Annotated in this window: 48 protein-coding genes and 1 pseudogene; 22 read left to right on the top strand and 27 right to left on the bottom strand. The window is 67.2% G+C overall.

Annotated elements, in window-relative coordinates; translation table 11 throughout:
• Positions 1 to 74: 74 nt before the first annotated feature.
• Positions 75 to 716, top strand: a complete 642-nt coding sequence (locus ASF72_RS04990; RefSeq protein ID WP_050685800.1) for a hypothetical protein — start codon at positions 75 to 77, stop codon at positions 714 to 716.
• Here ASF72_RS04990 and ASF72_RS04985 read toward each other — a convergent pair.
• From ASF72_RS04985 to groES, 6 genes are all read right to left on the bottom strand, one after another.
• Positions 676 to 2,613 carry an ABC transporter ATP-binding protein gene (locus ASF72_RS04985; protein ID WP_082484028.1) on the bottom strand — a complete coding sequence of 646 codons (1,938 nt, stop codon included), beginning with the start codon at positions 2,611 to 2,613 and terminating at the stop codon, positions 676 to 678. The genes ASF72_RS04990 and ASF72_RS04985 overlap by 41 nt on opposite strands.
• Positions 2,614 to 2,695: 82 nt before the next feature.
• Positions 2,696 to 4,207 (bottom strand): IMP dehydrogenase, encoded by a 1,512-nt coding sequence (gene guaB, locus ASF72_RS04980; protein ID WP_056597036.1) that lies wholly within the window; start codon positions 4,205 to 4,207, stop codon positions 2,696 to 2,698.
• 211 nt (positions 4,208 to 4,418) lie between these two features.
• A complete protein-coding gene (locus tag ASF72_RS04975; protein ID WP_056597455.1) occupies positions 4,419 to 6,500 on the bottom strand; it encodes an acyltransferase family protein in 2,082 nt (693 codons plus the stop codon).
• Positions 6,500 to 8,548 (bottom strand): acyltransferase family protein, encoded by a 2,049-nt coding sequence (locus ASF72_RS04970; protein WP_231686068.1) that lies wholly within the window; start codon positions 8,546 to 8,548, stop codon positions 6,500 to 6,502. Before ASF72_RS04970 ends, ASF72_RS04975 begins: the two co-directional genes overlap by 1 nt.
• A 101-nt stretch (positions 8,549 to 8,649) precedes the next feature.
• Positions 8,650 to 10,260 carry a chaperonin GroEL gene (gene groL / locus ASF72_RS04965; RefSeq protein WP_050685790.1) on the bottom strand — a complete coding sequence of 537 codons (1,611 nt, stop codon included), beginning with the start codon at positions 10,258 to 10,260 and terminating at the stop codon, positions 8,650 to 8,652.
• Between the two features lie 79 nt (positions 10,261 to 10,339).
• Positions 10,340 to 10,633, bottom strand: coding sequence for a co-chaperone GroES (gene groES / locus ASF72_RS04960; protein ID WP_003805290.1), 294 nt, complete (start codon positions 10,631 to 10,633; stop codon positions 10,340 to 10,342).
• Between the two features lie 351 nt (positions 10,634 to 10,984).
• Here groES and ASF72_RS04955 point away from each other — a divergent pair, with 351 nt between their 5' ends.
• A complete protein-coding gene (locus tag ASF72_RS04955; protein ID WP_235504652.1) occupies positions 10,985 to 11,791 on the top strand; it encodes a DMT family transporter in 807 nt (268 codons plus the stop codon).
• Here the strand turns inward: ASF72_RS04955 and ASF72_RS04950 are convergent.
• The gene (locus tag ASF72_RS04950; RefSeq protein WP_157370894.1) at positions 11,716 to 12,093 is read right to left on the bottom strand and encodes a glycosyltransferase 87 family protein; all 378 of its coding nucleotides are present in this window, start codon (positions 12,091 to 12,093) and stop codon (positions 11,716 to 11,718) included. The genes ASF72_RS04955 and ASF72_RS04950 overlap by 76 nt on opposite strands.
• Before the next feature lie 27 nt (positions 12,094 to 12,120).
• The gene (locus ASF72_RS04945; RefSeq protein ID WP_082484026.1) at positions 12,121 to 12,942 is read right to left on the bottom strand and encodes a phytanoyl-CoA dioxygenase family protein; all 822 of its coding nucleotides are present in this window, start codon (positions 12,940 to 12,942) and stop codon (positions 12,121 to 12,123) included.
• Between the two features lie 104 nt (positions 12,943 to 13,046).
• On the opposite strand from ASF72_RS04945, the gene ASF72_RS04940 reads away from it, so the two are divergent.
• Positions 13,047 to 13,883: a helix-turn-helix transcriptional regulator gene (locus ASF72_RS04940; RefSeq protein ID WP_056597031.1), complete on the top strand. Its 837-nt coding sequence runs from the start codon at positions 13,047 to 13,049 to the stop codon at positions 13,881 to 13,883.
• Positions 13,884 to 13,893: 10 nt separating this feature from the next.
• A complete protein-coding gene (locus ASF72_RS04935; protein ID WP_056597030.1) occupies positions 13,894 to 15,126 on the top strand; it encodes a class I SAM-dependent methyltransferase in 1,233 nt (410 codons plus the stop codon).
• Between the two features lie 18 nt (positions 15,127 to 15,144).
• Here the strand turns inward: ASF72_RS04935 and ASF72_RS04930 are convergent, their stop codons facing one another.
• Positions 15,145 to 15,963 (bottom strand): shikimate 5-dehydrogenase, encoded by an 819-nt coding sequence (locus ASF72_RS04930; RefSeq protein ID WP_268760262.1) that lies wholly within the window; start codon positions 15,961 to 15,963, stop codon positions 15,145 to 15,147.
• Between the two features lie 35 nt (positions 15,964 to 15,998).
• Positions 15,999 to 17,435 (bottom strand): glycoside hydrolase family 3 N-terminal domain-containing protein, encoded by a 1,437-nt coding sequence (locus ASF72_RS04925; RefSeq protein ID WP_056597453.1) that lies wholly within the window; start codon positions 17,433 to 17,435, stop codon positions 15,999 to 16,001.
• 377 nt (positions 17,436 to 17,812) lie between these two features.
• On the opposite strand from ASF72_RS04925, the gene ASF72_RS04920 reads away from it, so the two are divergent.
• Positions 17,813 to 18,964: a glutamate--cysteine ligase gene (locus tag ASF72_RS04920; RefSeq protein WP_050685774.1), complete on the top strand. Its 1,152-nt coding sequence runs from the start codon at positions 17,813 to 17,815 to the stop codon at positions 18,962 to 18,964.
• Positions 18,965 to 19,107: 143 nt separating this feature from the next.
• On the opposite strand, the gene tsaD is transcribed toward ASF72_RS04920, so the two are convergent.
• The 6 genes from tsaD to ASF72_RS04890 are packed head-to-tail and all read right to left on the bottom strand — an operon-like array spanning position 19,108 to position 24,342.
• A complete protein-coding gene (gene tsaD, locus ASF72_RS04915) occupies positions 19,108 to 20,199 on the bottom strand; it encodes a tRNA (adenosine(37)-N6)-threonylcarbamoyltransferase complex transferase subunit TsaD (protein ID WP_056597026.1) in 1,092 nt (363 codons plus the stop codon).
• Positions 20,196 to 20,654, bottom strand: a complete 459-nt coding sequence (gene rimI / locus ASF72_RS04910) for a ribosomal protein S18-alanine N-acetyltransferase (RefSeq protein ID WP_056597451.1) — start codon at positions 20,652 to 20,654, stop codon at positions 20,196 to 20,198. The genes tsaD and rimI overlap by 4 nt, the downstream gene beginning before the upstream one ends.
• A gap of 44 nt (positions 20,655 to 20,698) precedes the next feature.
• Complete coding sequence (tsaB, locus tag ASF72_RS04905; RefSeq protein WP_050685770.1) at positions 20,699 to 21,370, bottom strand: tRNA (adenosine(37)-N6)-threonylcarbamoyltransferase complex dimerization subunit type 1 TsaB; 672 nt, start codon at positions 21,368 to 21,370, stop codon at positions 20,699 to 20,701.
• On the bottom strand, positions 21,351 to 21,989 hold the full coding sequence (gene tsaE / locus ASF72_RS04900; protein WP_056597024.1) for a tRNA (adenosine(37)-N6)-threonylcarbamoyltransferase complex ATPase subunit type 1 TsaE: 639 nt from the start codon (positions 21,987 to 21,989) through the stop codon (positions 21,351 to 21,353). Before tsaE ends, tsaB begins: the two co-directional genes overlap by 20 nt.
• On the bottom strand, positions 21,986 to 23,194 hold the full coding sequence (gene alr / locus ASF72_RS04895) for an alanine racemase (protein WP_050685766.1): 1,209 nt from the start codon (positions 23,192 to 23,194) through the stop codon (positions 21,986 to 21,988). The genes tsaE and alr overlap by 4 nt, the downstream gene beginning before the upstream one ends.
• Before the next feature lie 56 nt (positions 23,195 to 23,250).
• Positions 23,251 to 24,342 carry a PfkB family carbohydrate kinase gene (locus tag ASF72_RS04890; RefSeq protein WP_056597023.1) on the bottom strand — a complete coding sequence of 364 codons (1,092 nt, stop codon included), beginning with the start codon at positions 24,340 to 24,342 and terminating at the stop codon, positions 23,251 to 23,253.
• Between the two features lie 70 nt (positions 24,343 to 24,412).
• Between ASF72_RS04890 and ASF72_RS04885 the strand changes: the two genes are divergently transcribed.
• The 4 genes from ASF72_RS04885 to ASF72_RS04870 all read left to right on the top strand — a co-directional run bounded on the left by ASF72_RS04885 (position 24,413) and on the right by ASF72_RS04870 (position 30,003).
• On the top strand, positions 24,413 to 25,870 hold the full coding sequence (locus tag ASF72_RS04885; protein ID WP_056597021.1) for a family 4 glycosyl hydrolase: 1,458 nt from the start codon (positions 24,413 to 24,415) through the stop codon (positions 25,868 to 25,870).
• Between the two features lie 75 nt (positions 25,871 to 25,945).
• Positions 25,946 to 27,211: a D-inositol-3-phosphate glycosyltransferase gene (gene mshA / locus ASF72_RS04880; RefSeq protein ID WP_050685758.1), complete on the top strand. Its 1,266-nt coding sequence runs from the start codon at positions 25,946 to 25,948 to the stop codon at positions 27,209 to 27,211.
• Between the two features lie 54 nt (positions 27,212 to 27,265).
• On the top strand, positions 27,266 to 28,942 hold the full coding sequence (locus tag ASF72_RS04875) for a formate--tetrahydrofolate ligase (protein ID WP_056597019.1): 1,677 nt from the start codon (positions 27,266 to 27,268) through the stop codon (positions 28,940 to 28,942).
• Between the two features lie 143 nt (positions 28,943 to 29,085).
• The gene (locus ASF72_RS04870; protein WP_056597017.1) at positions 29,086 to 30,003 is read left to right on the top strand and encodes an endonuclease domain-containing protein; all 918 of its coding nucleotides are present in this window, start codon (positions 29,086 to 29,088) and stop codon (positions 30,001 to 30,003) included.
• Positions 30,004 to 30,087: 84 nt separating this feature from the next.
• Here the strand turns inward: ASF72_RS04870 and ASF72_RS04865 are convergent, their stop codons facing one another.
• The 8 genes from ASF72_RS04865 to glmS form a co-directional block, all read right to left on the bottom strand.
• The gene (locus tag ASF72_RS04865; protein ID WP_056597015.1) at positions 30,088 to 31,173 is read right to left on the bottom strand and encodes an inositol-3-phosphate synthase; all 1,086 of its coding nucleotides are present in this window, start codon (positions 31,171 to 31,173) and stop codon (positions 30,088 to 30,090) included.
• 154 nt (positions 31,174 to 31,327) lie between these two features.
• Positions 31,328 to 32,368: an L-glyceraldehyde 3-phosphate reductase gene (mgrA, locus tag ASF72_RS04860; protein ID WP_056597014.1), complete on the bottom strand. Its 1,041-nt coding sequence runs from the start codon at positions 32,366 to 32,368 to the stop codon at positions 31,328 to 31,330.
• A 93-nt stretch (positions 32,369 to 32,461) separates the two neighbouring features.
• On the bottom strand, positions 32,462 to 34,231 hold the full coding sequence (gene treZ, locus ASF72_RS04855) for a malto-oligosyltrehalose trehalohydrolase (protein ID WP_056597013.1): 1,770 nt from the start codon (positions 34,229 to 34,231) through the stop codon (positions 32,462 to 32,464).
• The gene (gene treY, locus ASF72_RS04850) at positions 34,228 to 36,549 is read right to left on the bottom strand and encodes a malto-oligosyltrehalose synthase (protein WP_056597012.1); all 2,322 of its coding nucleotides are present in this window, start codon (positions 36,547 to 36,549) and stop codon (positions 34,228 to 34,230) included. The genes treZ and treY overlap by 4 nt, the downstream gene beginning before the upstream one ends.
• Entirely contained in the window at positions 36,546 to 38,801 is a 2,256-nt protein-coding gene (gene glgX, locus ASF72_RS04845) for a glycogen debranching protein GlgX (protein ID WP_050685749.1), read from the bottom strand. The genes treY and glgX overlap by 4 nt, the downstream gene beginning before the upstream one ends.
• A 64-nt stretch (positions 38,802 to 38,865) precedes the next feature.
• The gene (locus ASF72_RS04840; protein WP_056597010.1) at positions 38,866 to 40,461 is read right to left on the bottom strand and encodes an NAD(P)H-hydrate epimerase; all 1,596 of its coding nucleotides are present in this window, start codon (positions 40,459 to 40,461) and stop codon (positions 38,866 to 38,868) included.
• Positions 40,462 to 40,474: 13 nt separating this feature from the next.
• Positions 40,475 to 40,822 carry a holo-ACP synthase gene (locus ASF72_RS04835; protein WP_050685747.1) on the bottom strand — a complete coding sequence of 116 codons (348 nt, stop codon included), beginning with the start codon at positions 40,820 to 40,822 and terminating at the stop codon, positions 40,475 to 40,477.
• A 5-nt stretch (positions 40,823 to 40,827) separates the two neighbouring features.
• Positions 40,828 to 42,720 (bottom strand): glutamine--fructose-6-phosphate transaminase (isomerizing), encoded by a 1,893-nt coding sequence (glmS, locus tag ASF72_RS04830; RefSeq protein ID WP_056597009.1) that lies wholly within the window; start codon positions 42,718 to 42,720, stop codon positions 40,828 to 40,830.
• A 106-nt stretch (positions 42,721 to 42,826) separates the two neighbouring features.
• On the opposite strand from glmS, the gene coaA reads away from it, so the two are divergent.
• The 3 genes from coaA to mscL all read left to right on the top strand — a co-directional run bounded on the left by coaA (position 42,827) and on the right by mscL (position 45,145).
• Positions 42,827 to 43,822 carry a type I pantothenate kinase gene (coaA, locus tag ASF72_RS04825; protein ID WP_197273570.1) on the top strand — a complete coding sequence of 332 codons (996 nt, stop codon included), beginning with the start codon at positions 42,827 to 42,829 and terminating at the stop codon, positions 43,820 to 43,822.
• A gap of 5 nt (positions 43,823 to 43,827) precedes the next feature.
• A complete protein-coding gene (locus tag ASF72_RS04820) occupies positions 43,828 to 44,664 on the top strand; it encodes a M15 family metallopeptidase (protein ID WP_050685744.1) in 837 nt (278 codons plus the stop codon).
• A gap of 91 nt (positions 44,665 to 44,755) precedes the next feature.
• Positions 44,756 to 45,145: a large conductance mechanosensitive channel protein MscL gene (gene mscL, locus ASF72_RS04815; RefSeq protein ID WP_050685743.1), complete on the top strand. Its 390-nt coding sequence runs from the start codon at positions 44,756 to 44,758 to the stop codon at positions 45,143 to 45,145.
• A gap of 80 nt (positions 45,146 to 45,225) precedes the next feature.
• Here the strand turns inward: mscL and glmM are convergent, their stop codons facing one another.
• Positions 45,226 to 46,587: a phosphoglucosamine mutase gene (gene glmM, locus ASF72_RS04810; protein ID WP_050685742.1), complete on the bottom strand. Its 1,362-nt coding sequence runs from the start codon at positions 46,585 to 46,587 to the stop codon at positions 45,226 to 45,228.
• Positions 46,588 to 46,780: 193 nt separating this feature from the next.
• Between glmM and ASF72_RS04805 the strand changes: the two genes are divergently transcribed.
• Together ASF72_RS04805 and ASF72_RS04800 are read left to right on the top strand one after the other, a co-directional pair.
• Positions 46,781 to 48,019, top strand: coding sequence for a bifunctional glycosyltransferase family 2/GtrA family protein (locus tag ASF72_RS04805; protein ID WP_056597449.1), 1,239 nt, complete (start codon positions 46,781 to 46,783; stop codon positions 48,017 to 48,019).
• Positions 48,020 to 48,090: 71 nt separating this feature from the next.
• A complete protein-coding gene (locus ASF72_RS04800; protein WP_157370892.1) occupies positions 48,091 to 49,944 on the top strand; it encodes a glycosyltransferase family 39 protein in 1,854 nt (617 codons plus the stop codon).
• A gap of 54 nt (positions 49,945 to 49,998) precedes the next feature.
• Here the strand turns inward: ASF72_RS04800 and rpsI are convergent, their stop codons facing one another.
• Together rpsI and rplM are read right to left on the bottom strand one after the other, a co-directional pair.
• Complete coding sequence (rpsI, locus tag ASF72_RS04795; RefSeq protein WP_050684362.1) at positions 49,999 to 50,505, bottom strand: 30S ribosomal protein S9; 507 nt, start codon at positions 50,503 to 50,505, stop codon at positions 49,999 to 50,001.
• Positions 50,506 to 50,544: 39 nt separating this feature from the next.
• Positions 50,545 to 50,988 carry a 50S ribosomal protein L13 gene (gene rplM / locus ASF72_RS04790; protein WP_050684363.1) on the bottom strand — a complete coding sequence of 148 codons (444 nt, stop codon included), beginning with the start codon at positions 50,986 to 50,988 and terminating at the stop codon, positions 50,545 to 50,547.
• 297 nt (positions 50,989 to 51,285) lie between these two features.
• On the opposite strand from rplM, the gene ASF72_RS04785 reads away from it, so the two are divergent.
• The 8 genes and pseudogenes from ASF72_RS04785 to ASF72_RS20540 form a co-directional block, all read left to right on the top strand.
• Positions 51,286 to 51,951, top strand: coding sequence for a prepilin peptidase (locus ASF72_RS04785; protein WP_327019589.1), 666 nt, complete (start codon positions 51,286 to 51,288; stop codon positions 51,949 to 51,951).
• 278 nt (positions 51,952 to 52,229) lie between these two features.
• A complete protein-coding gene (locus ASF72_RS04780) occupies positions 52,230 to 52,427 on the top strand; it encodes a Flp family type IVb pilin (protein WP_056597007.1) in 198 nt (65 codons plus the stop codon).
• A gap of 75 nt (positions 52,428 to 52,502) precedes the next feature.
• Positions 52,503 to 52,895 carry a TadE/TadG family type IV pilus assembly protein gene (locus tag ASF72_RS04775; RefSeq protein WP_056597005.1) on the top strand — a complete coding sequence of 131 codons (393 nt, stop codon included), beginning with the start codon at positions 52,503 to 52,505 and terminating at the stop codon, positions 52,893 to 52,895.
• A complete protein-coding gene (locus ASF72_RS04770; protein WP_056597003.1) occupies positions 52,883 to 53,911 on the top strand; it encodes a TadE/TadG family type IV pilus assembly protein in 1,029 nt (342 codons plus the stop codon). Before ASF72_RS04775 ends, ASF72_RS04770 begins: the two co-directional genes overlap by 13 nt.
• Positions 53,912 to 53,929: 18 nt before the next feature.
• Positions 53,930 to 54,697, top strand: a complete 768-nt coding sequence (cpaB, locus tag ASF72_RS04765; RefSeq protein WP_050684368.1) for a Flp pilus assembly protein CpaB — start codon at positions 53,930 to 53,932, stop codon at positions 54,695 to 54,697.
• A complete protein-coding gene (locus ASF72_RS04760; RefSeq protein WP_056597002.1) occupies positions 54,694 to 55,893 on the top strand; it encodes an AAA family ATPase in 1,200 nt (399 codons plus the stop codon). The genes cpaB and ASF72_RS04760 overlap by 4 nt, the downstream gene beginning before the upstream one ends.
• On the top strand, positions 55,890 to 57,296 hold the full coding sequence (locus tag ASF72_RS04755) for a CpaF family protein (protein ID WP_050684370.1): 1,407 nt from the start codon (positions 55,890 to 55,892) through the stop codon (positions 57,294 to 57,296). Before ASF72_RS04760 ends, ASF72_RS04755 begins: the two co-directional genes overlap by 4 nt.
• A 2-nt stretch (positions 57,297 to 57,298) precedes the next feature.
• Positions 57,299 to 57,550 (top strand): annotated as a pseudogene (locus tag ASF72_RS20540) (hypothetical protein); the annotation flags it as partial.

Genomic DNA, 57,550 nt, shown 5'->3' with positions numbered 1-57,550 from the left:
CCCCCCTGATCACGGACCAGCGCGGGGCCGGGGCGGAATCCGGGGCGGCCCGGAGGGGTGGCTACAGTGGATGGATGGGAAGCCGCTGGATTTTTGACGGGCACATTGCCGGAATCGGCACCACCTCCGGCCTGCGTGCGGTGGTGGGGATCTGGCAGGACTCGCCTTTCGGTGCGTTTGCCGACGTTATGGTCCAGGAACCGTCCGGCCACCGGCTGCTCCTGGCTCCCGCCGCACCCATCGCGGAGTTCATCGCCGCCACCTACAGTTTCGACGAGGTCACCGTGGTGGACGTTTCAGCCCGCCTGGCTGACGGGATCCTGACGGTCGACGCCGGTCCGCTGGCTGTCCGCGCGGGCGTGGGCGGCAGGACCTTCCTGGGGTCCGGGTTGCGGGCGCTGCCCCGGCGGCTGGCGGTGCACCCGTCCTGGCTGCGTGCGGTCAGCCCGCTGGCGGGCCTGGTGAGCCGTGGGTCGCGGACGTCCGGTTCGGCCGGCAGCGGCCGCTGGGAGTACTACGGGGTGAGCGACCTGCACCGCATCGACTCCGCTGCCGTGGCCTGGGACGGGGCCGACGCCGGGTCCCTGGCCGCTGTCCGGCCGGCTGTGACGTTTGGGTTCAGCAGTGTCCCGCCGCAGCCGAGCCTGGCCCGGGTCCGCACCACGGTGCAGGACGCTACGCCCCGCCGGCGTCCACGCCCGGGCGCACGCCGGTAGGGTCCGCCGGCAGGTCGGTCAGGTCCGGCAGGTCGGGCAGGCCTGGCTGGTCCGGCTGGTCGCCAAGCTGCGATTCGAACATCCGGAAGTACCTGCCGCGGCGGGCCACAAGTTCCTTGTGGGTGCCCTGCTCCACCACCTGCCCGTCCTCCAGCATGTACACAATGTCCGCCTTCTCGATGGTGGCCAGGCGGTGGCTGATGGCGATGATGGTGCTGGCGCGCTCCGCGAACAGCCGGGTGAAGATCCGGTGCTCTGCCAGGGCGTCGATCGCCGAGGTGGGCTCGTCCATGATCATAAAAGCGGCGCGGCGGTAGAAGTTCCGGGCCATCGCCAGGCGCTGCCATTGCCCGCCGGAGAGCCCGCTCCCCTTCCGGCCGCGGGGATCCTCCATCCAGTTGCTGACGTGGTTGTTGAGCCCGTTGGGCAGCTTTTCGATGAAGTCCAGCGCCTCGGCTTCCGCAGCGGACGTCCTGATCCGGGCGTCGTCGCGGGGCTCCCCCACGTCGCCGAACCAGATGTTTTCCGCCGCGGTGGCGAACTCGTACTTCAGGAATTCCTGGCTGAGCACGGCCAGGTGCCGGTGCCAGGAGGTGACGTCGACGGCGGCGAGGTCAACGCCGTCGAGCATTACCTGCCCTGAATCGGGCCGGTACAGGCCCGCCAGGATCCGGATCAGCGTCGATTTTCCGGCGCCGTTCTCCCCCACGATCGCGATGTGCTGGCCTTCGCGGATGGTCAGGCTGATCCCCCGGATCACTTCGGTGTCACTTCCGGTATACGTAAAACGGATGTCCTTGAGCTCCACCACGGACGGGGCTCCCAGCAGCGGCGGGGCGTACTCCGAGTGCGCCGGCAGGGCCATAAACAGCTCGTAGTCCTTGAGGTTGGCCAGGTCCTCGTCGATGGAACTGAGGGATGACACCAGGTTGTTGGCCGTGGACAGCGCCCTGCTGACGATCTGCTGGACGTACAGGAACTGGCCCACGGGCTGCGCGCGGGCGATGATCTGCCCCACCACCCAGATCAGGGAAACCACCTCGGCCCCGTACTGGAGGGCGTCAGCTGCCAGCTGCTTGGGTATGTAGCGTCGCTGGAAGTCCAGGCGGCGGCGTTCGTCCGCGTCACGCAGGCGCGAGCGGAAGTCCATCAGGTACGTCACGATCCCGTAGAGGCGCATCTCGGCGATGTGCTGGGGGCGCAGCAGGTTCGTTTCGATCATGCGGCGCTGGCGGCGGGAATCGACCTGCGTGTTCCAGTGGGCAATCTGTTCGCGGGAGAGCTTGAACTGCAGGTACACGCTGGGCACGATGGCCACCAGGACAATCACGGCGATCCACCAGCTGACCAGCAGCAGCGCGCCGATGGCCAGGAGCACGGAGACCAGCTGCGTGAAAATGGCGGCAATCCGGTCCAGGACGCGGGCGTAGGAATCGGAGAACCGCTTGGCCCTGTCGTACAGGTCCACCGTTTCCTTGTCGTCGTAGCGCCAGAACTCCAGGGCCAGGAAGCGTTCGTACATCTGGTCGCCCACAATGGCGCCCACTTTAAAGCTCATCAGCTGCTGGATGTAGCGGTCAACGCTGTTGAACGCGCCCCAGAACAGGCCAAGGGCCGCGGTGATGACCACGTACACAATGGCCAGCTGGCCGGCGGCGGCGTCGCCGGCATACGCGGCCGCCAGGGCGGTGGTGGTCAGCGCCGCGTAGTAAGTGGTAACCAAGGGCAGCACGGCGGAGATCACGGAGCCGAGCACCTTCATGACCACTGCCCCGGGCGAGGCCCGGAAGCTGACCCGCAGGACCTGCGCAACGGCCCGGGCGTAAGGGCCCAGCGCCAGCCGCCGCTGCGGGTCCTTCCTGGGATTCAGTTCCTCCGGGTGGCGTGATGCGGGCATGCCTACAGCCTAGTTCCCGGCACGGAAACACACAGGCCACAGGGATTGCTCCCCGTGGCCTGTGTGGATGGTTTTTTGAACGTCAGCGTGAACCGTAGTTGGGCGCCTCGACGGTCATCTGGATGTCGTGCGGGTGCGATTCCTTCAGACCGGCCGCGGTGATCCGGACGAACTTGCCCCGGATCTTGAGCTCGGGGATGGTGGGGGCGCCGGTGTAGAACATGGTCTGGCGGAGGCCGCCCACCAGCTGGTACGCCACGGACGCCAGCGGGCCGCGGTAGGCCACCCGGCCTTCGATGCCCTCGGGGATGAGCTTGTCATCGCCGGAGACGTCGGCCTGGAAGTAGCGGTCCTTGGAGTAGGACGTGTTCTTTCCACGGGACTGCATGGCGCCCAGGGAGCCCATGCCGCGGTAGGACTTGAACTGCTTGCCGTTGACGAAGATCAGCTCGCCCGGGGACTCGTCGCAGCCAGCCAGCAGGGAGCCCAGCATCACGGTATCGGCACCGGCCACCAGGGCCTTGCCGATGTCGCCGGAGTACTGCAGGCCGCCGTCGGCGATCAGCGGCACGCCGGCCGGGATGGCTGCCTTCGCGGACTCGTGGATGGCGGTGATCTGCGGGACACCCACACCGGCCACCACGCGGGTGGTGCAGATGGACCCGGGGCCCACGCCCACTTTGATGCCGTCGGCGCCGGCGTCGATGAGTGCCTGCGCGCCCTCACGGGTGGCCGCCTGGCCGCCGATGATGTCCACGTGCGCGGCCACGGGATCGGACTTGAGCCGGCGGATCAAGTCCAGCACACCCTGCGAGTGGCCGTTGGCGGTGTCCACAAACAAGGCGTCCACGCCGGCGTCAACCAGCGTCATGGCCCGCTCCCAGCCGTCGCCGAAGAAGCCGATGGCGGCACCGACCCGGAGGCGGCCTTCATCATCCTTGGTGGCCAGCGGGTACTGCTCCGCCTTGGTGAAGTCCTTGGTGGTGATCAGGCCCTTGAGCCGGCCCTGCTCATCCACCAGGGGCAGCTTTTCGATCTTGTTGGTGGCCAGCTTGTGCGAGGCCTCCTCGCGGCTGATCCCCACGTGGCCGGTAATCAGCGGCATCTTGGTCATGACGTCGCTGACCAGCCGCAGCGGGAAGTCCGCTTCCGGCACAAACCGGGTGTCGCGGTTGGTGACGATGCCGAGCAGCCGCATGCCCTCATCAACCACGGGCAGGCCGGAAACACGGTACTGGGAGCAGATCTCGTCCAGTTCCGCCAGTGTGGCCTCAGGGCCGATGGTCAGCGGGTTGGTGATCATTCCCGACTCGCTGCGCTTGACCCGGTCCACCTGGTCAGCCTGGTCCTGGATGGACAGGTTGCGGTGCACCACGCCCAGGCCACCCTGGCGGGCCATGGCGATGGCCATCCGGGATTCGGTGACGGTGTCCATGGCTGCGGAGAGCAACGGGGTCTGCACCGTGATCCGTTTGGAGATCCGTGAGGAGGTGTCCGCCTCGGACGGGATGACGTCCGTGTGGCCCGGCAGGAGCAGCACGTCGTCGTAGGTCAAACCGATGAGGGCGAAGGGATTGTGTTCGGGCTCGGTCATGAGTGCGCCTCTTACCTTGGTTGCTTGGCGGGTAGGGGTTGCAGCCGATGACCAGCCCGTCATTACGGAACTGGCCTGTGCAGGAATTCCGCCGGGACGGCCGGGAAGGACGGCCGCCGGGAGGCAGAAAGTATTGAGTAAATATTAGAACCTCCGCGCTGATCCCCCTATTCCGGGCGCGCAATGTGAGCAACCGCACGCCCGGCGCCGGTCACGTCCAGCCGGTCGCCGCCAGCAGGCGCTGTTCGAACATGGGAACCATGCTTTCCACGTAGGTGCGGGTCAGGTGGTTGTCGTCCTTGTAGACATAGACGTTGCCCACCACGGCCGGGCAGACGCCCCGGGCGCAGATGAAATCGCTGAGATCCATCAGGTGCAGGCCCGCCACCTGCCCGCGGTAGGCCTCCAACGGCGACGGTTCCACCAGGGATTCGGCGAGCGAGGGGTTGCATTCAGGCGCGTCCGCGCCGTGGCGCTGGACGCATTCGGGCATATTGATGGTGAACCGGGGGTTGTCCCGGATGCCCAGGATCTCGATGCCGGCGTCCGCGAAAGGCCGGATTCCGTCCAGGTAGCCCGGCACCTCGGTTTCGAAGGGGGCCTCCTCATGGGTCAGGGAGGCAACCGTGAACACCGCGTCCGGCTGGTGGTCCAGGACGTAGGCGGCGCTGGCCCGGTTGTAGGCGTTGCATTCGGCGTTGCGGGTTTCCGATTCGGCCCCGAACCGGCAGGCCGGCATCAGGAGGGTGACCAGTTCCCAGCCGCGGGCTGCCGCCACGGGCGCCAGGGCTGCAAGGTACTGCTGGGCGTGGGAGTCGCCCAGCACCACAATCCGCTTGGTGACCGGGACGTCCGGCGCTTCCTGCCGGCACCCCTCCAGGATGGGGTCGGCGGTGGCGTTTAATCCGCTGCAGGGGGTCTGGATGCCCGCCCAGTCATTGTCCAGGGCGGACGGGCCGGGGATCAGCCGGGCCGGGGGCGCCGGGACGTCCTCCTGACCGGGTCGGAGGGCGGCAGCGCCGGGTGTCAGCTCCCGGGGTTGCGCCGCCGTCGCGCTTTCCTCAGCCGTAAGGCTGGTTTGCCACACGGCGACGGGTCCGGCCAGCAGGGCACCGCAGGCGACAATCACGACGGCGGTGCGCCAGGCGCGGAGCTTGGGCCAATGCCAGTCGCGCAGGGGCTTCTCGACAAACCTGGTGGTGAGGAAGGCCAGGACGATGGCGGCGCCCACGATCGCGAGGCCCTGCATCAGGTTGGGGGCTTCCACGCCCGTGGCGGCAAGCGCCAGCACCAGGACCGGCCAATGCCACAGGTAGAGCGCGTAGGAGTTGTCCCCCAGCGCAACGGCAGCCTTGCTGCTGAGGAGCCGGTCAACACCGAACCGGCTGCCGCTTTGGCCTGCCACCATGATGGCCGCGGCCGCCAGGGTGGGCCACAGCGCCACAAAGCCGGGAAAGGACCGGTCCACGGTGAGCAGCAGGCCGCAGGAAACCATGGCCGTGAGGCCGGCCCAGCCCAGCGCCACGCGCAGTCGGCGGCCCGGCTTGAGGTAAGGCAGGGCCAGCGCCAGCAGGGAACCGAGTGCGAATTCCCACAGCCTGGCGCGGGTATCGAAGTAGGCGTAGGCCTGGTTGGTGGCGGTTTGCTCCACCGAGTAGGCCAGCGAGACCACAAAGACTGCCCCAAACACCAGGGCAAGCAGCCCGCGGTAGCTGAACCGCGCGCCGGCCGGGGTCCGGCGCAGCACAGCCAGCAGGGCGGCGGTCCCGGCGAAGACCAGGGGCCAGAGAACAAACACCTGGCCCTGGATCGACAGGGACCAGAAATGCTGCAGCGGGCTGGCCCCGGCATGGTCCTGGGCGTAGTAGTCCACGGCGGTGTCCGCCAGCAGCCAGTTCTGGCGGTACAGCAGCGAGGCCCAGGCCTGGTCCAGGATCTCCGGCCAGCGGCTTTGCGGCAGGATCAGCCAGGTGCCCGCGAGGACCCCCAGGATAACCACGACGGCGGCGGGCAGCAGCCGCTTGAACAGGTGCAGCCAGTGCGTCAGGAGTCCGAACGGCCGGCCCGATTCTGCCTTGCGGACAAACGAGAGCGTGAGCAGGAAGGCGGAGATGAGCAGGAACACGTCCACCCCGCCCGAAACCCGCCCCAACCACACGTGGTAGGCCACCACCATCAGGACTGCCAGGGCCCGCAGGCCCTGGACTTCGGGCCGGTATCCCGGCCGCAGCTTTTTGGTGGCAGCAGGGGCGGCTGACAGCCCGGTGGCGGCGCCTGCCGTTGCGGCCGCCATCAGGGTTTCCATCCGGTCAAGGCGAGGAAATCCTTTTCGAAGTAGGGCGCCAGGGTCATGAGGTACGAGCGGGTGACATGGTTTTCGTCCTTGTACACAATGACGTTGCCGATGATGGCCGGGCAGACGTCCGCCACGCAGAAGTAGCGGGTGAGGTCGAGGAACCGGGTGTCGGGAAGCTGGGTATCAACGCCGTCAGTGGCCGCAACGGGCCCGAACGTATCCAGGACGCTGCCGTTGCAGGCCGCCGGGTCATCCGGGTGCGCGGCCAGGCAGTTTGGCACGTGGGGCATCCGGGGCGTCTCGCGGACACCAACCACCTCAATGCCGGCGTCGTTGAGCTTGCGCGCCTGCGCGAGCCAGGAATCCTCCAGCACTTCAGGTGTGCCGGGATCGGCAGAGGTCCTCGTGCTGATGGTGAGCACCAGGTCGGGTTTTATGTCGAGGACCTGTTCCATGGCCTCCTTGTTGAAGTCAAGGCACTCCGCGGTAATTTCGGGACCCGGCTCGTCGGTGAGGGGGCAGAAACCCTTGGTGATGGAGGTGACACGCCAGTTGTACTTCTCGGCCATCATCAGCACCGGCGTGTTCATGACATAGGCGTGGGAACTGCCGAGGATGACAATGTGCTTGGCCGCCCCCTCAACACCGTTGGTGCAGATACTGGCGTTTTCACCGGCCCCGATGCAGGGTTCCGGAAATTCCGGCCACTCTTCGGCGATGGCCTCTACTTTGGGGACCGGCTCAGCTGCAGGGTCAGGCGTGAACTGGTAGCCGGGGCTGAGGGCGCGGGCACCCGGATAACGGGGGTCGTCCAATCCGATGGAAGTGATGGAGTTGGACTGGACGATCTGCTGCCGCCACAGGCCCAGCGGGGCCGCGGCCACCGCCACGGCGAGCAGGACCGCCAGGACAGCCCGGCGCTTGTTGACCTCGGGCCACCGCCATTCACGCCAGGGCTTCTCGATGAAGCGTGTGGTGAGGTAGGCCAGGCCCAGTGAGGTGAGGATGATGATGGTGCCGGCCAACCAGCCGGCGTGTTCCTTGCCGGTCCAGGCCAGGGAGATGACCAGGACGGGCCAGTGCCACAGGTACAGGGCGTAGGAGTTGTCGCCCAGCCGCACCAGGGGTTTCGAGGCGAGGAATCTGTCCACGCCGAACGGGCTGCCGGTCCTGCCCGCGGCGATCACCAGGGCGGCAGCCACCGTGGGCCACAGGGCGGCGACACCGGGGAAAGCCCCCTCGACGTCAAGGAGTATGCCGCAGGCCAGCATGGCAGCAATGCCCACCCAGCCCATCACAATGCGGTGCGCGGTCCGCAGCCTCAGCCCGGGGAGGATCAGGGCCACCAGTGTTCCCAGCGCGAACTCCCACAGGCGCGCGCCGGTGTCGAAATAGGCCTGGCCCTGGTTGGTGGCCGTGAAGACGATCGAGTAGATCAGGGAGACCAGGAAAATGCCGAAGAACACGTAGGCCAGCAGCGGCCGGTAGGACAACCGGTACCGCCGAGCGGCAAAGGCTGCCAGCACGAAGATGAGCGGCCACAGGATAAAAACCTGCCCCTGGATGGAGAGGGACCAGAAGTGCTGCAGCGGACCGGCCCCGCTGTGATCAGCGGCGTAGTAGTCCACGGCCTGCTTCTGCAGGAGCCAGTTCTCGAAGTAGAACATCGCAGCCCAGCCGTGGTCGATCAGGTCCAGCCAGCGGGTCCGGGGCAGCAGCAGGGCCGCGGCCGCGAGGGTGGCAACGATCACCGTGACCGCCGCGGGAAGCAGGCGGCGGAACAGGTGCAGCCAGTGTTTGAAAAGAGCCACCGGTTCGCGGCGGTCGTAGCGGCCGGTGAACTGGAGGGTCATCAGGAACGCGGAAATCAGCAGGAAAACGTCAACGCCGCCGGAGACGCGGCCAAACCAGACGTGGTACGTCACCACCATCAGGACAGCGAGCGAACGGAGGCCCTGGATCTCGGCGCGGAACGTGGATTTCCGCTTGCCGGCAGGCTTTTTGGGGTCCACACCGGGGGGCGACGCGGTTCTCGCAAACGACACGGGACGATCCTCCAGCGGTAGGCAAAGCATCAATTCTACCGGAGAGACGCCGAAGGCCGGCCCGGCAGACGCCGGACCGGCCTTCGGAAAGCGGATTCAGCCTAGTGGCTGTGACCCGCGTGCTCGTCTTCATCAGCGGGCTTCTCCACCACGAGGGTTTCGGTGGTGAGGACCAGCGCTGCGATGGAGGCAGCGTTGCGGAGGGCCGCACGGGTGACCTTGACCGGGTCGATGACACCGGCGCCGATCAGGTCCTCGTACTCGCCGGACTTGGCGTTGAAACCGTTGTTGGTTTCGAGCTCGGCAACCTTGGCCGTGACAACGTAACCGTCGAACCCGGCGTTCTGGGCGATCCAGCGCAGCGGCTGGACCAGTGCGCGGCGGACGATGCCAACAGCTGCTGCTGCGTCACCTTCGAGGGCCAGGACAGCGGAATCCTCGTCCAGGGCCTTCAACGCGTGGATCAGCGCGGAACCGCCGCCGGCCACGATGCCTTCTTCGAGGGCGGCGCGGGTGGACGACACAGCATCTTCGATGCGGTGCTTCTTTTCCTTCAGCTCAACCTCGGTGGCTGCGCCGACCTTGATCACGCCGATGCCGCCGGCCAGCTTGGCCAGGCGTTCCTGGAGCTTTTCCTTGTCCCAGTCGGAGTCGGTGCGGGTCAGCTCGGCGCGCAGCTGGGCAACCCGGGCTGCTACGTCTTCTGCCGAACCGGCGCCGTCAACGATGGTGGTGTTGTCCTTGGTGACCGTGATGCGGCGGGCAGTGCCCAGCACCTCAAGGCCAACCGTGTCCAGGCTCAGGCCCAGCTCCGGGGAAACAACCTGCGCACCGGTGAGGGTGGCGATGTCCTGGAGCATGGCCTTGCGGCGGTCGCCGAAGCCCGGAGCCTTGACGGCAACCACGTTCAGGGTGCCGCGGATGCGGTTGACGATCAGGGTGGAGAGGGCTTCGCCGTCAACGTCCTCAGCAATGATGAAGAGCGGCTTGGAGCTCTGCAGCGCCTTTTCCAGCAGCGGCAGGAAGTCCTGCACCGAGGAGATCTTGCCCTGGTTGATCAGGATCAGGGCGTCTTCGAGGACAGCTTCCTGGCGTTCCGCGTCGGTGACGAAGTACGGGGACAGGTAGCCCTTGTCGAACTGCATGCCTTCGGTGAGGACCAGTTCGGTCTGCGTGGTGGAGGACTCCTCGATGGTGATCACACCATCCTTGCCGACCTTGCCGAATGCTTCGGCGAGCAGTTCGCCGATCTCATCGCTCTGGGCCGAGATGGCTGCAACGTTGGCAACCTGGGTGCCTTCAACCGGGCGGGCGTTCTCGAGCAGGCGGGCGGCGACGGCTTCAACGGAAACCTCGATGCCGCGCTTGATCTGGCCGGGAGCGGCGCCGGCGGCAACGTTGCGCAGGCCTTCCTTGACCAGTGCCTGGGCCAGGACCGTAGCCGTGGTGGTGCCGTCGCCGGCAACGTCGTTGGTCTTGGTGGCGACTTCCTTGGCCAGCTGCGCGCCAAGGTTTTCGTACGGGTCATCCAGTTCGACCTCACGGGCGATGGTCACGCCGTCGTTGGTGATGGTCGGAGCACCCCACTTCTTGTCCAGGACGACGTTGCGGCCGCGGGGGCCGAGCGTCACCTTGACCGTGTTGGCGAGCTTGTCGATGCCGGCTTCGAGCGACCGGCGGGCAGCGTCGTTAAACGCAAGCTGCTTTGCCATGGTTTTGTCCTTTCAAGACAGAAACCCCGCGCGGCTGAACAGCTAAGAGCATGACCAGCAGCGCGGGGATCCGGGAGGGTTACTTTACGACGATCGCCAGGACGTCGCGGGCGGACAGCACGAGGTACTCGGTGCCGCCGGTCTTGACTTCGGTTCCACCGTACTTGGAGTAGATAACGACGTCGCCAACGGCTACGTCAACGGGAACGCGGTTGCCATCTTCGAAGCGGCCGGGGCCGACTGCAACAACTTCGCCTTCCTGCGGCTTTTCCTGCGCGGAGTCCGGGATGACCAGGCCGGAAGCCGTGGTCTGCTCGGCTTCGAGCGGGCGGACAACAATACGATCCTCAAGAGGCTTAATAGAGACCGACACTCGGACCTCTCCTTTACGTCAGCAAATTTGTGGACTGGAAAGCTCTCCCGCCTGGCTGGCAAACCGTCGTCGCGGTGCCGGCAGCAGCCTGGCTGGCAGCTCTTCATGTGTTAGCACCCTCCTAGGGAGAGTGCTAATAGAGACTCTATGTAAGGGTTAGCACTCGGTCAAGGTGAGTGCCAGCATTTCGTCATGGGCGGACAGCGTGGCTGTACATTTGAGCGGTGCGGGCAGCCATCTACCTGATTCTTGCGAACCTCTTCTGGGCGGGCAACTTCGTGGTGGGCCAGGCCGCCGTGAAAACCATGGAACCGCTCCAGCTGACGTTTTTGGCGCTGGGCCCTGGCCGCCGTGCCGCTCCTGGTCCTGGCGCAGGCCGTCGAGCGGCCCGACTGGAGGGCAGTGCTGCGCCACTGGCGGGTGCTGCTGCTCCTGAGCGTGCTGGGCATGAGCGGCTACACGCTGCTGCTGTACAGCGCACTGCAGCACACCTCAGGCCTCAACGCTTCCCTGGTGACAGCCGCCAACCCCGCGCTGATCGTGGTGCTCTCGGTGGTGCTGCTGCGGGAGCGGCCACGTCCGCTGGGGTGGGCAGGCATCGGGCTGGGCCTGGCCGGGGTGCTGCTGGTCCTCTCAGGCGGAGATGTGGAACGGCTGCTGACCTTCTCGCTCGGCGCGGGTGAACTCCTGATCGTCGCGGCCATCACCGTCTGGGCCCTGTATACGATCATCGCCCGGCGGCTGTCCCTGCCGGCCATCACGGCCACAGCGGTGCAGGTGGCAATGGCTGCGCTGGTCCTCGCCCCGGTGGCGCTGGCTGCCGGCGCCGGACTCCCGGCCACGGCATCGGGCAACTGGTCGCTGGCGTACATCGCAGTGTTCCCGTCGCTGGGGTCCTACCTGCTGTGGAACCTGGCGCTGAAGCGGACGTCAGCGGCCAACGCCGGAAACTACCTCAACCTGATCGCGGTCTTCACAGCGGTGATCACGGTGCTGCTGGGCCAGCCCATTACGGTCCCGCAGGTCCTGGGCGGCGTCCTGGTGATCTCCGGCGTCCTCCTGACCGGCGCCGGCCGGGCCCCTCAGCCGGTCAGCCCGTCGAATCCCACGTCCTCGCCGGCGTCGGCCTCCGGGTTGCCCTGGTTCCGCCGGCGGTAGAGCAGGAACCCGGCGGCCGCGGCGGTCAGCAGGGACACCACCAGCAGGATGATGCCGACGGCCCGGGCGCCGGCATAGAGGCCCCGGATGTCCCGGGCTTCCTGCGTGTCATCGGAGATGTTGTTGCCGCCCACCGAGTACACGGTGGCGTTGAAGGTGTCGAGGAAAAAGATGATGACCAGCAGCGCGATGCAGACTACTGCCACCACCGCCGCGGCAATCAGGGCGGGGCGGGCAAATCCAACACGTCCCGCCGCAGGCCGGTTCGCTCCGGGCCCCGGGACCTCTGTATTTTCCGCCATGCCGTCAACACTATCGGCATGGGTGCATCAGTGGAGGCCGGATTCCGGGTCTCCGGGCAGCGAGCCGCAGGGGCCGCCGTCCTCGTTGCTGGCGCGGGCCACGGGGCGTCCGTCAAAATCCATCATGGCCGGGGCGTACCAGCGGCCCACGTGGGTGGCCGAGGCCGGCATGTAGTGGGAGATGAAGGAACGGCGCCACTGGCTGCTGGTCCGGTTGGCATCCGAGCCGTGGACCACGCTGCCGTTGAACAGCAGCACGTCCCCGGGCGCCAGGGAAAGCTTGACCGGCTCGTGGCCCTCCGGCGGCTGCACACGCTCCTTGGTGAAGCTTTCCGCCGGGTCCGACGAATCGGGGCAGACCACCTCCATGTCCTGCGTTCCGGGGCACAGCTGCAGTCCGCCGTTCTCTGGCGTGGAGGGGTCGATGGCCAGCCACGCCGCCAGGCAGGACTGGGGTTTGATCTTCAGGAAGTAGTTGTCCTGGTGAAAGGCCTGCCCGCGGGCACCCGGCGGCTTGAAGTAGTACATGGACTGCACGGCGATCGGCTCGTCCGCCATCAGCTGGGTGAGCACCGACTTCACCCGTGGATCGAGGAGCCGTTGTTTGCTGCCTGCGTCAAACAGGTGCGGGTGGAACATCCTCGGGTAGCGGGCCAGCGGATCCGTGCCGGGCTGCGGCGCCCAATGCCCCTCGATGGGCTCGCCGGTTTCTGCGAGCGCGTCGAAGTGCTTGGCGCAGTCCGCCGCTTCGGCGGCGCTGAACAGTCCCCTGGCCACCGTAAATCCGGTGTGGTGATAGGCGTTGACCTGGTCCTGCGTCAGCCGGTAGGCGGGTGTTTCTACGTGCATTCTTCTCATCCTCCGCAATTGGGTGGGCTTCCATCATCGAATCCCACGCTGCGGTCCGGTATGGCAAGGCCTCTCATCTGCATGGATTTTCTTATCCTTGAGTTATGGCCTTTCCTGATCTGCTGCACTGGCGCGCCTCCGGCTCCTTCCGCAACATCCCCATGCCGCCGGTCCGTCGCGCGGATCCCGGGGACTACCTGCTGGTCTGGGTCATCGAGGGCACCATCCACGGCGACCTGGCCGGGGAACCCTTCACCGCAGGGCGCGGCAGGGTCCTGATGTTCCCGCCGTCGGTCCCGCATTCCTATGCGGCGCCGCGAACAGGCGACTGGCACTGGCTGTGGGTGCACTTTGCCGGTTCCGCGGCCGCGGCGGTCCACGAGGAGTTCACTGCAGCGGGCGTGCCACTGGCCCTGACCGACGACCAGGGCATGTACCGGAAGTTCATGGCGGTCCTTACCCACGCCCAGCAGAGCCCGGCACCGCAGGAGTCCCGGGCCCTCAGCGGCGAACTCCTGGGGCTCCTTGGCACCCTCCTCGACCGGTGCGCGCCGCAGGCGCAACGGTCCGCCGGGGAACCGAGGCTGGAGGCCCTTTTCGGCTGGATCGCCGAGAACCTGAACCGTCCGCTTCCGCTCAGCGAATTGTGTGCCGTGGCCACCTACTCGCCGGCGCAGCTGCACCGGTTGTTCATCGCCGCTGTGGGGCTGAGCCCGCAGGCCTACGTAGCCCGGGTCAGGCACTCCACAGCCGCGGACCTGCTGGCCCTGACCTCGATGGCCGTGGCGGACGTGGCGGCGGCCGTGGGCTACGCCGACCCGCTGTACTTTTCCCGGCGGTTCAAGGCGTGGTCCGGGCTGTCCCCTTCGGCCTTCCGCGCCGGTCGGATTCAGGGGCCGGGCAGCGGCGCCCCCTCGGGACCGCCGCAGGATTTCAACTAGGCTGGAACGCATGCCCCCAGCACCCCAGGACCAGATCGCGCCCTTGCTCACCGCCGAAGGCTGGGAGCTCCTTGCGTCCCTGGGCCCCTACCGGGACGAGGAGTCCTTTGCGCTTAACGCCGCCCTCCGAAAGGCCGGCCACTCCCCCGCCCTCGTCTCGGCGGTCCTCACCCAGTCCCGGTTGCGCACCAAGGCCGAAGCCAAGTTCGGGGAGTTCGCGTCCCGGATGCTGTTCACCCAGGCGGGACTTGAGCAGGCCACCCGCCTGAGTGTTGCCGCCCGCCACGCCCAGCGGTTTGCTGCTGCCGGCATCAGCCATGTCGCGGACCTGGGCTGCGGCCTGGCCGCGGACTCGCTGGCGCTTGCCTCCATGGACATCAACGTCACGGCAGTGGAAATGGACGAGACCACTGCTGCCTGCGCCACCGTGAACCTCATCCCCTTCCCCAACGCCACGGTGGTCCACGCCGACGCCACGTCCGTTCCGCTGGACGGGGTCGACGGCGTCTGGCTGGATCCCGCACGCCGGGTCACCTCCACCTCGGGCACCAAACGCATCTGGGATCCCGAAGCCTTCTCCCCGCCGCTGTCTTTCGTCGAAGCCCTGGCTGCCTCCGGCCGCGCGGTGGGCGTGAAGATGGGGCCGGGCATGCCGCACGAGTCGGTACCTGCCGACTGCGAGGCACAGTGGGTGTCGGTGGGCGGCGACGTCACCGAGGTGGCGCTCTGGTTCAACGCGGTCCGGCGCCCGGACATCCGGCGTGCCGCCCTGGTGCTCAGCCCGCACGGTGCAGCGGAATTGACCAGCGGCCAGGACTTTGGTGCGGGTCCGGTACCTGCGGTGGGCCCAGTCGAGGGCTACCTGTACGAACCGGATGGTGCGGTGATCCGCGCAGGCCTGGTGGCCGACGTCGCCCTTCAGCTGGGCGGGCACCTGGTGGACGAGCACATCGCTTACATCTGCGCACCCACACTGGTGGACACGCCCTTCGCCCGGGCGTACAAAGTCCGGCAGGTGATGCCGTACAACGTCAAGGCGCTTAAAGCGTGGGTGAAGCAGGAACGCATCACCGTGCTGGACATCAAGAAGCGCGGCACCGCCGTGACGCCCGAGGAACTCCGCAAACAGCTGCTGCCCGCCGGCAAGTCGCATTCCGCCAAAAAGGGCGGCGGGAAGACCGCCACCCTGGTCCTGACGCGCATCGGCGAGGACCGGGTGGCGGTAGTGGTGGAGCCGGTCTGAGCTCCAGCACAGCAGGGACTATTGCGCCCTCATGAAGTCTTCAGCGGCCCGGACCTGCTCAGCGGTGGGCCGGGTTCCGGTGTAGAGCACAAATTGTTCCAGCGCCTGGATGGTGGCCACCTCGGCCCCCGTAATCACAGGTTTCCCGGCCGCACGTGCCGCCTTGATCAATGGTGTCTCGGCTGGCAGCGCCACCACGTCGAACACCATCCGGGCGGCGTCAATGGCCGTGGCGGGGAACGCCAGCGCGTCCGCGTCCGGGCCGCCTGCCATGCCCAGCGGCGTGACGTTGATGATCAGGTCCGCTGAACCGGCGTCGAGCTCCGGCCGCCAGGCGAAACCGTACTGGCCGGCGAGCGCCCGGCCCGTGGCTTCATTCCGGGCGATGACCGTAACGTCCGTGAAGCCGGCGTCCCGGAGGGCTGCCACCGTGGCTTTGGCCATGCCGCCGGCGCCCTGGACCAGGACAGACCAGTCCGTGGGGACGGCGTTGCTGGCCAGCAGCTGCTCAATGGCGGTGTAGTCGGTGTTGTAGGCCTTGAGATGGCCATCCGTGTTCACGATCGTGTTGACGGATTCGATCGCCGTGGCGGAATCGTCCATCTCGTCCACCAGCGCCATCACGTCCTCCTTGAACGGCATGGACACCGCGCAGCCCCGGATGCCCAGCCCGCGCACGCCGGCGATGGCCTGCTCCAGGTTGGTGGGGGCAAACGCCTTGTAGATCCAGTTCAGCCCCAACTGCCCGTACAGGTGGTTGTGGAAGCGCGTCCCGTTGTTGCTGGGCCGTGCGGAGAGCGAGATGCAGAGGGTCATGTCTTTATTCAGAATGGGCACCCTTCATTAAAACGCCTTCGCGCACGTTCCCGGGGTCAGGGCGCGCAGCCCGTTCCGAGCGGGAAGCTGCCGACGGCGGCCGGGAGCTTCCCGGGCGCGGCCGCCTTTCCGGCCAGCACTGCTGCCAGCGCGTCGAAAGCGCCGTCGGATCGGCCGTAGACGGCCAGCTTCACGGGTGCGGCGGATTCCTGCAGCGGCCAGGGTGCGTCCAGGGCCACGGCAATGTCCCCACCGGCCGGGCGGCCGCCATAGCCGATCAGGTTCACCACCGGCCCGGAGCCCACCGCGAGCCCGGCGCGGGCGGCGGCGGCCGCAAAACGTTCCCGGTCGCCGGGACCGCCGCCGGTCACCTGGACGGCACCCGGCACCAGCGGCCCGGTGCAGGACCCGGACAGGACCGTCACCGCGGCCGCCGAGACCTTGGCGGAGAGTGCCGCACCGCTGCCGGGCGCAGCGCCTTGCGGGGCTCCGGTCCGGCCCCGCCACGTCATCATCGTGGCCACCCGCGTTGCAGCCTCGTCCAGCCGCTGCGCGGAGAGCTCGCCGGATGCGACGGCCCGAACAATGGCGGCATGGGCCTGATCCACGTCGGCCGGCATCAGCAGCAGGTCGGCGCCTGCGGCCAGGGCCTTAACGGCAGCGGCGCCGGACGGGTACTGCTTGTTCACCGCTTCCATGTTCAGGGCGTCCGTGACGGCCACGCCATTGAAGCCCAGGCCGCGCAGCGCCTGGTACGTGGGGGCGGAGAGCGACGCCGGAACGCCGGGTTCCAGCGCTGGAACCGCAATGTGCCCGGTCATGATCATCGGCGCTCCGCCGGCTACGGCCGCCTGGAACGGTTTCCAGTCCCGGCCGCGGAGTTCCTCAACGGTGGCGGGCTGCACGGGCAGGCTGAGGTGCGAATCGGCTGTCACGGAGCCGTGGCCCGGGAAATGCTTGGCAACGGGCAGGATCCCCGCGCCCAGCATGCCGTGGGAGAACGCGGCCCCCAGGGCAGCGGCAGCGTCCGGATCCGAGGACATGGACCGGGCACCGATGGTGGGGTCCTTGGGCCCGATGGTCACGTCGGTGTCCGGCGCGAAGTCAACGGTGAACCCGAGCGGTGCCAGTTCAGCGGCCAGCCCGCCGCCGGCTTCGCGGGCCAGCGGTTCGCTGCCGGCAGCCCCGAAGCTCATCGGCGCAGGCCATTCCGTCAGGGGCAGGCCCAGCCGCGCCACCACTCCGCCTTCCTGGTCCACACCGATCAGGCCCGGCCATGGATCCCCATCCGCCCTGGTCGCGGTGGCGAGCTGTTGGTTGGCGGCGGTCATCGCGGCGGGATCAACCTGCCCCTGCGGCCCCTTGGGCACGTTGTCACCCATGATGATGGCCCCGGAGAGGTGCAGACGTTCAATAACGGCGGCGTGCGCGGCAGCGTCGGTGCCCTTAAAGAACGGCAGCAGCACCTGGCCGGCCTTCTGGCCGGTGTCCATGGCGGCCACCGCTGCCGCGGCGGCGTCCTGGTCGCGCTGCTCGGGGCCCCACCCCAAGGCCCGGGAACCGGGATCAGGTGCCGGGGGCGCGGTTGTGGGGACCGGCGTCGTACTTGGCGACGGGGCGGCCGCAGCTGTGGAACCGGACGGGGATTCCGACGGCGTCGCAGGCGGCGGCGTGGCGGTGCACGAGGTGAGGGCAAGGGCCGCTGCCGCCGCGAGGAAGGGGAGGGTTTTGGAAAGTCGTTGAGGCAGGCGCTGGAACATAACCATCAGTACGATGCTACCCCTGCACTAGACTTGGACCACCCGTTCGCCTGCCAGCCATTGCCTGTCAGCGGCGCGAGCCAGCGGCAAACCGGACAGTAAGGAAACGCGTGCAGATCGACTTCGCACAATCGAGGCAATCAACCCTTGGTGTGGAATGGGAACTGGCCCTGGTGGACGGTGAAACGGGCGAGCTGGCCTCCGTGGCCAACCAGGTGCTCCGTGGCGTGGCCGCGCGCCACCCGGAGCTCAACGAAGACGATGAACACCCACACATCAAGCAGGAACTGCTGCTGAACACCGTGGAGCTGGTCACCGGCATCTGTGAAACCGCTGCCGAAGCCAAGGAGGACCTCAGCCGGTCCCTCGCTGCTGTGCGCGAAATCACGGACCCCATGGGTGTGGAGCTGTTCTGCGCCGGCAGCCACCCGTTCAGCCCGCCCCAGCTGCAGCCTGTCACGGACAAGGCCAGGTACGCGAAGCTGATCGACAGGACCCAGTGGTGGGGCCGGCAGATGGTCATCTACGGTGTCCACGTCCACGTGGGCCTGGACCGCCGGGAAAAAGCGCTGCCGGTGCTTGATGGCCTGGTCAACTACTTCCCGCATTTCCAGGCGTTGTCCGCGTCCAGCCCCTTCTGGGGCGGCGAGGACACCGGGTATGCCTCGCACCGGGCGTTGATGTTCCAGCAGCTTCCCACCGCCGGCCTGCCGTTCCAGTTCTCCTCCTGGGCCGACTACGAGTCCTATGTGCAGGACATGTTCACCACCGGGGTGATCGACACCCTGTCCGAGATCCGCTGGGACATCCGGCCGGTCCCCAACCTGGGCACCATCGAGATGCGGATCTGCGACGGCCTGGCCACACTCGAGGAAGTGGGCGCCATCGCTGCCCTCACCCAGTGCCTGGTGGACGAGTTCTCCACCACCCTGGACAGCGGCGGCACCATCCCCACCATGCCGCCGTGGCACATCCAGGAGAACAAATGGCGGGCGGCCCGGTACGGGATGGAGGCGATCATCATCCTGGACGCCGCCGGCAAGGAGCAGCTGGTCACGGACCACCTGCTGGAGACCCTGAACCGGTTGGAGCCGGTGGCCGCCAAGCTGGGCTGCGCCGATGAACTGGCCGACGTGGAAAAGATCATCAACCGCGGCGCCGGCTACCAGCGGCAGCGCCGGGTCGCCGCAGAAAACAGCGGGAACCTCCAGGCCGTGGTGCTGGACCTGGTCAAGCAGATGCGGAACGGCCCCACGGCCTAACAGCCCGACCTCCGCCCCGTCCCCGCTTTCCCCCGTCCCCGCTTTCCCCCCATCCCCGTCCCCGTTGCGCTATCACTTATGGTCCCCAAACCGGTGGTTTGGGGACCATAAGTGATAGCGCAACGGGGGCTTCAGGCGGGGGGTCAGGCCGGGAGTGAGACCGCTGTGACCGGGAGGGAGGAGTCCGGGGCGAAGGCGATCCCACTGGGCTCCTTGCCGGCCATCACCAGCTGCGCTCCCAGGGCAGCCACCATGGCCCCGTTGTCGGTGCACAGCCCCAGCGGCGGCACGTGCAGCCGGATCCCGGCGGACGTGCAGCGCTGGCCCGTCAGTTCGCGAAGCCGGGAGTTGGCAGCGACGCCGCCGCCCAGCAGCACGTCCTTGATCCCGTGCTCCCGGCAGGCCAGGACCGCCTTGGCGGACACCACGTCCACCACCGCCTCCTGGAAGGCTGCGGCGATGTCCGCCACCGGCACCTCCTCGCCGCGAGCCTCGAACTGCTCCACGCAGCGGGCCACTGCTGTCTTAAGCCCGCTGAAGGACCAGTCGTAGCGGTGCTTGCCGGGCTCTTCGGCGGTTCCCATGTATTTAGGCTGGCTCAGGCCACGGGGAAACCTGATGGCGGCACGGTTGCCGGTCCGGGCCACGGCGTCGATCGCCGGCCCGCCCGGGTACCCCAGCCCCAGGATGCGGGCCACTTTGTCGTATGCTTCCCCGGCGGCGTCGTCGATGGTGGAGCCCAGGAGGACCACGTCATCGGTGATGTTGTTGATCTTCAGGATTTCGGTATGTCCGCCGGAAACCAGCAGCGCGCCAAGGTTGGCCGGCAGTTCCGGGGCGCTCCCGTCGCCGTCCGGCGCCAGGAGCCCCACCCCCACGTGTGCCACCAGGTGGTTGATCGCGTAAAGGGGCTTGCCGGTGGCAACGGCCAGGGCCTTTGCGGCGCACACGCCCACCATCAGGGCACCTGCCAGCCCAGGCCCGGCGGTGACGGCGATGGCATCCACCTCGTCCAGCCGCACACCGGCGTCGGACAATGCCGCGTCCAGGGTGGGGATGAAGGCGTCCAGGTGCGCCCGGGACGCAATTTCGGGAATAACACCGCCGAACCGGACGTGCTCGTCCATGGACGAGGAGACGGTGTTGGTCAGCAGGGTGGTCCCCCGCACGACGCCAACCCCCGTTTCGTCGCAGGAGGATTCGATCCCCAGCACCAGTGGCTGTGTCCGGTTCATGGCTGGCCTGCTTCCGTGGTTCCGCTGCCGCCGTCGAGCTGCAGCCTCATGATGAGGGCGTCGACGCCGTCGCGGTAATAGCGCTGTCGGATATGGATCTGTTCGAAGCCGAAACGGACGTACAGTGCCTGCGCCCGGGGATTGTCCGCCCTGACCTCCAGGAGCACGTCGGCTGCCCGCCGCGCCCGGGCTTCGTCGATCAGGAGGGTCAGGAGGGTACTGCCGATGCCGCGGCCTTCCTGTTCGGGCAAGACGGCGATGGTCTGGACGTCCGCGATGGGCTCAATGCACATCAGGCCGGCGTAGCCCACGATCCCGGCAGCGTCCTCCGCCACCAGGTAGTGCCGGGTGTCCGGCTGGGACAGTTCGGAAAGGAACATGTGCAGCGGCCAGGCGTCCACCGGGAAAAGCCGCTGCTCCAGCGCGTTGACGGCGGCGACGTCGTCAAGGGTCATGGGCCGGAGGGTGATGCCCTCGAGGCGGGCGGGTCCGTCGGCGGTCACAGGGCACGCTTGCGGGGTCCGGGTACCTGTGCGTCGGATTCGCGCAGGTACAGGGGGGTGGAGTCAGGCAGGGTTCCGCCGGACGCGAGCCGGGCCAGCGCAAACTGGCCCAGGTACAGGGCATCGGGCTGCTCCCGGACGAAGGCCGGGTCAGCGCGGAGCACATCGGCGTACAGCCCGGCGCCTGCGCCAAAGGCCGGCAGGTCCGGAAGGTCAGCAGCGAAACCGACGTGCGGACCGTCCACCAGTTCGGGCAGCTGCCCGGGTGCCAGGGTGTACCGGGCCCAGTACACCTCTTTACGCCGGGCGTCGGTGGCCACCAGGAATTCCGGAACGGCTGCGGTGGACTCCGCCACTTCCAGGGCCACCGCGTCCAGGCTCATGAGTCCGTGCAGCGGCTTGCCCCAGACGTAGGCCAGGGTGCGGGCCGTGGCGATGCCGGAGCGCAGGCCCGTGAACGGCCCGGGGCCCACACCCACCACCAGGGCATCGATGTCCGTTCCCGCAACACCGGCAGTGGCCAGCATGTCCTGGATGCCCGGGGCCAGCACTTCGGCGTGGCTGCGGGTGTCCTCGGTGGCGAAACCGGCCACCATGCCCTCGAGCGCGTCATCCGACACCAGGGCGGCGCTGGCCACGGCGGAGGTGTCAATGGCGAGGATCAGCATGCGGATCTCCTTCGGGAAAGGCAAGGTCCGGGGCAGCCGGCCAGCGCGGACCGTACCCCCGCAGCACAATGGTGCGGGGTTCGTCTGTTTCGTCGGTATCAAAGTCCAGGAAGCCGGCGCCCTGCTCCGTTGGGGTCTCCTGGGCCGGTAAACCGGCGGCCGCTCCAGCGGTGGCAGCGCCGGCCAGGCCGATGGCCCGGTGCAGGTCGATCTCGAGCCGGCTGTTGCTCAGGTGCTCCACCCGGTCACGGCCCCACTCCACCACAGTGACGGCGGAATCCAGCGTGTTCTCCAGGTCGATATCATCAATCTCCGCGGCCGACCCGAGCCGGTAAGCATCCACGTGGACCAGGTCCGGTCCCCCGGGCCGGGGACCGTCGGCGAGGTTGGGATGGATGCGGACCAGCACAAAGGTGGGCGAAATGACGCCGGCCCGGACCCCCAGACCCTCGGCCAGGCCCTGCGTGAACGTGGTTTTGCCGGCACCCAGCTCGCCGGAGAGCACCAGCAGGTCCCCGGCGTCGAGGACCACCGCCAGCCTGGCCGCGAGCGCATGGGTCAGCTCCGCCGTCGTCGCCTGGACCGTGAGCTCCCAGGCGGGCTGGCCGGACCCGCTCACGCGGCGCCCTCCGCGCCATCATCGGGCTCATTAATAAAACGGCGCGGGACGCGCGGGCTGATCCTGGTGACAATCTCGTAGTTGATGGTCCCGGCGGCGCGGGCCCAGTCGTCAGCTGTGGGACCGCCGTCGGCCCCGTCGCCGAACAGGACCGCCTCGGCTCCGGACAGGCCGGCCTCCGCCCCGGAGGCCCCACCCAGGTCGATGACCATCTGGTCCATGGCGATCCGCCCCACCACGGGGTAGGTGGTGCCGGCAATCCGGACCGGGCCGCCCGTTGCCACGCGCGGCACACCATCGGCATAGCCGAGCGGGATGAGGCCCAGCGTTGTGTCGGCGGCAGTGCGGTAGTTCAGGCCGTAGGACACGCCCTGCCCGGCCGGAACCTGCTTGCACTGCGACACCACGGTGCGCAGCGTCATGGCCGGGCGCAGGCCGAGTTCCGCGGCAGTGAGGTCCTCGAACGGGGACAGGCCGTAGATGCCCAGGCCCACCCGGACCAGGTCGAAATGGGTGTCGGGCCGGGACAGCGTGGCGGGGGTGTTGGCCAGGTGGCGCACCTCGGGATCCACCCCGGCGTCCTCCGCCACGGCCAGTACTTCCTTGAACAGGGCCAGCTGCTGGTCCGTCTCTGGCCGGTCCGGCTCGTCCGCCACGGCGAGGTGCGAAAAGATGCCCACCACGCGGAGCAGGCCCTGGTCCTGGTATTCCATGGCTTCGCCCACCAGCGTGTCCCAGGTGCCGGTGGTGGCGCCGTTCCGGCCCAGGCCGGTGTCCACTTTCAGGTGGATCCGGGCGGGGCGTTCCTGCTCGCGGGCGGCAGCGACGATGCGGTCCAGTTCCCAGCCCGAGCAGCCGATGTCGACGCCGGCGGCAACGGCCGCGCCGAAGTTGCTTTCCGTGGTGTGCAGCCAGGCCAGGAGCGGGGCGTCGATACCCGCCGCGCGGAGGGACAGTGCCTCGGAGATATGGGCAACCCCCAACCAGGCGGCGCCGGCCTCGAGTGCGGCCCGGGCCACGGGGACGGCGCCATGGCCGTAGGCATCGGCTTTGACCACGGCCATCACTTTGGCCGGCGAGGCTGCCGCGGCAAGCCGGCGGACGTTGTGCCGGACGGCGGCCAGGTCAATGACGGCTGACCTCTCGTTGCGGGGATCCTGTCCGGGGTCAGTGCTGGTGGGGCCGGGTGCTGCGGGGTAAGTCACCCTAGTGATTCTAGTGCTGGCGCTACCGGCCGGATAATCGCCGCCCTGCCGCGGGTTCAGGCGTCCGAGAGGTGCGCAATGGTGGCTGAGGCCCGGCGCTGGGCCGTGGGCGGGACGTCCTGGATGATCTCGGACAGGAAACCGAAGCGCCGCAGCCACTGGCTGGTCTGCCGTTCCGGCCGGGCGTTGGCGCGTTTCCACCAGTCGGCAATGTCACCCCAGCCCGGCGCGGCCAGCGAGCCGCCCACTTCCTGCACCGACAGGGCTGCGCACAGGTTGGCGAACCGGAGCCGGTTGCCCAACGGCCACCCCGCCAGGCTGCCCACAATAAACGCAGCATCGAAGCAGTCGCCGGCGCCGGTGGGGTCCAGTGCCTTGACGGGCAGCGAGGGCACCCACTCCTCCTCCCCCGTTTCGGAGTCCACCGCCATGGCTCCCTGCTGGCCGAGGGTCACAACGGCGACGGGCACCCGGTCGGCCAGCGCATAGAGGGCGGACCACGGGTTGTCCTTCCCGGTCAGGGCCATGGCCTCGCGCTGGTTGGGCAGGAACCCGTGGAAGTACTTCAGGTTCTCCAGCCGGATTGGCGCCCATTCACCGCTGGGGTCCCAGCCGGTGTCACCGAACAGCTTCACGCCTGCCTGGTGCGCGGCCACGGCCCACGGTTCCACCTCAACGCCCACCTCGGCGATGCCCGCGAGCGCCGGCGGCGGGTCCCCGATCAACTCCGAGGAAGTCACCGGTGCCGGATGCCCGTGGGTCACCAGGGAACGGTCCTTCTGCACGCAGAGGGATACCGTCACCGGCGAGTGCCAGCCCTTTACCCGCCTGGACAAGCTGAGGTCCACCTGTTCCTGGTCCGCGAGGATCTTCCAGTTGAAGTCGCCGTAGCCGTCGTCACCGAACGCTGCCGCCAGCCCGGTCCGGAGCCCCAGCCGGGCCGCTGCGATGGCCTGGTTGGCCACGCCGCCCGGGCAGCTGCCCATCCCTTCGCTCCAGATTTCGGTGCCTGCTTCGGGTTCGCTGGGCAGTCCGGTGAAAATGATGTCCTGGAAAACTGTGCCGGCGAGCAGCAGGTCGAACCCCGGTCCGGTCCGCGCGCGGACGGCGCCCAGGGGGTCGAAAAGGCGTGCCGGGATCGCGTCCATGTCCGGCACGATACGCCACGCCGCTTCCCACCGATAGGGGCGCGCGGGCGGCAGGCCTAGACTCGGACCCATGCGGCTACTCATTGTGGGCGGCGGGGGTTTCCGCGTCCCCCTCATCTACCGGGCCTTGACGTCCGGCGGCTACGGCGGCCTGGTCTCGAGCCTGGTGTTGTACGACGTCGATCCGCACCGCCTCGACGCCGTCGCCGCAGTGCTGGCCGGTATGCCGCCCGGACCGGGTGCCCGGCTGGCCGTCCGCTGCAGCACCAGCCTGCCCGAGGCACTGGATGGTGTGGACATGGTCTTCGCGGCCATCCGCCCGGGCGGGACCAGCGGCCGGGTCCTTGACGAGAAGGTGGCGGCAGGCCTGGGCCTGCTGGGTCAGGAAACCACAGGCGCCGGCGGCATCTCGTACGCCCTGCGCACCATCCCGCGGATGCTGGAGCTGGCGGCGCTGATGAAGCAGCGCTGCCCGGCCGCGTGGCTGATCAACTTCACCAACCCGGCCGGCATGGTCACGGAAGCCCTGCGCCCGGTGCTGGGCCACAAGGTCATCGGGATCTGCGACTCGGCCGGCGGCCTGGTGCTGCGGGCGGCACGGGCTGCGGGTACACCACTGGCGGCTGGAAGCCTGGCCGGGGTGGGCTACCACGGGCTGAACCATCTGGGCTGGCTGTACCGGCTGGCACCCGGCGGAACGGATGTTCTCCCGGCCCTGCTCGAGGACCGGGAAGCCTTGCAAAGCTTCGAGGAAGGCCGGCTGTTCCCGCAGGCGTTCCTGGCCGGCCTGGGTGCCATTCCCAACGAGTACCTGTACTACTACTACCGGCACGACGCCGCCCGCCTGGCCATCGCCGCAAGGGCGCGGACCCGGGGCGAGGACATCCACCGGCAGCAGCAGGACCTGTACCCGCAACTGGCTGTCGCCGGGCCGGATGCGTTCCGCCTCTGGGAGGCTGCCCGGCTCGCCCGGGAGGAAGGCTACCTGGCTGAGGCCCGGTCGGACGGCGAGCGCCGGGACGAAGAAGGCCTGGCCGGTGGCGGCTACGAGCAAGTGGCGCTGGCCGCCATGCGCGCTCTGACCGGCGGTGGCGACACCCAGCTGATCCTGAACACGGTCAACACGGTGCCGCCCGTGTCCGGCACAGCCCGGTCCCGGGTGGGCCAACCCGACCAGCTGGGCCACCCGGCCACCCCCGCCCCCGCTGACCCGGCCCCCGCGGAAGCCGCCATTCCCGGTTTGCCCGCGGACGCCGTCGTCGAACTCCCCTGCACGGTCAGCGCCCAAGGTGCGGTGCCGCTGCCCCAGGCGGCGCCACCGGAACCACGCCTGAAGCTGCTCCGGGAGGTCAAGGACGTGGAGCGGTTCACGGTCCGGGCCGCGACGGACGGGGACCGGGAAGCCGCCCTCGCCGCGTTCGCGCATCATCCGCTGGTGGCCTCCGCCGACCTCGCGGCCAGGCTCCTGGCCGGGTACGAGCAGGCCTTCCCCGACCTCGGGAAGATGTGGCGGGGCAGCGGGCGTTAAGTTGGGAGTAGTGTTTTACCGAATGCGCACTGCAGCCTCGCCCGGCACTTGCGCCGGCGGCCGGAAGGAGATCCCGTGGCACTGATCCGCAGGGTTGCTTTGCTCTCCCTCCACACATCGCCGATGGAACAGCCAGGCTCCGGCGACGCCGGCGGAATGAACGTGTACGTCCGCGAACTGGCCGAAGCCCTGGCCGAAGCCGGGATCGAGGTGGAGATCTTCACCCGCGCCACCGCCGCCAACCAGCCGGCCGTTGAACATCCGGATCCCGGCGTCTGCGTCCACAACGTGATGGCCGGGCCGCCGCGGAAGGTTCCGAAAGAGGAACTTCCGGGCCTGGTGAACGCCATGGTGGCGGAGATCGAGCAGATCCGCCGCCGCCAGCCGCACGGGCGCTACGACGTGATCCACTCGCACTACTGGGTCTCCGGACTGGCCGGCCTGGAGCTGTCCCGGCAATGGGACGTGCCCTTGGTCCACACCATGCACACCATGGCCAAGGTCAAAAACCTGCTCCTGGAATCCGGTGAACAGCCCGAACCGCGGCGGCGCGAAGTGGGCGAGCAGCGCATTGTGGATGGCGCGGCCAGGCTGATCGCCAACACCAGCGCCGAGGCCGGCGAGCTCGTCTCTCATTACGGCGCCAGCTTCGAGCGGATCGACGTCGCTCCCCCGGGCGTTGACCTCAACACGTTCACGCCGGCGTTCCGCACCCGGTCGCGCGCCGAACGGGGCATCAGCCCGGACACGTTCCACCTGGTTTTCGCCGGCCGCATCCAGCGCCTCAAAGGCCCCCAGGTCCTGGTGAAGTCCGCCGCGCTGCTGCGCCAGCGCCGGCCGGACATCGACCTCCGGCTCACCATCCTCGGCTCGCTGAGCGGAAACAAGGAATTCAACCTCCGGCGGCTGGTTGCCGAGGCAGGAATGGACGACGTCGTCACGCAGCTTCCGCCGGTCAAGGCACCGGAGCTGGCGGGCTGGTTCCGGGCGGCTGACGTGGTGGCCATGCCGTCCTTCAGCGAATCCTTCGGGCTGGTGGCGCTGGAGGCCCAGGCCTGCGGCACTCCCGTGGTGGCCACCCGGGTGGGCGGCCTCTCGCGTGCCATCTTCCACGGCCGGACGGGCCTGCTGGTGGACGGGCATCATGCCGCTGACTGGGCCGATGCGCTCGAAGCGCTCTACGACGATCCGGCCACCCGGGCTGACATGGGCCGGGCCGCCGCCATCCGCGCGCAGAGTTCCGGCTGGCAGCGCACGGCGGCGGTCACCCTGGATAGTTACCACGCCGCTGCCGACGACTCAGCCGCGCCCCGCCTGGTCCGCGCCATCCCCGCTTCCTGACGGCCGCCGTCGTCAACGCCACTGCGGTGGCGCCAACCCAAGGAAAGGACAACGGTGTCTGATTTCCCGACTGATCTGCAGATAGCCCGTGCCGCCGCCATCCGGCCCATCACCGAGATTGCCGAAGCCGCTGGAATCAACGCCGCGGCGCTGGAGCCCTACGGACGATACAAGGCCAAGATCGACCCGGCGCTGCTGGACGCACCCGGGCCTGCGGGGAAGGTGGTCCTGGTGTCGGCCATGTCCCCCACCCCTGCCGGCGAGGGCAAGTCCACCACCACGGTGGGGTTGGCGGACTCGCTGGCCCGGGCCGGGCACAAGGTGATGATTGCGTTGCGGGAACCGTCGCTCGGGCCCATCCTGGGCATGAAGGGCGGGGCAACGGGCGGCGGCTATTCGCAGGTGCTGCCCATGGACGAGATCAACCTGCATTTCACCGGTGACTTCCACGCTGTGACCAGCGCCAACAATGCCCTGATGGCCCTGGTGGACAACCACATCTACCAGGGCAACGAACTGGACATCGACCCGCGGCGGATGACGTTCAAGCGCGTCCTGGACATGAATGACAGGGCGTTGCGGGAGGTGGTCATCGGGCTGGGTGGACCCGCCCAGGGCGTCCCGCGGCAGGACGGTTTCGACATTACCGTGGCTTCCGAGGTCATGGCTGTGTTCTGCCTGGCCACGGACCTGGCCGACCTCCGGGACCGCCTGGGCCGCATCACGTTCGGCTACACCTACGCGCGCAGGCCCGTCACGGTGGCCGACCTTAAGGTGCAGGGCGTCCTGACACTGCTCCTCAAGGACGCGATCCGGCCCAACCTGGTGCAGACCATCGCCGGCACGCCCGCGCTGGTCCACGGGGGCCCGTTTGCCAACATCGCGCATGGCTGCAATTCCCTGATCGCCACCCAGACGGCCCGGCGGCTGGCGGACATTGTGGTTACCGAGGCGGGGTTCGGCGCCGACCTGGGGGCCGAGAAATACATGGACATCAAGGCCCGCACGGGCGGGGTTGCGCCGTCCGCGGTGGTGGTTGTGGCGACGGTCCGGGCCCTGAAGATGCAGGGCGGCGTAGCCAGGGACCAGCTGACCCGCCCTGACCTGGCGGCGCTGGAAGCCGGCGTGGCCAACCTCCGCCGGCACGTGCGGAACGTGGAAAAATTCGGCGTCCCGCCGGTGGTCGCCATCAACCGGTTCTCCTCGGACACGCAGGAGGAACTGGACTGGCTCCTGGCCTGGTGCGCCGCTGAAGGCGTTCCGGCCGCCGTCGCGGACGTTTGGGGACACGGCGGCGGCGGCGCCGGGGGCGATGAACTGGCGGCCCTGGTGGCACAGGCCCTGACGGAACCCACCAGCTTCCGGCACCTGTACCCCCTGGACATGCCTGTGGAGGAGAAGATCCGGACCATCGCGCAGGAGATCTACGGGGCGGACGGCGTGGACTTCTCGGTGCCGGCCCTGAAGCGGCTCGCCGACATCGAGCGGAACGGGTGGGGCAACCTGCCAATCTGCATGGCCAAGACCCAGTATTCATTTACCGACGACGCCACCCGGCTGGGTGCCCCCAAAGGCTTCACCATCCACGTGCGCGACCTGCTGCCCAAGACCGGTGCGGGTTTCATCGTGGCCCTGACCGGCGCGGTGATGACCATGCCGGGCCTCCCGCCGGAACCGGCAGCGCTGCGGATGGACGTGGACGACGCCGGAAACCCGGTGGGGCTCGCCTAAAACCGTCGGCCTCTCCCCTCCCCTCCCCGTTGCGCTATCACTTAGGGTCCCCAAAAGGGGACTTTAGGGACCACAACTGATAGCGCAACGGGGGCTGTGGATAACTTCAGCGGACCACCCTGGCTCCGCGCCACAATGGTGCCATGCACCAGCCCTCGCCCCTCCCAAAAGGACTCTCCGCCGCGCCTTTCACCGTCCACGAGGCGCGGGCGGCGGGCCTGACCCGGGGCCGGCTGCGTGCAGCGGACCTGACATCCACCGGGCGCCTGCTCTACCAGCGCTCGGATTGGGAGTTCGACCTTCCGGGGGTGGCACGGGCACTCTCCGCGGCCACGCCCGGCGCCTGGATATCCCATCTGACGGCTGCCGCGCTGCTGGGCCTGTGGTTGCCGCCGTGGCTCCAGGACAGCCGCGAACTGCACCTGAGTAAGCCCAAGGCCTTGCCGCCAGCCCGACGCTCCGGGGTGGTGGGCCACACCGTTCTTGCTTTCCCTGACGAGACCATGTGCTGGGAGGGCATCCATATGTCCACCCCGGCACGCACCTGGCTGGACCTGGCCAGGTGCGTGCCGTTGGAGCACCTGGTGGCGGTCGGCGACCAGCTGGTGCGCCCGCCCCGCCCCGGCCTCGAACTGCGGACGGAAGCCTGGTCCAGTGTCCAGGAGCTGCGGCTGGTCGCTTCCCGGCACCCAAAGGTCAAGGGCATCGTCAAGGCGCGTACCGCCGTCGAACTTGTCCGTTGCGGTTCAGACTCCGCCCCTGAGACGTTCCTGCGCCTGGCCCTGACAGACGCCGGGCTCCCCGAGCCCGGCCTTCAGGTCCGGATCGATCCGGCCGATCCCTACTCGCCGGCCGCCGACCTCGGGTACCGGGCCCGCCGCATCGCGATCCAGTACGACGGCGGCCATCACCTCAGCCGCGAACAGCAGTCCCGCGACAACCGGCGGGATGCAGCCTTCCATGCTGCCGGCTGGCGGTACTTCAAGTTCAACGCCGACGACCTTGCCCGGGACTTCCGCGGCGCCGTTGGCCAGATCCGGGCGGCGCTGCGCCAGGCCTGAACGCACGTTGCCCTATCACCTATGGTCCCCAAACAAGGTGTTTGGCGACCAGAGGTGATAGGGCAACGGGAGGGTGGGTAGGGCTTAGCGCTCCAGGTCGCCGCGGATGAAGGCTTCGACCTTCTCGCGGGCGAGGTCGTCGTTGAACTGCTCCGGCGGCGACTTCATGAAGTAACTCGATGCGGAGAGCAGCGGCCCGCCCACACCACGGTCCAGGCCGATCTTCGCCGCGCGGATGGCGTCGATGATCACGCCGGCGGAGTTGGGCGAATCCCAGACCTCCAGCTTGTACTCCAGCGATACGGGGGCGTCGCCGAAGTTGCGGCCCTCGAGCCGGACAAACGCCCATTTGCGGTCATCGAGCCACTGGACGTAGTCCGACGGGCCGATGTGGACGTCCTTGGCGGCGAGTTCGGCCTGAACGTTGGACGTCACGGCCTGGGTTTTGGAGATCTTTTTGGACTCCAGGCGGTCACGCTCCAGCATGTTCTTGAAGTCCATGTTGCCGCCCACGTTCAGCTGGTAGGTGCGGTCAAGGGTGACGCCGCGGTCCTCGAACAGCTTGGCCATGACGCGGTGCGTGATGGTGGCACCGATCTGGCTCTTGATGTCGTCGCCCACGATCGGCACGCCGGCGGCGGTGAACTTGTCCGCCCATTCCTTGGTGCCGGCGATGAAGACGGGCAGGGCGTTGACGAACCCCACGCCCGCATCGATGGCGGCCTGGGCATAGAACTCGGCGGCGGCCTGGGATCCCACGGGCAGGTAGCAGACCATCACGTCGACCTTGGCGTCCTTGAGTGCCTGAACCACGTCCACGGGCTCTTCCGTGGACTGTTCAATGGTCTCGAGGTAGTACTTGCCCAGGCCGTCCAGGGTGTGGCCGCGCTGGACCGTGACGCCTGTGGGCGGCACGTCGGCGATCTTGATGGTGTTGTTTTCGCTGGCCAGGATGGCATCCGCAAGGTCAACGCCGACCTTCTTGCCATCAACATCAAACGCGGCAACGAACTCAACGTCGCCCACGTGGTACTGGCCAAACTCAACGTGCATCAGGCCGGGAATGGTGGCCGCAGGATCGGCGTCCTTGTAGTACTGGACGCCCTGGACCAGCGAGGCGGCACAGTTGCCAACGCCGACGATTGCAACACGGATCGGATGTGAAGACACGGAACTCCTTTATGACATACGTCAGCCCGCTGGCTTCCGCTGCAGAATACGTACGACGGCGGCCGGCAGGCATGGCGCCAAACGGCGCCTTTTCATGATACCCAACAGGGCGGTGCCGGGGATTGTTCCCCGGCACCGCCCCGCAACAAAAGGCTCAGGCGTTCTGCTTCCAGCGGCTGATGTCCGAATCGACGGCGAATTCATCGATCGCGGTCAGTTCCGCTTCGGTGAAGCCGAGGTTGTTGAGGGCGCCCAGGGTGTCCTCAAGCTGGCGCACGCTGGAGGCACCCACCAGCGCTGACGTCACCGGGGTGCCCTTGGGCTGGTCGCGGAGGAGCCAGGCGATGGCCATCTGTGCCAGCGTCTGGTCCCGGCCGGCAGCGATGCCGTTCAGCCCGCGGATCCGGTCCAGCTTCTCGTCCGTGATGGCGTCCTCGGACAGGAACCGGGCCTTGGCCGCGCGGGAGTCGGCAGGGATGCCGTTGAGGTAGCGGTCCGTGAGCATCCCCTGCGCCAGCGGCGAGAAGGCGATGGACCCGGCGCCCACCTGATCCAGCGCCTCATACAGGTTGGGGGTGCCGTTTTCGGTCCAGCGGTTCAGCATCGAGTAGCTGGGCTGGTGGATGAGCAGCGGCGTGCCGAGGTCCTTGAGGATCCGGGCCGCTTCGAGGGTCTGCTCCGGGGTGTAGGAGGAGATGCCCGCGTACAGGGCCTTGCCGGAGCGCACGGCGTAGTCCAGGGCGCCCATGGTCTCTTCCATGGGCGTTTCCGGGTCCGGCCGGTGGCTGTAGAAGATGTCCACGTAGTCCAGGCCCATGCGCTGCAGGGACTGGTCCAGGCTGGACAGCAGGTACTTGCGCGATCCCCACTCGCCGTAGGGGCCGGGCCACATGTAGTAGCCGGCCTTCGTGGAGATCACGAGTTCGTCGCGGTACGGCTTGAAGTCGTCCTGCAGGTGCCGGCCGAAGTTGGTCTCCGCGGTGCCGTCCGGCGGGCCGTAGTTGTTGGCCAGGTCAAAGTGGTTGACACCCAGGTCGAAGGCGCGGCGCAGGATGGCGCGCTGTTCGTCGAAGCGCTTGTCGTCGCCAAAGTTGTGCCACAGGCCCAGGGAAATGGCGGGCAGCTTCAGGCCGCTGCGGCCGACCCGGCGGTAGGGCATGGATTCGTAGCGGTTCTCCGCTGCTGAATAAGTCATACTTCCATCCTGCCAGTTGTGACCCGCACAACACGCAGGGGGGGACGAAGTTACGCCCCAGGCTGACAGCGCAGCCCGGGGCGTAACCAAACGTCAGGCCTTGACGATGGCTGCACTCCACGGCTGCAGGACCAGGGTGCCGGCAGCCAGTTCCGTGCCGGCGTCCGTGGCGAGCAGGACCGAGCCGGCGACGTCCTCCAGCCGGGCTTCGGCGTCCGCAAAATTCAGCAGCACCTCGACGCTGCCGCGCCGGAAGCGCAGCCAGCCGGCGGCGTCGTCAAACTCCACCGTGGTCTCCGCAAAACCGAGCCCGGCCAGTTCCGGGTGGTCCCGGCGCACCGCAGCCAGGGACCGGTACAGGTCCAGCAGCCGGGCGTGATCGCCGGTGCCGGCTTCATCCCAGTTGAGCTTGGACCGGTGAAAGGACTCCGGATCCTGCGGATCGGGAACCACCGCGGGATCCCAGCCCATCCGTTCAAATTCCTTGATCCGGCCCTCGGCGGTGGCCTTGCCCAGTTCGGGTTCGGGATGCGAGGTGAAGAACTGCCAAGGCGTGCTGGCGGCAAACTCCTCACCCATAAACAGCATGGGTGTGAACGGCGAGGTCAGGGTAAGCACCGCTGCCAGGGCCAACTGGCCGTGGGAGAGGGACTGGGAGAGCCTGTCCCCCGTGGCCCGGTTGCCGATCTGGTCATGGTTCTGGTTGCAGACCACCAGCGCCGCCGGGTGCACCAGCGAGGCGTCGATGGGCCGGCCGTGGTGGCGGCCGCGGAAGCTGGAGTAGCTGCCGTCGTGCAGGAAGCCATCCTTGAGTACCTTGGCCAGGACGGCCAGCGAGGCGAAGTCCCCGTAGTAGCCCGTGGTTTCCCCGCTGACACTGACGTGCACGGCATGGTGGAAGTCGTCGCTCCACTGCCCCGCCAGGCCGTAGCCGTTGACATCCCGTGGATACATCAACCGCGGATTGTTCAGGTCGGATTCGGCGATGAGGGTCTTGGCCAGTCCGGTCTCGGCGGCGACAGCATCGCCCAGGGCACCGAGCTCCTCCAGGATGTGCACAGCACGCTCGTCCCGCAGGGCGTGCACGGCATCAAGCCGGAGCCCATCAACGTGGTAGTCCCGCAGCCAGAGCGCGGCGTTGTCCAGGATGTACTCCCGGACAACATCCGAGCCCGCACCGTCCAGGTTGACGGAGTCGCCCCAGGTGTTGGCGTCGCCCTGCTTTAGGTACGGACCGAATTTGGGCAGGTAGTTGCCGCTGGGGCCAAGGTGGTTGTAGACGACGTCCTGGATAACGCCCAGGCCCGCAGCGTGCGCGGCGTCGACAAACCGCTGGTAGGCCGCCGGCCCGCCGTAACCTTCGTGGACCGCGTACCACTGGACGCCGTCGTAGCCCCAGTTGTGCGTGCCGTTGAAGCCGTTGACGGGAAGCAGTTCCACAAACCCGACGCCGAGGTCCGCGAGGTAGTCCAGTTTGGCGGCCGCGGCGTCCAGGGTTCCTTCGGGCGTGAAGGTGCCCACGTGCAGTTCGTAGATCACCGACCCCTGCAGGTCCTTGCCCTGCCAGTTGCCGTCCTGCCAGTGGTGCGCGGCAGGATCGAACGTCCGGGAGAGGCCGTGGACGCCGTCAGGAACCCGACGGGACCGGGGATCCGGCACCGGGGTGGTGTCGCCGTCGAGCAGGTACCCGTAATCGACTTCGCCAAAGGCTGGCGCGTCCGGGGCGGACCACCAGCCTTCAGTGCCGGGAGCGGAGTGGACCTTTTCCATCGGGTATTCCCGGCCGTCTGCCGCCAGCACCACGGTGGCTGCGTCCGGCGCCCAGACGTCAAAACGGGCAGTGCCGTTGTGTACCAGGGTCATCGGGTTGCTCCATTCGCTGGTACCAGCAGGGCCACCGGATAGGTGCCCAGCAGTTCGGCCACCGGGACGCTGCCGGGCCCATACCCGGCACCGGTGAGTTCGTCCCGCATCGGCACGGAAAGCTCGACGGCGGTATCGCGCCAGCCGCCGCCGGCCGCCAGTCCCGCAGGGAGCCTGGTGGCCAGGGCGAGTGCGCCGTCCGCATCCGCACCACGGGAGAAGGCCACGAGGTGGCCGGCCGCCGCACCGGCGGCCTGCACCGGGCTGTAGCCGGCAAAAAGCTCGGGCCGGTCCCGCCGCAGCCGCAATGCCCGCGAGGTGACCAGGAGCTTGCTGGCCTCCGTGCCCGCGGCGGGCAAGGTCCCGGCGTCGATGCGCGCCAGTTCGTCGCGGCGTTCACCGAAGTCCACGGGGCGGCGGTTGTCCGGATCGGTCAGGGACCGTTCCCAGAATTCGCTGCCCTGGTAGACATCCGGCACGCCCGGCATGGCCAGCTGGACCAGCTTGGCGGAGAGCGAGTTGGACGCTGCGTGCGCATCGATGGTGTCCACAAACGCCGTGAGGGCTGCCGCCACTTCGGTGTTGTCGAACACGGCATCCACTGCTGCCGTGACGGCCGCCTCGAAGGCTTCGTTGGGTTCGGTCCAGGTGGTGGAGTTGCCGGCCTCGCGGGCCGCCTTCTCCGCGTAGCCCTGGAGCCGTTCCCGGCTGGCGGGCCAGGCGCCCACAATTGCCTGCCATAGCAGGTTCTCGAACGGGCCGTCCGGGATGGGGGCAAGCCTGCGGAGGGTGGCAAGGGTTCCGGCCCATTCAGCGGGGAGTTCGGCGATGACCGAGATCCTGGCCCTGGCATCCTCGCTGCGCTTCGTGTCATGGGTGGAGAGCGTGGTCATGGACAGCGGCATGTCCTGGTGGCGCCGCTGCATCCGGTGGTGGAACTCCGCCGGGTCCAGTGCGAACTCGGTGGGTTCGGCACCCACCTCGGTGAGTGTGCCCAGCCGCGTGTACCGGTAGAAGGCGGTGTCCTCCACGCCTTTCGCCATGACCATGCCGGAGGTCTGCTGGAACCGGACAGCCAGGGCGTGCTCCGGATCCAGCAGCAGGGGCAGGAGCGTGTCCACGGTGGCTGCCAGCTCCGGCCGGTGGCCCGCTGCGGCGCCGGCTGCTTCCTTGAGCACCTCGGCGCCTGTGGGCAGGTACGTCCGGTAGACCGGGAACGCGGCGATGATTTCGGCGAGGGCGTCTGCGGCCGCTGCCACGGACAACCCTGCGGACTCCGGCACCAGCCGGGCCAGCCGGAGCACCTCGGAGCGCAGGATGCCGTCCGCGATCATGCGCTTGGTGCCGCGGATCATCCCGGCGTAGTCCGCGGGGCTGCCGCCGCGCAGGGATGCGTCCAGGTCATCAAGTCCCGGCTGGCCGGCCGGGTCAACAAAGAGCCGGTCCACGTCAGCCAGGGCGTCGTACCCGGTGGTCCCTTCGCAGGCGAATTCGCCGGGCAGGACTTCCCCTGGTTCGAGGATTTTCTCCACCAGAATGTACGCACCGCCGGTGAGGTCCTTGAGCCAGCGCAGGTAGCCGCCCGGATCGGCCAGGCCGTCCGGGTGGTCCACGCGGAGCCCGTCCACCAGGCCTTCGCTGAACCAGCGGCCCACCTCGGCATGGGCTTCTTCAAAAACGCGGGGCGTTTCCACACGGATGCCCGCCAGGGTGGTGACAGCGAAGAAGCGCCGGTAGTTCAGCTCGGCGTCGGCCCGCCGCCAGCCCACCAGCTGGTAGTGCTGGCGGTTGTGGACGTCCTGCGCGGAGTCCCCGGCCGAATACGTGCCGGCGGCCAGCGGGAACCGGTGGTCGTAGTACCGCAGCTCGCCGTCCACGATTTTCAGCTTGTCCAGGTCATCGTCCGAGCCCAGCATGGGCAGGCGCACCTTGCCCCCGGCGAGGTCCCATTCGACGTCGAACGCGTCCGCGTACGGCGAGTCCTTGCCTTCCTTCAGCAGGGACCACCACCAGGGGTTCTGCGCGGGCGTGGCTACGCCCACATGGTTCGGCACAATGTCCACCAGGACACCCATGCCGTGCTCGCGGGCGGCTGCCGAGAGGGCCAGGAGCCCTTCCGGGCCGCCGCGTTCGGGGTCGACGGCGGAAGGGTCGGTCACGTCATAGCCGTGGTCCGAGCCCTGTTCCGCCGTCAGGATCGGTGAAAGGTAGATCCAGTCCGCCCCCAGGTCCTTCAGGTACGGGACGGTGGCGGCAGCGTCGAAGAGCGTGAAGCTGCGCCGGATCTGCAACCGGTAGGTGGAAGCGGGGACCTTCACTTTTCGTCCGCCTTCGCTTCACTTGCCCTTGCTTCGCTGGCTTCGGCGGCCTGCGTCTGCGCCTCCACCATTTCCACCTGGGCTTCTTCATGATCGGCCATGGAGGCCAGGGACGCGGCGGCGGACAGATCCACCTCAGCTTCGGGGCCGGAGTAGGCCCGCAGGACCACCATGGATTTGGCATCCAGCGTGATCGTGGCGCCGGCCTTGAGCGGTTCGTACGCGTCTGCCTGGGCTGCGGTATCGATCATGACTTCCCAGTACTGGGCGTACTCCTCTGACGGAAGGAGGAAGTCCACACTGTCATCGTGGGCGTTGAAGGTCATGAGGAAGCTGTCGTCGGTGATGCGGCGGCCGCGGAAGTCCTTCTCCTGGATGCCGTCGCCGTTGTAGAAGACGCCGATGGTGCGGCCAAACCCGTTGCCCCAGTCCTCGGGCAGCATTTCGGTGCCGTCGGTCCGCAGCCAGACGATGTCGGGCAGCTTCTCGCCTTCGCCACGCCGGACGGGCCGGCCGTCGAAGAAGCGGCTGCGCCGGAAGGTGGGGTGGTCGCGCCGGAGTTTGTTCACGAAGGAGGTGAATTCGACCAGCGGCTGGTCCATGGCATCCCAGTGGATCCAGCTCAGCTCGGAGTCCTGGCAGTAGGTGTTGTTGTTGCCCTGCTGCGTGCGTCCGAGTTCGTCGCCGTGGAGCACCATGGGGACACCCTGCGAGAGCAGGAGGGTAGCCAGGAAGTTCCGCTGCTGGCGCGCGCGGAGCGTCAGGACTTTTTCGTCGTCCGTGTCGCCCTCTTCGCCGCAGTTCCAGGACCGGTTGTGCGACTCGCCGTCGTTGTTGCCTTCACCGTTGGCGTCGTTGTGCTTCTCGTTGTAGGACACGAGGTCGCGCATGGTGAAGCCGTCGTGGGCCGTGACGAAGTTGATGGAGGCCACCGGGCGGCGGGCGGAGCTTTCGTAGAGGTCCGCGGAACCGGTCAGGCGGGAAGCGAATTCACCCAGTGTTGCGTGCTCGCCGCGCCAGAAATCACGGACTGTGTCGCGGTATTTGCCGTTCCATTCAGTCCACTGGGGCGGGAAGTTGCCCACCTGGTAACCGCCGGGGCCAACGTCCCACGGCTCGGCGATCAGCTTGACCTGCGAGACGATCGGGTCCTGCTGGATGAGTTCGAAGAAGGTGGAAAGCTTGTCGACGTCGTAGAACTCACGGGCCAGGGTGGAGGCGAGGTCGAAGCGGAACCCGTCGACGTGCATTTCCGTGACCCAGTACCGGAGGGAGTCCATCAGCAGCTGCAGGGAGTGCGGATGCCGGACGTTCAGGGAGTTGCCGGTGCCGGTGTAGTCCATGTAGTGCTTCTGGTCGCCGTCAACCAGGCGGTAGTAAGCCTGGTTGTCGATGCCCTTGAAGGACAGGGTGGGGCCCAGGTGGTTGCCCTCGGCGGTGTGGTTGTAGACCACGTCCAGGATGACTTCGATGCCGGCCCGGTGCAGGTCGCGGACCATTGCCTTGAATTCCTGGACCTGGTTTCCCACGTCACCTGCGGAGCTGTAGGTGTTTTGCGGGGCGAAGAACCCGATGGTGTTGTAGCCCCAGTAGTTGTTCAGGCCCTTTTCCACCAGGGTGCCGTCATTGACGAACTGGTGGACCGGCATCAGTTCGATCGCGGTGGCGCCGAGCTTCTTCAGGTGCTCGATCACGGCGGGGTGGGCAACGCCGGCGTAGGTGCCGCGCTGCTCCTCGGGGATCTCGGGGTGCAGCTGGGTCAGGCCCTTGACATGCGCCTCGTAGATGACGGACTGGTGGTACGGAATCCGGAGCTGGCGGTCGCCGTCCCACTCGAAGAACGGGTTGATGACCACACCGTGCATCGTGTGGGGAGCCGAGTCGGCGTCGTTTGTGGAGTCTGGATCGCCGAACTCATAGGAGAACAGGGCCGGGTCCCAGTCGATCTGGCCTTCAACGGCCTTCGCGTAGGGGTCCAGGAGCAGCTTGTTGGCGTTAAAGCGGTTGCCGCTGGCCGGATCGTAGGGTCCGTGGACCCGATAGCCATACTTCTGGCCGGGCTGGATGTGGGGCAGGTAGCAGTGCCACACGTACCCGTCCACTTCAGTCAGCTCGACGCGGGTCTCGGTCAGGTCATCAGCCAGGAGGCAGAGTTCGACCCGCTCCGCCTGCTCGCTGAACAGGGCAAAGTTGGTGCCGGTACCGTCGAAGGTAGCTCCGAGCGGATAAGCGGTTCCAGGCCAGACTTCCATGATGCTCCTCATTGATTGCCGCAGCCGGGAGTGAAGCGCCCCGGCTGCAGGTGCGAACTTATGCCTACCGTAGCGGCAGGCAGTGACTATTACGTGAATGGGCCCCAGGGTTACTAAGCGTGCTTACTTTACCCCAGGTATGGGGTAGGGCATCGGCGATGCCGCCGGCGGTGATGGGCCCGCCGGCACAGGCGTCCGACGCCGACCTGCCGGCGTTGCCGTGCAGGGCGGCACCGAGTGCGGCCACCGCAGCCCAGCGCGCCGGTTCGGGAATGTCCAGTTTTTCGAAGCGCCCGACGCCGGTCCGCGCCTGGGCGAGCAGCGCGCCGATGATGCCGGCCAGGACGTCGCCGCTGCCGGCGGTGGCAAGCCACGGGACGCCGTCGGCCTGGCTGAACACGGTTCCGCCGGGGTCCGCCACCAGAGTGGTGGCACCTTTCAGGAGGACAGTGGCGCCCGTCAACGCGGCGGCCCCGCGGACAGCGGCCAGGGTTCCGGCCTCCACTCCGGCACGGTCCGCGGGTTGGCCCAGCCTCGCCAGCAGGGCGGCGAGTTCGCCGGCGTGCGGGGTCAGGACCACCTGGGGGCCGAGGGCAGCGGGCAGGGCCGGCAGGGCTCCGGCGTCCGCCACGGTGGGCAGCCCGGAAGCTGCGGCGTCGTGCGCCCGCTGGAGCTGGCGCTGGTCGCCGGGGCCCATGCCGGGGCCCACCAGCCAGGCCTGGACGTGGGTATCGGCCACCGGGCCGTCGCTGCAGACCACTTCGGGGCAGGCCTGCTGCACCAGGCGGGTGGCCTCGGGTGGGCCCAGGTAGCGCACCATGCCGGCGCCGGCCGCCAGCGCGCCGCGGCAGGCCAGGACAGCGGCGCCCGGATAGTCTGCGGAACCAGCCACCACCCCCAGGACACCCCGGGAGTACTTCTGCGCGCGGCGGGCAGGATCCGGCAGGAGGGCGGCCAGGTCGGCGGCTTCCAGCCGGCGCACCGGGGCGGCCGGAAGGTGCGCTTCAATGCCCAGGGGAACCACCTCGACCCGGCCGGAGTGGTCGGCGCCGGGATCTGCCAGCAGCCCTGCCTTGGCGGCTCCGAACGTTATCGTCAGGTCGGCGGAGAGTACCGGTCCGGTCACTACACCGGTATCGGCGTCCACGCCGCTGGGCAGGTCGCAGGCCACGGCAAGGCCCCGGCCTGGAAGGTCCGCGCGTGCGTCGTCGACGGCCCGGACCAGGTCGGCGGCAGGTCCGCGCAGCCCGCCGCGTGCGCCGGTGCCCAGGATCGCGTCAATGACGACGCCGGCGTTGGCCGCTTCCTCGGCCAGACCCTTAAGGGTGGCTTCGGTCAGCCCGCGGACGCGGCCGCCGGCACGTTCAAAGGCAGCGAGGGCTGCGGGGTGGGCAGCGCCTGCGGTGAGGACCGCCGTCGTGCGCATTCCACGTGCGGCCAGGAAGGCGGCGGCGTACAGGCCGTCACCGCCGTTGTTTCCCTTGCCGGCAAGTACCACCACGCTGGTGCCGGCCAGGCGGCGGCCGCGGGACCGGAGCCCGCCAACCACAGCGGCGGCGAGGCCAAACGCGGCGCGCTGCATCAGGGCATCACCCTGCCCGGCAGCGAGGAGCGGTTGCTCGGCTGCGCGGACCTGCGTTCCGGTGTAGGCGCTGATCATGGGTCCGGGCAGGTCAGCCTTCTGCGATGACGGTGGCCGTGGCGATCCCGCCGTCATGGCTGATGGAGAGGTGCCAGCGTTTGACGCCCTTTGCCTCGGCCACGGCGAGCACGGTGCCTTTGACCTGGACGGTGGGGCCATTGCGGTCCAGTCCGATCCAGCAGTCCTGCCAGTTCATGCCGGCGGGGGCACCCAGGACCTTGGCCACGGCTTCCTTGGCCGCAAAGCGCGCGGCCAGGGACCGGGTGTTCAGTTCCCGCTCGGCAGGAACAAACAACCGGTCCCGGAGGCCGGGGGTCCGCTCAAGCTGGCGGCCAAACCGCTCGATGTCTACAACGTCTACGCCAATGCCAACAATCATGCGGCTTATTCTACGGTGACGCTCTTGGCCAGGTTGCGCGGCTGGTCCACGTCATAGCCCTTGGCGGCGGCAAGTTCCGCGGCAAAGATCTGCAGCGGCACGGTGGTCAGGAGGGGCATCAGCAGCGTGGGCGTCTCGGGGACGTAGAAGACGTGTTCGGCGTAGGCCTTTACGGCTTCGTCGCCTTCCTCGGCGATGACCAGGGTGCGGGCGCCGCGGGCGCGGACCTCCTGGATGTTGGAGACCACCTTGGCGTGCAGGGAATCACGGCCGCGGGGGGACGGGACCACCACAAAGACGGGCTTGCCTTCGTCGATCAGCGCAATGGGCCCGTGCTTGAGCTCACCGGCGGCGAAGCCTTCGGCGTGGATGTACGCGATTTCCTTGAGCTTCAGCGCACCTTCCAGGGCCACGGGGTAGCCCACGTGCCGGCCCAGGAAAAGCACCGACTGCTCGTTGGCCATGCTGCGGGCCAGTTCACGGAGCGGCCCGGCGCCATCGAGGATGGTCTGGATCTTCGCCGGGATCTTGTTCAGGTCCGCCAGGACGTCCTTGATCTGCCCGGAGAAAATGTTCCCGCGCAGCTGGGCCAGGTACAGGCCCAGCAGGTAGGCGGCCGTGATCTGGGCCAGGAACGCCTTAGTGGACGCCACCGCAATTTCGGGGCCGGCGTGGGTGTACAGCACTGCATCGGATTCACGCGGGATGGTGGAGCCGTTGGTGTTGCAGATGGAGATGGTCTTGGCGCCCTGTTCCCGGGCGTAGCGGACGGCCATCAGGGTGTCCATGGTCTCGCCGGACTGGCTGATGGAGACCACCAGGGTGTTCGAATCCAGGATCGGGTCGCGGTAACGGAACTCGTGGGCAAGCTCGACTTCCGTGGGGATCCGGCACCAGTTTTCAATCGCGTACTTGGCGACGGTCCCGGCGTAGGCTGCGGTGCCGCAGGCCAGGACGATGATCTTGTTGACCTGCTTGAGCAGTTCCGGGTCGATCCGCAGCTCGTCGAGGGTCAGGTTCCCGTTCAGGTCCGAGCGGCCCAGCAGGGTCTGCCTGATGGCGTCCGGCTGGTCGTGGATTTCCTTCTCCATAAAGGAGCTGAAGCCGTCCTTCTTGGCAGAGGCCGGGTCCCAGCCGACGTGGTATTCCTTGCCTTCGGCGGGGTTGCCGAAGAAGTCGGTGATCTCCACGGAATCGGCGGTGATGGTGACGATCTGGTCCTGGCCCAGTTCCACGGCCCGGCGGGTGTAGTCGATGAAACCGGACACGTCCGAGCCCAGGAAGTTCTCGCCGTCGCCCAGGCCAACCACCAGGGGCGAGTTGCGGCGGGCAGCAACCACCATGTCAGGCTGGTCGGCGTGGACCGCAAGCAGGGTGAAGGCGCCCTCCAGGCGCTGGCAGGCGAGCTGCATGGCCTTGGCCAGGCCGCCGTTCGCCGTTTCGCCGCCCAGGGTGTTCCGGAAGATGTCGGCCAGGAGCGCGGCGGCCACCTCGGTGTCCGTCTCGGAAACGAAGCTGATGCCCTTGTTCTGCAGTTCCAGCTTGAGCTCGGCGAAGTTCTCGATGATGCCGTTGTGGATCACTGCCAGGCGTCCGCCGTCGGCCAGGTGCGGGTGCGCGTTGCGGTCAGTGGGGCCGCCATGGGTGGCCCAGCGGGTGTGGCCGATGCCCGTGGCCGTTGCAGGCAACGGGTGTTCTTCCAGCTCATGGATCAGGTTGCTCAGCTTCCCGGACTTCTTCCGGGACTCGATGGCGCCCTCGGACACCACCGCAATACCGGCCGAGTCATAGCCCCGGTACTCCAGGCGGCGCAAGCCTTCCAGGACAACGTCCAGGGCGCTGTAGCCGGCATTGACGCCGTCGTTTGAACGGCCCACATATCCCACAATTCCACACATAGGGTCAAGCCTATCGGCAGGGACCGGAAGTTCTAAACCTGGGCGGTGTGCCCGGCTGCGGGAATGTTGCGCCTCCCGGCGCGCGCGGCGGCGGGCCCATTTCGCTATGTGCCGGGGGCGGGGCAGAATCTCTAAAGTGACTTTGCAACGCAATGAGGCGAACGGAGAGGGTGCCTCCCCGTTCGTGGAACTGGACCGGCAGACCTGGTCCAGGCTCGCAGCCCAGATGGAGCAGCCCCTCAATGAGGAGGACATCCTCCGGCTGCGCGGCCTCGGCGATCCCCTGGACATGCGGGAAATACGCGAGGTCTACCTTCCCCTGTCCCGGCTCCTGCACCTCTACGTCGAAGCCGCGGGCCAGCTGCATTCGGCCACCACCACGTTCCTGGGCGAGCAGACCCAGCGCACGCCGTTTGTGATCGGCGTGGCCGGTTCGGTGGCCGTGGGGAAATCCACCATCGCCCGCGTGCTCCGGGAAATGCTGCGGCGCTGGCCGGGCACCCCGAACGTGGAGCTCATCACCACCGACGGTTTCCTGTATCCCCTGGCGGAGCTGAAGCGCCGCCAGCTGCTGGACCGCAAGGGGTTCCCGGAGTCCTACGACAGGCGGGCCCTGCTGCGGTTCGTGAGCGAGATCAAGGGCGGGGCCGAGGAGGTCCGCGCTCCCTGGTACTCGCACGTCACCTACGACATCGTCCCGGACCGGGAAGTGGTGGTCCGCCGGCCGGATGTGCTGATTGTGGAAGGCCTGAACGTGCTGGCGCCGGCCCGGCCCCGGCATGACGGCCGGCAGGGGCTCGCGCTGAGTGACTTCTTCGACTTCTCCATCTATGTGGATGCCAAGACCTCCTTTATCGAGGAGTGGTACGTGGACCGGTTCCGCAAGCTGCGGACCACTGCTTTCGCCCAGCCGGAGTCCTACTTCCACCGCTACGCCACCCTCTCCGATTCCGAGGCGGAGAGCACGGCCCGCAGCATCTGGAAGCGAATCAACGAGCCCAACCTGGAAGAAAATGTCCTGCCCACCCGCGGCAGGGCCCAGCTGGTGCTTACCAAGGAAGCGGACCACTCCATCCGCCGCATGTTGCTCCGCAAGGTTTAACCCAGGTGTGCCACAACCAGGAATGCCTGCCTGCAATGGCCGGCAGCCGCCGCGCTTTCGGCCGCTTCCTGGCGCTGGGGGCCGGGCTCACTGTCCTGGCGGCCTGCACACCGGAGGCACCTGCCGGGGCGCCGCCGTCGTCCGCTTCCCCGACGGCTTCCGCGCCGCCGTCCCCGCCTGCCGCCACGACGGCTCCCCCAGCCGTCCCCGAACCTGAGCCTGTCCCCTCCCCTGCCCGGAAGTTCTCCCTGACGGACCCCGCCAGCCCCTGGCTGGTGGTCAACAAGTACCGTCCCTTGGCGCCGGCGGACTATGCGCCGGCTGACCTGGTGCGGCCCGCCGTCGCCACGTCCGCAGCAGGTGACGCGGCCCTGCTCAACAGCACCACGGCAGCGGCCGCCGAGGCCATGTTTGCCGCCGCTGCCCAGGACGGCGTGGCCATGGTCCTGGCCAGCGGCTACCGTTCCTACGCCACCCAGGTGGCCACGTACAACGGTTATGTTGCCAGCCGCGGCCAGGCGGACGCGGACACCGCGAGCGCCAGGCCCGGCTACTCGGAACACCAGACGGGCTGGTCCTTCGACATCGCCGACGGCGGCGGGGGCTGCGCCTTCCAGCCATGCTTCGCTGACCAGCCGGCAGCGGTATGGGCCAAGGCGAACGGCCACCGCTTCGGTTTTGTGGTCCGGTACCCGCTGATGTTCCACCCCGTGACGGGCTACTACTACGAGCCGTGGCACCTGCGGTACATCGGGGTGGAGGCTGCCACGGAGATGGCTGCCCGCGGGATCAGCACAGTGGAGGAATACTTCGGCCTGGAAGCCGCGCCGGGCTACCCCTGAACGACCCGGGCATCCTTCCGGTTCCGGACACGCCCAAGGAAATTACCCGGCATTCTTCCAAGGTTAACAATCCTGCACTAGCTTGGTTCCTATGCTGACAGGATTCAAGAACTTCATCATGAAGGGCAATGTCGTTGACCTTGCCGTCGCAGTCGTCATGGGCGCCGCTTTTGGGGCCGTTGTGACATCCATCGTGGAAGGCCTGCTGACTCCCCTGATCGGCCGGCTCTTCAGTGCAAAGGGCATCGAGGACATGCAGTGGGAGGGATTCATGTACGGATCCGTCATCTCCAGCATTATTTCCTTTGTGCTCATCGCCGCGGCCATCTACTTCGTGGTGATCCTGCCCATGAACCTGATGATTGAACGCCGCAACCGCCGGCTCGGCATCGACCCCGATGTGAAGGAAGAATCTGCCGAGGACCCGCAGATCGCCCTGCTCACCGAAATCCGCGACGCCCTGCAGGAGCGCCGCGCCTGACATTTCCGCAACGGCTCCGGCCGCCAAAGGCTGCGGCCCGCTTCCGGTTGGAAGCGCGCCGCAGTTTTTTGGATTTTCCGTCAGTCGGTTACAAGCTCGAGCGCCAGTTCGGCCCGGACCACGTCGGCGAGGTGCGCTGCAATGGACTGCGCGGTTTCTTCATCGCCGGCCTCCACCATCACGCGGACCACCGGCTCCGTGCCGGATGGCCGGAGCAGGACGCGGCCGGTCTCGCCAAGGGTGGCCTCCGCGGCCAGCACGGCGCGGTGCAGCACCTCACTGTCACCCACGCGGGTGCGGTCAACACCACGGACGTTGATCAGGACCTGGGGCAGCTTGGTCATCACCGTGGCCAGCTGCTTGAGCGGCCGGCCCGTCAAGGCAACCTGCGCGGCGAGCTGCAGCCCCGTCAGCAGGCCGTCGCCGGTGGTGGCGTGGTCAGCGAAGATGACATGGCCGGACTGTTCACCGCCCAGGTTGAAGCCGCCTTCACGCATGCCTTCCAGGACGTAGCGGTCCCCCACTGCGGTTTCCCGGATGCTGATGCCGGCGTCACGGAGCGCGATTTTGAGGCCCAGGTTGCTCATCACCGTAGCCACCAGGACGTTGTCCTTGAGCTTGCCCGCAGTTTTCAAAGCCACCGCAAGGATGGCCATGATCTGGTCGCCGTCCACTTCGGTGCCCTCGTGGTCCACAGCCAGGCAGCGGTCCGCGTCGCCGTCGTGGGCAATGCCAAGGTCGGCGCCGTGCGCCAGGACGGCCGCTTTGAGCGGGCCCAGATGGGTTGAGCCCACGCCGTCGTTGATGTTGTGGCCGTCGGGATCGGCACCGATGACAATCACGTCGGCCCCGGCGTCCTTGAAGAGCTGGGGCGAGCAGCCGCTGGCCGCACCGTGGGCGCAGTCCAGGACAACCTTGACGCCGTCCAGGCGGTGCGGGAGGGTGCCCAGCAGGTGGACGATGTAGCGGTCCTCCGCATCGGAGAAGCGCTGGATCCGGCCAACGTCCGCACCCACCGGCCGGACGGCGTCCTGCAGCATCCGGGCCTCGATGGCGTCCTCCACCTCGTCCGGGAGTTTCTGGCCGCCGCGGGCGAAGAATTTAATGCCGTTGTCCGGGGCGGGGTTGTGGGACGCCGAGATCATCACGCCGAAGTCGGCATCCAGGTCCGCCACCAGATAGGCGGCCGCAGGAGTGGGCAGGACACCGGCGTCGTAGACGTCCACCCCGGAGCTGGACAGACCGGCCTCCACCGCAGCTGCGATGAATTCGCCGCTGGCGCGGGGATCGCGGGCCACCACGGCGCGGGGCCTGGTTCCGTTGGTGTTGCGGTCATGGCCGAGTACGACGGCGGCCGCCTGGGCCAGCTGCATCGCCAGCTCAGCAGTCAGCAGTCCGTTGGCCAGCCCCCGGACACCATCAGTTCCAAATAATCTAGACACCGGTCAAGTCTAGAGGATGGCCGCGCGGTTACCGTCGCGGGCCGTGCCCGGCGCCTTTTCCTACCTGATTTCCGGGCCCGGCTACTCACCCGTTTCCTGCCGGCCACGCCGCACTACCTGCTTCCCCGTTGACGGTACCTGTCTTTGCGGGAAAGCCTCGCCAGTGCCGATCCGGGCCTTCTACGCTCCATTCATGACACCTAGCTATGGGGGCTTGGCGCTCGAAATTGTTGTACCGGTCTTCAACGAAGAGGCGGTACTCGAGAACAGCATCACGCGACTCTTCGAATACCTGACAACTGAGTTGTCCACGACGTGGCAGATCACCATCGCGGACAATGCCAGCACTGACCGCACACCGGCCATCGCGGCCAGGCTCAGCGAACAGCTGCCCAACGTGGCCTACCGCCGGCTGGAGGTCAAGGGCCGTGGCCTCGCCCTCAGGGACGCCTGGAGCGCCTCGGAGGCAAAGGTGTTGGCCTACTTGGACGTGGATCTGTCCACGGACCTGGCCGCGCTGCCGCCGTTGGTGGCACCCCTCCTCTCCGGACACTCGGACATCTCGATCGGGACCAGGCTGGGGCAGAACTCCCGGGTCAGCCGGGGTCCCAAGCGGGAGTTCATTTCCCGGTCCTACAACCTCCTGCTGCGGCGGACCCTGCAGGTCCGCTTTTCGGACGCGCAGTGCGGCTTCAAGGCCATCCGCGCCGAGGTGGCCCGGCGGCTGCTGCCCTACGTGGAGGACAACGGCTGGTTCTTCGACACCGAGCTGCTGATCATTGCCGAACGTTCCGGGCTGCGCATCCACGAAATCCCCGTCGACTGGGTCGATGATCCGGACAGCCGCGTGGATATCCGCCAAACGGCGCTGGCTGACCTGCGCGGTATGGCACGGGTCGCGGGCTCCCTGCTGCGCGGTGTGGTTCCTGTCCAGGCCATCTATGCCGAACTGGGCCGCCGGCCGGCGGCACCGCTGCACCGGCCCAGTTTTTTTGGCCAGGTCCTGCGCTTCGGCCTGGTGGGAGCGGTGTCCACCTTGGCTTTCGCCCTGCTGTACCTGATGCTGCAGGGCCCCTTCGGCGCCCAGGAAGCCAACTTCCTCGCCCTGCTCCTCACCGCCGTGGGAAACACGGCCGCCAACCGCCGGTTCACGTTCGGCATCACGGGGCCCGGCCGGCTGTTCGTCCACCAGATCCAAGGGCTTATGGTGTTCCTCCTGGCCTGGGCCATAACAGCCTCCTCCCTGCTGACGCTACACCTGGTGAACGCGGATGCCGCGCCCAACCTGGAGCTCCTCACCCTTACGGCAGCCAATGTGCTGGCCACGCTGGTACGGTTCCTGCTCCTGCGGCTGTGGGTGTTCCGGGCGCGGCGGGCCGACAGGGCGCCCCGGCGTCTCGCGCTGGGGACGGCTGCCGGAGGTCTCGGGTGACGGCGTCGGCCGGGACTGCGCCGCGTACCCGCCGCGGAACCCGCCCCGCACATCTCATCCAGCCCCGCATCATGGCCCGGGTATTCGGCCAGGCTGCGCTGGCACGTGGACGCTGGGAACGCGGCGCCCTGCTGGGGCTGCTGGCCGCCACGGCAGTTCTGTACTGCTGGGGCCTGGACCGGAACGGCTGGGCGAACTCCTATTACTCCGCGGCCGTGATGTCCGGCGCGCAGGACTGGACGGCCTTCTTTTACGGCTCCTCGGACCCTGCCAATGCCATCACCGTGGACAAACCTCCCATGAGCATCTGGGTGATGGCCCTGTCGGTCCGCCTGTTCGGCCTCAGCAGCTGGAGCATCCTCCTGCCCCAGGCCGCCATGGGGGTCCTGACTGTCTACCTGCTGTATGTGCTGGTCCGCCGCTACCTCGGCGCCTCCACAGCCCTCCTCGCGGCAACGTTTATGGCCGTGACGCCGGTAAGTACCGTGATGTTCCGGTACAACAACCCTGACGCCTTGCTGATCCTGATCATGGTGGCCGCAGCCCTGGCTGTGGCCACGGCCATCGACAGGCAACGGCCATGGCTGATGGTCCTCGCCGGAGCCCTGGTGGGTGCTGGATTCCTCACCAAGCAGCTCCAGATCAGCCTCATTCTCCCGGCACTCGCGGTGACGTATCTGGCCTTCGCTCGGATCCCCTGGCGGCGGCGTTTCCTGCACCTGGGGTACGCAGCAGCCGCGGCATCAGTGGTGGCCGGCTCCTGGCTGGTGGCCGTGCAGACAGCCGACCCTACAAGCAGGCCCTTCATCGGCGGGTCCAGGACCAACAGCACCCTGGAACTTGCGCTGGGCTACAACGGTTTGCAGCGCCTCACCGGCGAGGATTTAGCCCGGACAACCCCGTCCGGTGCCCAACTGGAGGAGTGGGACAGTGGCTATCAACGGTTCCTGCAACCCCAGTTCTCAGGGCAGTTCGGCTGGTTCCTGCCATTGGCCGCCGTCGGACTTTTGATTGCTGCCCTGTGGCTGGCCAAACGGTACGGCAGCCGTGGGGCGCGAAGCCTGCTGCTCCTGGCGGCCGTCTGGTTTGCCACCTCGGCAACGGTGCTCGCATTTATGTCCGGCATGGTCCACCCGTACTATTCCCTGACAGCCGTGCCCCCGTTGTGTGTGCTGGCCGCCGTGGCATTGGCCTATTTTCTTCGATCAAAGGGTCGGCTTACCAGGATGATCTTCGCCGTGACGCTGCTGTCTTTGGCCAGCATGGCCTTCCTCACGGCAGGCCGGTCGCCGTCCGAATTTCCTGCCGGCGCCCAGTTGCTCCTGATCGGGTGGGCCGTGGCCATCGCCCTGCGGATGGTCCCCGGGGCTCCCCCTGCCCTACGGCGGGCCTCGATGCCGCTGCTCCTGGCCTGCGTTGTCCTGGGCCCCGCCGTCTGGTCCGTCAACACGGCCCTCAGTCCGCATACAGGGGCCGCAGTGACGGCAGGGCCGGCCATCTGGGGCGTCAGGACCGACCATCCGGACAAGCAACAGCTCGAATCCATCCTGGCGCCCGGTCACGTGGCCCTGGTCCTGGGCAGCTCACCGTCCGCGGGGCTGGAAAGCTCCCTGCGCAGCATCCCCCCGTCGGTAACCTGGGTGGCTGCGGTCGTCGGGTCTGAAACGGCAGCAAACTACCAGCTGGGACTGGGTCGCGCCGTCCTTCCGCTGGGCGGTTTCGACGGCACAGACCCATATCCCACGCTGGAACAGTTCCAGGCCCTTGTGGCAGACGGCAAGGTGGGTTCCCTAGTGGTCCAGGACCTGCCGCCGCTGACGCTGGAAGGTAAAGGCGAGTCGGCCCGGATCGTGGCATGGGTCCGTGCCACCTTTCCCGCCCGGGACGGCGACGGCGCCGAACTGTACCTCCTGCACCAGCCCTGAAACGCGGAACAGCCCGCCCCGCCAATGGCGGGACGGGCTGTCCGGACAAGCGGTTTAGCGCTTGGAGTACTGCTGTGCCTTACGGGCCTTCTTGAGACCGGCCTTCTTACGCTCGATCACGCGGGCGTCGCGGGACAGGTAACCGGCCTTCTTCAGGGTGGCGCGGTTGTTCTCGACGTCGATCTCGTTCAGTGAACGGGCGATGCCGAGACGCAGTGCACCGGCCTGGCCGGAGATGCCGCCGCCGTGGATGCGGGCGATAACGTCGTAGGCGCCTTCGAGATCAAGGATCTTGAAGGGCTCGTTGACGTCCTGCTGGTGCAGCTTGTTCGGGAAGTAGTTGTCCAGCGCGCGGCCATTGATGGTCCACTTGCCGGAGCCGGGCACAACGCGGACGCGTGCAACGGCTTCCTTGCGGCGGCCAACTGCTGCACCGGCAACAGTCAGGGCCGGACGCTCCTTCTTGGGAGCTGCAGCGTCTGCTGCAGAGCTCTCAGAGGTGTAGCTGGTCAGGGTTTCCTCAGCCTCAACGGCTTCGGTGGTCTCTTCGTTCTGAGCCACGGTTCTCCTTGTATTAAGTAAGTTGTTTGGTGGCCAGGACTACTGGGCGACCTGGGTGATTTCGAAAGTCTTGGGCTGCTGGGCGGCGTGGGGGTGCTCAGCACCGCGGTACACCTTCAGCTTGCCCAGCTGCTGGGCAGCGAGGGAGTTCTTGGGGAGCATGCCGCGGATGGCCTTCTCAACGGCGCGGACCGGGTTGGATTCCAGCAGCTCCGCGTAGTTGACGGAGGTCAGGCCGCCCGGGTAGCCGGAGTGGCGGTATGCGCGCTTCTGCTCCAGCTTGGCGCCGGTCAGGGCAACCTTCTCAGCGTTGATGATGATGACGAAATCGCCCATGTCCATGTGGGATGCGAAAGTGGCCTTGTGCTTGCCGCGCAGCAGGATTGCGGTCTGGCTGGCAAGACGACCAAGGACAACGTCTGTGGCGTCAATGACGTGCCACTGGCGGTTGATATCGCCGGGCTTCGGGGTGTACGTACGCACGGTGTTTGCCTCGTTCTTGTTCTGGCGTTCTTTTTTAGGCTCCACTCAGGGGTGGACACCTACTATCTATGCGCTACCGGAACAGAGGTGAGGACTCTATGTAACCAGTGATCCTGGGGCTCCGAATGCGCCCGTTGGGTAGTCATCCTGCAACCGGATTCCCACTCGGGCACGCACCATCGGAATAGGACACGCACAACGACTACCAAGATTAGCGCGTTAGGGGGTTCGGGGTCAAAATGGGGTGGCGGGGCGCCTAAAACAGCACGTCCGGCAGGGCCAATACAGGGGGTTGCGGTGGCTGTGTGGGGAACTGATGGCGCGGGCGCCTGGCTACTGATCCTGGCCGCCTTTCTGGCCGGCCTGGCCGCCTCCCCGGCGGCCGGGGTGCTGATCTTCCGTTTTATGCCCCGGCTCGGCCCCCTGCCGCGGACGTCAGTGCGGATTACGACGGCGGTCCTTACCGCCGTCGTATGCGCCGCCTTTGCGGCGCGGCTGGGTGATACCGCGGCACTGCCGGCATTCCTTTTCCTCGCCATTCTCGGTACGCAGCTGGCGCGGATCGACATCAGCCTGCATCTCCTGCCTAATCCCCTTGTGCTTTTACTGTTTTCCGGCGGCCTATTACTGCTATTAGTGGCCGCATTATTTGATAAGCAAGCTGGCAATGTCCTGAATGCGCTGCTTGGCGCAGGTATTTTGTTTGCCGGCTACCTTATTCTGGCCCTTATTTCGCCCGGCGGAATAGGAATGGGCGACGTCAAGCTTGCCGCGCCGGTGGGCCTGTACCTGGGGTACTTAGGCTGGAGCCAGTTGCTTTATGGCGGGCTGTTCGGGTTTGTGGTGAACGGCATGGTGACCCTGGTGGTCATCAGCACGAAGCCCCGGAATACCACCAAAGAAGTGGCCCACGGCCCGTCAATGCTGGGCGCGCTGGCCGCCGTGGCACTGCTATTGCGCTGACCGCAGCGGCCGCAGCTCAGCCGGCCGGCCCTGCCACCTGCCGCTTTCCGGCACCCAGTACTGCCTAACTGTCCGCACCCTACTGAGTACCCGCCACCCCATCCGGGTAGGCCTTTTTCCGTGCCTGCGTAAAAAGTCGGGTACCACTACGCGTTGTTGCTGCGGTAGCGGAAATGGCAATCTCGTCTTAGCGAAATCCAGCCGCTAGGAAATATGGGGGCAGCTGGAAATTCGTTGAAATACAAACAATCCATTTCACCGAATCAAAGGACAATACAATGACTTCTCTCATGGTCTCAATGACTGCTTTCATCGCCGGCATCAAGGATCGCTTCGCTTCCGAAAAGGGCGCAACGGCCGTTGAGTACGGCCTGATGGTCGCCCTGATCGTCATCGCAGCCATCGTTGGCATCACGCTCGTCGGCACCAACCTGCAGACGCTGTTCAACGCCACCATCGCACCCAAGCTCGTCTAGGGATCACACCCCACGCCCCGGCGGCCCCCAGTCACCTGGGGGCCGCCATAGCACTATCGAGCAAGGAATCAGGACATGAACAGTAAAGACGAGCGTGGCGCGGCGGCAGTGGAATTTGCGCTTGTCCTGCCGCTGCTGCTTCTCATCCTGATCGGCATCATCGAATTTTCCCTGGCCTTCAACGCCCAGCTGTCGCTCAACCAGGCAGCCCGTGAGGGCGCCCGGTCCATGGCGATCAGCAACAACGCGGCCGGCGCCGCTACGGCCGCCGGCAACGCAGCCGGCCGGCTGGCACCGGCATCAGTCGCCACCACCTTCAGTGTCACGGGAGGTGGTTCCACGTGTTCCAGCGGACAGCAGGTCACGGCCACCACCACTTACACGCTCACCACGGCGACAGGTTTCATCGATGGCTTCACGGGACCGATCGTCATGACGGGGAAGGGCACCATGCTATGCGGCGGCTGACCAAAGATCCGGAAAATGAACGCGGGGCCACAGCCATCGCGGTGGCCTTGACCATGGTGATGATGTTGGGCTTCGCTGCCATCGCCGTGGACGTGGGTGGCATGTATGCCGAGAAGTCCGTTGTCCAGAACGGCGCCGATGCCGCTTCGCTTGCGGTGGCGCAGACCTGCGCCAAGAACTCCACCCTGCCCACCTGCGCCAGCGGGTCAAGCCTTTCGGGTGTGCTTGCGAAGGCAAACGCCAAGGACAATCTCACTAATGTGCAGTCAACCGTTGTGGACAAGGCTGCAGGCAAGGTGACGGTTATCACCAACGCCGAGGAGTCCTCGGGCGTGCACTTTTCCACCTTCTTCGCCCGTATCTTCGGCACCAATACCGCCAGTATCAACGCCGAAGCCCAGGCCCGGTGGGGCGGGGCGCAGGCCGGCACGGCTGCCATGCCCATCGCCTTCTCGTCATGCGAGGTGGATTCGTCCATCACTGCTGATGGAACCACGCAGTTCCTGCTGTCCCACGGAACCGGTGCGGGGAAGAAGGATACCTGCCACGACACCGGATCAGGCCTCGAGATTCCCGGCGGCTTTGGCTGGCTGCTGACTTCAAGCACGTGCAAGGTCAAAGTGGACCTGGCCTCCCCGTGGGTGGTCAGCAACACCGGCAACAGTCCCGAGGCGGACTGTGCCGCCACGCTTCAGGGTTGGAAGACCAAGTTGCAGGCTGGCGGGAAGGTCGTTGCCCTGTTCCCGGTTTTCGATGACACCAGGGGAACCGGCTCCAACGGAGAGTTCCACCTCAAGGCTTTTGCCGCCATTGACCTTATGGGCTGGGACCTGGCCAATCAGGACCCCTTCAGCTACATGCCCGCGGCAGCGCAGGCCTTCAAGGATGCCGGGGGCTGGAAAAACAGCGACTTGGGCATTGTCGGCAAATTCATCCGCTATGTGGCCCTGGACGAATCCTTTGAGGTCGGCGGTCCCACCATCTACGGCGGCAATGTCGTGGAACTCACCAAATAAGGAACAAAGGAGAACACCGTGAAAACAAGGCTGCTGGGGGGCCTGGCAGCATTGCTGTTGGCAGTTGTCGGATCTGTACTGATGTTTAATTACGCACAGGCAGCCGACAACCGCGCACAGCAAGGCCTGGATCCCGTTCAAGTACTCGTGCTGCAAAATGCCGTTCCGGCCGGGACGCCGGTGGCTGAGCTGGCCAAATCCACCAAGTCCACGTCCCTGCCAGGTGCTGCCGTTTCCGCAGACGCCGTCCGGGATCTCTCTGAATACGCAAACAAGGTCACCACCGTGGATCTCCAGCCCGGTGAGCAGCTGCTGGGGGCCAGGCTCGTTGACCCCAACTCACTCGCTGCTCCCGGGACGGTAGCTGTCCCGAAGGGCCTCGAGGAAGTCTCGGTCCTGCTGGAACCCCAGCGCGTGATGGGCGGCCAGCTGAAGGCCGGCGATACCGTGGGTATCTACGTCTCCTACAAACTGGATGAAGCGGCCGGCGCCGATGCACCGGTCAACGCCGACATCAAGGGCTTCAAGGAGTTCACCCGGCTGGCATTCCAGCAGGTCCTGGTCACCAGCGTCCAGCAGGCGCCGGCGGAAGCCGGCTCAGACGCCGCCACGGACGGGCCGGCATTGCCCTCGGGATCGGTCTACGTCACGCTGGCCCGGAACGATGCGGATGCTGCCGAAATCGTCTTCGCTGCCGAGTTTGGCAAGATCTGGCTTTCCAAGGAATCGGCCGATTCGAAGGACACGGCAACCGGTCCGGTCACAGTGGGCAAGGCATCCCGATGAGCCGCTTTGTGGTCGTCACCGCCGCCCAGGACTTCCAGCGCAAGGTCCAACTCGCCGTCAAAGGCGCCCTGCACGGTTCAGTCCAGGTGCTCCCACCCTCGGTAATCCTGGGTGGACCCCAGGAACTCTTTGACCGCCTCACCGGCGAACCACCGGAAGTCCTGGTGTTGGGACCGGGCCTGCCGGAGAGCGACTCCCTCAAGCTCGCCACCGTCTTCGACCTCCAGTTCCCGGAAGTCAGCCTGGTCCTGGTTGAAGACACCGCCCCTGACCAGGTCATCCTGGCCATGCGGGCCGGTATCCGGGACATCATCAGCCCCAGCGCCGATGTGGACCAGCTGAGGATCCTCCTGGAGCGGGCGTGCCTGGCGTCGGCCGGCCGCCGGCGGGGTTTGGTTTCCGCGGCCGGACCGGAGCGGGAGCCCGGACGCGTCATCACCGTTATGTCGCCCAAAGGGGGCGTAGGCAAAACCACCGTCGCAACCAACCTGGCCATCGGCCTCGGCAGGATCGCACCCATGGGTGTGGTGATCGTTGATCTCGACGTGCAGTTTGGCGACGTGGCCAGCGGCCTGCTGCTGGAACCCGAGCACACCCTGCGGGAGGCAGTAGGCGCGGCTGCCTACCAGGACTCGATGGTCCTGAAGGCTTTCCTCACCGTGCACCCCAGCGGCATCTATGCCCTCTGCGCACCGAACACCCCCAGCGAAGCCGACCACATCAGCGGCCAGGCTGTCAGCCACTTGTTGAGCCAGATGGCTGCCGAATTCCAGTATGTCGTTGTGGACACCACCCCCGGCCTGGGGGAACACGTCCTGGCGGCACTGGAACAGGCAACGGATGCGGTATGGGTCTGCGGCATGGATGTTCCCAGCATCCGCGGCCTGCACACAAGCTTCGCCATCCTCCGCGAGCTGCAGCTCCTGCCCCAGGGCCGGCATGTTGTGCTCAACTTCGCGGACCGGCGCAGCGGGCTGACGGTCCAGGACGTGGAAGCCACCATCGGCGTCCCCGTGGACACCGTCATTCCGCGGTCCAGGGCGGTCCCCTTCACAACAAACAAGGGCATCCCCATCCTGCAGGAGAATTCCCGCGACGGAGCTGCAAAAGCCCTTGCCAAGCTTGTGGAACGGTTCGACCCCAAGCATTCAGCTGCACCACAGAAGAAAGTACATCGACGGATGGTGATCTCATGAGTCTCGCAGAACGGTTGCAGGCAGCACGCGGCGGCCCGGCCATGCCCACTCCCAGCGGAGCAGGTGAACATGTTGTTCCTTTTGTGGACAGCCCGGACACCGGATCCGCGCCGGTGGACGCTTTGGCGGCCATCAAGCAACGCGCCGGGAAGGCCCTCTTTGAGCGGCTGGGGGCGAGGCTCACGGACACCACCCTGAGCGACGAGGATCTGCGGCAGATCGCCCGCGACGAGCTCAGCACCGTCATCGATGAAGAGCAGGTTCCCCTGACGCCGGAGGAGCGTCGACGGCTGATCCGCGACGTGGGTGATGATGTGCTGGGGTACGGTCCGCTGCAAAGGTACCTGGACGATCCCTCCATCACGGAGATCATGGTCAACCGGCCGGACCAGATCTATGTGGAACGGAACGGCAAACTGCTTCAAACGGATGGCCGGTTCAGCAGCGAAGAGCACCTTCGCAAAGTGATCGAACGAATCGTGGCCAAAGTAGGGCGGAGGATCGACGAATCTTCCCCGCTGGTTGACGCCCGGCTCGAAGATGGTTCCCGCGTCAACGCCATCATCCCGCCCCTGGCGGTCAACGGCTCGTCGCTGACCATCAGGAAGTTCAGCAAGGTGCCCCTGACCGTGCCGGACCTGATCAGTTTCGGCACCCTCACCCCCCAGATGGCTGAACTGTTGGATGCCTGCGTCCGGGCGAAACTGAACATCATCGTCTCCGGCGGTACGGGTACAGGGAAAACCACCCTGCTGAACGTGCTCTCCTCCTTCATTCCCCCGGAGGAACGCATCGTCACCATCGAGGACGCCGTGGAGCTGCAACTCCAGCAGAGCCACGTTGTCCGGCTGGAGAGCCGGCCGGCCAATATTGAGGGGAAGGGCGCCGTGACCATCCGCGAGCTGGTCAGGAACTCCCTCCGCATGCGGCCGGACCGGATCGTGGTGGGTGAGGTACGCGGCGGCGAGTCCCTGGACATGCTCCAGGCGATGAACACCGGCCACGACGGCTCCATCTCCACCGTTCACGCCAACTCCCCCAGGGACGCCGTGGCCCGCTTGGAAACCCTGGTGCTGATGGCGGGCATGGACTTGCCCCTGCGGGCAATCCGCGAGCAGGTTTCTTCCGCCGTCAACCTCATCGTCCACCTTTCGAGGCTCCGGGACGGCACCCGCCGGGTCACGCACATCACCGAAGTCCAGGGCATGGAAGGGGAAGTGGTCACACTGCAGGACGCCTTTGTCTTCGACTACTCCGCCGGCGTGGACAGCCTCGGCAGGTTCCTCGGCCAGCCCGTCTCCACCGGTATCCGGCCCCGGTTTGCGGATCATTTCGCGGAGCTGGGGATTAATATCAACCCGGAGATCTTCGCACCCCGGCCCATGCAGATGGGGAGGCGATGACCGTGCCCGGCCAACTGGTATTCGTCTTCGGAATAGTTGCCATTACCGCTGCGGTGCTCATCGCAATGGTGGTCGTTTTCAAACCGGCGGGCGGCTCCGTACCGATGGAGCGGCGACGTCCGTTCGGCAACCCGGACCAGGGCCTGCTGACCCGGATCACCGAAGCCACGGTGAAGTTCGTGGAACAGAGCCTTTCCCGGCGGACGCCCGCAACATCGCAGTCCACCTCGTTGCTGGTCCAGGCAGGATTGACC

Source organism: Arthrobacter sp. Leaf141 (assembly GCF_001424565.1).
Classification (GTDB): Bacteria; Actinomycetota; Actinomycetes; order Actinomycetales; family Micrococcaceae; genus Arthrobacter.
Note: the sequence above shows the minus strand (reverse complement) of the source record. Positions and strands in the feature narration are given on the sequence as shown.

Excerpts from the sequence above, each read along its gene's own strand:
- mscL (WP_050685743.1), top strand. The coding sequence starts at position 44,756 with ATGCTGACAGGATTCAAGAACTTCATCATGAAGGGCAATGTCGTTGAC.
- tsaD (WP_056597026.1), bottom strand. The coding sequence starts at position 20,199 with ATGAACCGGACACAGCCACTGGTGCTGGGGATCGAATCCTCCTGCGAC.
- groL (WP_050685790.1), bottom strand. The coding sequence starts at position 10,260 with ATGGCAAAGCAGCTTGCGTTTAACGACGCTGCCCGCCGGTCGCTCGAA.
- ASF72_RS04870 (WP_056597017.1), top strand. The coding sequence starts at position 29,086 with ATGCACCAGCCCTCGCCCCTCCCAAAAGGACTCTCCGCCGCGCCTTTC.
- ASF72_RS04925 (WP_056597453.1), bottom strand. The coding sequence starts at position 17,435 with ATGGACACCGGCCAGAAGGCCGGCCAGGTGCTGCTGCCGTTCTTTAAG.
- guaB (WP_056597036.1), bottom strand. The coding sequence starts at position 4,207 with ATGACCGAGCCCGAACACAATCCCTTCGCCCTCATCGGTTTGACCTAC.
- ASF72_RS04760 (WP_056597002.1), top strand. The coding sequence starts at position 54,694 with ATGAGCCGCTTTGTGGTCGTCACCGCCGCCCAGGACTTCCAGCGCAAG.
- ASF72_RS04835 (WP_050685747.1), bottom strand. The coding sequence starts at position 40,822 with ATGATTGTTGGCATTGGCGTAGACGTTGTAGACATCGAGCGGTTTGGC.
- ASF72_RS04775 (WP_056597005.1), top strand. The coding sequence starts at position 52,503 with ATGAACAGTAAAGACGAGCGTGGCGCGGCGGCAGTGGAATTTGCGCTT.
- coaA (WP_197273570.1), top strand. The coding sequence starts at position 42,827 with ATGTGCCGGGGGCGGGGCAGAATCTCTAAAGTGACTTTGCAACGCAAT.
- tsaB (WP_050685770.1), bottom strand. The coding sequence starts at position 21,370 with ATGCTGATCCTCGCCATTGACACCTCCGCCGTGGCCAGCGCCGCCCTG.
- ASF72_RS04935 (WP_056597030.1), top strand. The coding sequence starts at position 13,894 with ATGCCCCCAGCACCCCAGGACCAGATCGCGCCCTTGCTCACCGCCGAA.
- rimI (WP_056597451.1), bottom strand. The coding sequence starts at position 20,654 with ATGACCCTTGACGACGTCGCCGCCGTCAACGCGCTGGAGCAGCGGCTT.
- ASF72_RS04950 (WP_157370894.1), bottom strand. The coding sequence starts at position 12,093 with ATGGCGGAAAATACAGAGGTCCCGGGGCCCGGAGCGAACCGGCCTGCG.
- ASF72_RS04975 (WP_056597455.1), bottom strand. The coding sequence starts at position 6,500 with ATGGCGGCCGCAACGGCAGGCGCCGCCACCGGGCTGTCAGCCGCCCCT.
- ASF72_RS04755 (WP_050684370.1), top strand. The coding sequence starts at position 55,890 with ATGAGTCTCGCAGAACGGTTGCAGGCAGCACGCGGCGGCCCGGCCATG.
- ASF72_RS04985 (WP_082484028.1), bottom strand. The coding sequence starts at position 2,613 with ATGCCCGCATCACGCCACCCGGAGGAACTGAATCCCAGGAAGGACCCG.
- ASF72_RS04945 (WP_082484026.1), bottom strand. The coding sequence starts at position 12,942 with ATGCACGTAGAAACACCCGCCTACCGGCTGACGCAGGACCAGGTCAAC.
- ASF72_RS04890 (WP_056597023.1), bottom strand. The coding sequence starts at position 24,342 with ATGGACGCGATCCCGGCACGCCTTTTCGACCCCCTGGGCGCCGTCCGC.
- ASF72_RS04805 (WP_056597449.1), top strand. The coding sequence starts at position 46,781 with ATGACACCTAGCTATGGGGGCTTGGCGCTCGAAATTGTTGTACCGGTC.
- mgrA (WP_056597014.1), bottom strand. The coding sequence starts at position 32,368 with ATGACTTATTCAGCAGCGGAGAACCGCTACGAATCCATGCCCTACCGC.
- ASF72_RS04800 (WP_157370892.1), top strand. The coding sequence starts at position 48,091 with ATGGCCCGGGTATTCGGCCAGGCTGCGCTGGCACGTGGACGCTGGGAA.
- treZ (WP_056597013.1), bottom strand. The coding sequence starts at position 34,231 with ATGACCCTGGTACACAACGGCACTGCCCGTTTTGACGTCTGGGCGCCG.
- ASF72_RS04770 (WP_056597003.1), top strand. The coding sequence starts at position 52,883 with ATGCGGCGGCTGACCAAAGATCCGGAAAATGAACGCGGGGCCACAGCC.
- ASF72_RS04990 (WP_050685800.1), top strand. The coding sequence starts at position 75 with ATGGGAAGCCGCTGGATTTTTGACGGGCACATTGCCGGAATCGGCACC.
- glgX (WP_050685749.1), bottom strand. The coding sequence starts at position 38,801 with ATGGAAGTCTGGCCTGGAACCGCTTATCCGCTCGGAGCTACCTTCGAC.
- glmS (WP_056597009.1), bottom strand. The coding sequence starts at position 42,720 with ATGTGTGGAATTGTGGGATATGTGGGCCGTTCAAACGACGGCGTCAAT.
- ASF72_RS04780 (WP_056597007.1), top strand. The coding sequence starts at position 52,230 with ATGACTTCTCTCATGGTCTCAATGACTGCTTTCATCGCCGGCATCAAG.
- ASF72_RS04940 (WP_056597031.1), top strand. The coding sequence starts at position 13,047 with ATGGCCTTTCCTGATCTGCTGCACTGGCGCGCCTCCGGCTCCTTCCGC.
- ASF72_RS04840 (WP_056597010.1), bottom strand. The coding sequence starts at position 40,461 with ATGATCAGCGCCTACACCGGAACGCAGGTCCGCGCAGCCGAGCAACCG.
- ASF72_RS04885 (WP_056597021.1), top strand. The coding sequence starts at position 24,413 with ATGCGGCTACTCATTGTGGGCGGCGGGGGTTTCCGCGTCCCCCTCATC.